Source organism: Nesterenkonia sandarakina (assembly GCF_003003175.1).
In the GTDB taxonomy this organism is placed as follows: Bacteria; Actinomycetota; Actinomycetes; order Actinomycetales; family Micrococcaceae; genus Nesterenkonia; species Nesterenkonia sandarakina_A.
In genome coordinates, this window is the sequence record NZ_PVTY01000004.1 from 169591 (window position 1) to 225819 (window position 56229).

General features: G+C 67.2%; 54 protein-coding genes and 1 tRNA gene (2 of these 55 cut by a window edge). 25 read left to right on the plus strand and 30 right to left on the minus strand.

Annotated features, from left to right (window positions below; genetic code table 11):
* The 3 genes from BCL67_RS04645 to BCL67_RS04655 form a co-directional block, all read left to right on the plus strand.
* Positions 1–75: the end of a ferredoxin gene (locus BCL67_RS04645; RefSeq protein WP_106122278.1), read on the plus strand. The gene continues 120 nt to the left of window position 1, outside the view; the window shows 75 of its 195 coding nt (coding positions 121–195); the start codon falls outside the window, past its left edge; its stop codon occupies positions 73–75.
* Positions 76–237: 162 nt separating this feature from the next.
* Positions 238–687 carry a hypothetical protein gene (locus BCL67_RS04650; protein WP_106122279.1) on the plus strand — a complete coding sequence of 150 codons (450 nt, stop codon included), beginning with the start codon at positions 238–240 and terminating at the stop codon, positions 685–687.
* Positions 688–833: 146 nt separating this feature from the next.
* Positions 834–1580 (plus strand): GAF and ANTAR domain-containing protein, encoded by a 747-nt coding sequence (locus BCL67_RS04655; protein ID WP_181255884.1) that lies wholly within the window; start codon positions 834–836, stop codon positions 1578–1580.
* Between the two features lie 8 nt (positions 1581–1588).
* On the opposite strand, the gene BCL67_RS04660 is transcribed toward BCL67_RS04655, so the two are convergent.
* From BCL67_RS04660 to fdhA, 5 genes are all read right to left on the minus strand, one after another.
* Positions 1589–2227: a sigma-70 family RNA polymerase sigma factor gene (locus BCL67_RS04660; RefSeq protein ID WP_258174755.1), complete on the minus strand. Its 639-nt coding sequence runs from the start codon at positions 2225–2227 to the stop codon at positions 1589–1591.
* 11 nt (positions 2228–2238) lie between these two features.
* Positions 2239–2931 carry a BON domain-containing protein gene (locus BCL67_RS04665; RefSeq protein ID WP_106122282.1) on the minus strand — a complete coding sequence of 231 codons (693 nt, stop codon included), beginning with the start codon at positions 2929–2931 and terminating at the stop codon, positions 2239–2241.
* Positions 2932–3042: 111 nt separating this feature from the next.
* Positions 3043–3723, minus strand: a complete 681-nt coding sequence (locus BCL67_RS04670) for a response regulator transcription factor (RefSeq protein WP_106122283.1) — start codon at positions 3721–3723, stop codon at positions 3043–3045.
* The gene (locus BCL67_RS04675; RefSeq protein WP_146131078.1) at positions 3720–5411 is read right to left on the minus strand and encodes a GAF domain-containing sensor histidine kinase; all 1692 of its coding nucleotides are present in this window, start codon (positions 5409–5411) and stop codon (positions 3720–3722) included. The genes BCL67_RS04670 and BCL67_RS04675 overlap by 4 nt, the downstream gene beginning before the upstream one ends.
* A 223-nt stretch (positions 5412–5634) precedes the next feature.
* Positions 5635–6852, minus strand: coding sequence for a formaldehyde dehydrogenase, glutathione-independent (gene fdhA, locus BCL67_RS04680; protein WP_106122285.1), 1218 nt, complete (start codon positions 6850–6852; stop codon positions 5635–5637).
* A 139-nt stretch (positions 6853–6991) separates the two neighbouring features.
* Between fdhA and BCL67_RS04685 the strand changes: the two genes are divergently transcribed.
* Both BCL67_RS04685 and BCL67_RS04690 read left to right on the plus strand, forming a co-directional pair.
* Positions 6992–8245, plus strand: a complete 1254-nt coding sequence (locus tag BCL67_RS04685) for a LuxR C-terminal-related transcriptional regulator (protein WP_106122286.1) — start codon at positions 6992–6994, stop codon at positions 8243–8245.
* A 151-nt stretch (positions 8246–8396) separates the two neighbouring features.
* Entirely contained in the window at positions 8397–8831 is a 435-nt protein-coding gene (locus tag BCL67_RS04690; RefSeq protein ID WP_106122287.1) for a hypothetical protein, read from the plus strand.
* Between the two features lie 22 nt (positions 8832–8853).
* Here the strand turns inward: BCL67_RS04690 and BCL67_RS04695 are convergent, their stop codons facing one another.
* Together BCL67_RS04695 and BCL67_RS04700 are read right to left on the minus strand one after the other, a co-directional pair.
* Complete coding sequence (locus tag BCL67_RS04695; protein WP_106122288.1) at positions 8854–9774, minus strand: hypothetical protein; 921 nt, start codon at positions 9772–9774, stop codon at positions 8854–8856.
* Between the two features lie 148 nt (positions 9775–9922).
* Positions 9923–11257, minus strand: a complete 1335-nt coding sequence (locus BCL67_RS04700) for a M1 family metallopeptidase (RefSeq protein ID WP_106122289.1) — start codon at positions 11255–11257, stop codon at positions 9923–9925.
* A 136-nt stretch (positions 11258–11393) separates the two neighbouring features.
* Between BCL67_RS04700 and BCL67_RS04705 the strand changes: the two genes are divergently transcribed.
* A complete protein-coding gene (locus tag BCL67_RS04705) occupies positions 11394–11996 on the plus strand; it encodes a 4'-phosphopantetheinyl transferase family protein (protein WP_181255885.1) in 603 nt (200 codons plus the stop codon).
* 47 nt (positions 11997–12043) lie between these two features.
* Here the strand turns inward: BCL67_RS04705 and BCL67_RS04710 are convergent, their stop codons facing one another.
* From BCL67_RS04710 to BCL67_RS04725, 4 genes are all read right to left on the minus strand, one after another.
* Positions 12044–12235, minus strand: coding sequence for a hypothetical protein (locus BCL67_RS04710; protein WP_106122291.1), 192 nt, complete (start codon positions 12233–12235; stop codon positions 12044–12046).
* A 109-nt stretch (positions 12236–12344) separates the two neighbouring features.
* Positions 12345–13568, minus strand: coding sequence for a heparan-alpha-glucosaminide N-acetyltransferase domain-containing protein (locus BCL67_RS04715; RefSeq protein WP_106122292.1), 1224 nt, complete (start codon positions 13566–13568; stop codon positions 12345–12347).
* Positions 13565–14596 carry a 4-hydroxy-tetrahydrodipicolinate synthase gene (gene dapA / locus BCL67_RS04720; protein ID WP_106122293.1) on the minus strand — a complete coding sequence of 344 codons (1032 nt, stop codon included), beginning with the start codon at positions 14594–14596 and terminating at the stop codon, positions 13565–13567. The genes BCL67_RS04715 and dapA overlap by 4 nt, the downstream gene beginning before the upstream one ends.
* A gap of 14 nt (positions 14597–14610) precedes the next feature.
* Positions 14611–18678, minus strand: a complete 4068-nt coding sequence (locus tag BCL67_RS04725) for a Pls/PosA family non-ribosomal peptide synthetase (protein ID WP_106122294.1) — start codon at positions 18676–18678, stop codon at positions 14611–14613.
* 1035 nt (positions 18679–19713) lie between these two features.
* Between BCL67_RS04725 and BCL67_RS04730 the strand changes: the two genes are divergently transcribed.
* Positions 19714–20289, plus strand: a complete 576-nt coding sequence (locus tag BCL67_RS04730) for a sigma-70 family RNA polymerase sigma factor (protein WP_106122295.1) — start codon at positions 19714–19716, stop codon at positions 20287–20289.
* A 393-nt stretch (positions 20290–20682) separates the two neighbouring features.
* Entirely contained in the window at positions 20683–21489 is an 807-nt protein-coding gene (locus tag BCL67_RS04740) for a DUF4282 domain-containing protein (RefSeq protein WP_106122297.1), read from the plus strand.
* A 101-nt stretch (positions 21490–21590) separates the two neighbouring features.
* Here BCL67_RS04740 and BCL67_RS04745 read toward each other — a convergent pair whose 3' ends face one another.
* The gene (locus tag BCL67_RS04745; RefSeq protein ID WP_106122298.1) at positions 21591–22394 is read right to left on the minus strand and encodes an exodeoxyribonuclease III; all 804 of its coding nucleotides are present in this window, start codon (positions 22392–22394) and stop codon (positions 21591–21593) included.
* A gap of 39 nt (positions 22395–22433) precedes the next feature.
* Positions 22434–23261 (minus strand): ammonia-dependent NAD(+) synthetase, encoded by an 828-nt coding sequence (nadE, locus tag BCL67_RS04750; protein WP_106122299.1) that lies wholly within the window; start codon positions 23259–23261, stop codon positions 22434–22436.
* Positions 23262–23447: 186 nt separating this feature from the next.
* Between nadE and BCL67_RS15360 the strand changes: the two genes are divergently transcribed.
* From BCL67_RS15360 to BCL67_RS15965, 6 genes are all read left to right on the plus strand, one after another.
* Complete coding sequence (locus BCL67_RS15360) at positions 23448–24239, plus strand: potassium channel family protein (protein WP_181255886.1); 792 nt, start codon at positions 23448–23450, stop codon at positions 24237–24239.
* Between the two features lie 13 nt (positions 24240–24252).
* Positions 24253–24858 carry an orotate phosphoribosyltransferase gene (gene pyrE / locus BCL67_RS04760; RefSeq protein WP_106122300.1) on the plus strand — a complete coding sequence of 202 codons (606 nt, stop codon included), beginning with the start codon at positions 24253–24255 and terminating at the stop codon, positions 24856–24858.
* Positions 24859–24990: 132 nt separating this feature from the next.
* Positions 24991–26526, plus strand: a complete 1536-nt coding sequence (locus tag BCL67_RS04765; RefSeq protein WP_258174757.1) for an NAD(P)-binding domain-containing protein — start codon at positions 24991–24993, stop codon at positions 26524–26526.
* A 19-nt stretch (positions 26527–26545) separates the two neighbouring features.
* Positions 26546–27823, plus strand: coding sequence for an MFS transporter (locus tag BCL67_RS04770; protein WP_106122302.1), 1278 nt, complete (start codon positions 26546–26548; stop codon positions 27821–27823).
* A 541-nt stretch (positions 27824–28364) separates the two neighbouring features.
* Positions 28365–28649 carry a hypothetical protein gene (locus BCL67_RS15180; RefSeq protein WP_146131079.1) on the plus strand — a complete coding sequence of 95 codons (285 nt, stop codon included), beginning with the start codon at positions 28365–28367 and terminating at the stop codon, positions 28647–28649.
* Position 28650: 1 nt separating this feature from the next.
* The gene (locus BCL67_RS15965) at positions 28651–28851 is read left to right on the plus strand and encodes an endonuclease domain-containing protein (RefSeq protein WP_106122304.1); all 201 of its coding nucleotides are present in this window, start codon (positions 28651–28653) and stop codon (positions 28849–28851) included.
* A gap of 19 nt (positions 28852–28870) precedes the next feature.
* On the opposite strand, the gene BCL67_RS04785 is transcribed toward BCL67_RS15965, so the two are convergent.
* Together BCL67_RS04785 and BCL67_RS04790 are read right to left on the minus strand one after the other, a co-directional pair.
* The gene (locus tag BCL67_RS04785; protein ID WP_106122305.1) at positions 28871–29560 is read right to left on the minus strand and encodes a response regulator; all 690 of its coding nucleotides are present in this window, start codon (positions 29558–29560) and stop codon (positions 28871–28873) included.
* Positions 29557–30825 carry a sensor histidine kinase gene (locus tag BCL67_RS04790; RefSeq protein WP_181255887.1) on the minus strand — a complete coding sequence of 423 codons (1269 nt, stop codon included), beginning with the start codon at positions 30823–30825 and terminating at the stop codon, positions 29557–29559. Before BCL67_RS04790 ends, BCL67_RS04785 begins: the two co-directional genes overlap by 4 nt.
* Positions 30826–30952: 127 nt before the next feature.
* Here BCL67_RS04790 and BCL67_RS04795 point away from each other — a divergent pair, with 127 nt between their 5' ends.
* On the plus strand, positions 30953–31753 hold the full coding sequence (locus BCL67_RS04795; RefSeq protein WP_106122307.1) for a GAP family protein: 801 nt from the start codon (positions 30953–30955) through the stop codon (positions 31751–31753).
* Positions 31754–31810: 57 nt separating this feature from the next.
* Here the strand turns inward: BCL67_RS04795 and BCL67_RS04800 are convergent, their stop codons facing one another.
* Positions 31811–32338 (minus strand): GNAT family N-acetyltransferase, encoded by a 528-nt coding sequence (locus BCL67_RS04800; RefSeq protein ID WP_106122308.1) that lies wholly within the window; start codon positions 32336–32338, stop codon positions 31811–31813.
* Between the two features lie 122 nt (positions 32339–32460).
* Here BCL67_RS04800 and BCL67_RS04805 point away from each other — a divergent pair, with 122 nt between their 5' ends.
* The 3 genes from BCL67_RS04805 to BCL67_RS04815 all read left to right on the plus strand — a co-directional run bounded on the left by BCL67_RS04805 (position 32461) and on the right by BCL67_RS04815 (position 34318).
* Complete coding sequence (locus BCL67_RS04805) at positions 32461–33132, plus strand: O-methyltransferase (RefSeq protein WP_106122309.1); 672 nt, start codon at positions 32461–32463, stop codon at positions 33130–33132.
* A gap of 63 nt (positions 33133–33195) precedes the next feature.
* Positions 33196–33825: a TrmH family RNA methyltransferase gene (locus tag BCL67_RS04810; RefSeq protein WP_106122310.1), complete on the plus strand. Its 630-nt coding sequence runs from the start codon at positions 33196–33198 to the stop codon at positions 33823–33825.
* 52 nt (positions 33826–33877) lie between these two features.
* On the plus strand, positions 33878–34318 hold the full coding sequence (locus tag BCL67_RS04815; RefSeq protein WP_106122311.1) for an SRPBCC family protein: 441 nt from the start codon (positions 33878–33880) through the stop codon (positions 34316–34318).
* Here the strand turns inward: BCL67_RS04815 and BCL67_RS04820 are convergent.
* Complete coding sequence (locus BCL67_RS04820) at positions 34315–34884, minus strand: YdeI/OmpD-associated family protein (RefSeq protein ID WP_258174759.1); 570 nt, start codon at positions 34882–34884, stop codon at positions 34315–34317. The genes BCL67_RS04815 and BCL67_RS04820 overlap by 4 nt on opposite strands.
* Positions 34877–35752: a hypothetical protein gene (locus tag BCL67_RS04825; protein ID WP_106122312.1), complete on the minus strand. Its 876-nt coding sequence runs from the start codon at positions 35750–35752 to the stop codon at positions 34877–34879. The genes BCL67_RS04820 and BCL67_RS04825 overlap by 8 nt, the downstream gene beginning before the upstream one ends.
* Before the next feature lie 81 nt (positions 35753–35833).
* Between BCL67_RS04825 and BCL67_RS04830 the strand changes: the two genes are divergently transcribed.
* Positions 35834–35906: transfer RNA gene (locus tag BCL67_RS04830), tRNA-Ala, on the plus strand.
* 16 nt (positions 35907–35922) lie between these two features.
* On the opposite strand, the gene BCL67_RS04835 is transcribed toward BCL67_RS04830, so the two are convergent.
* From BCL67_RS04835 to BCL67_RS04845, 3 genes are read right to left on the minus strand one after another with little or no spacing between them, the layout of a single operon-like run.
* Positions 35923–36738 (minus strand): carbohydrate ABC transporter permease, encoded by an 816-nt coding sequence (locus tag BCL67_RS04835; RefSeq protein ID WP_106122313.1) that lies wholly within the window; start codon positions 36736–36738, stop codon positions 35923–35925.
* Positions 36735–37706 carry a carbohydrate ABC transporter permease gene (locus BCL67_RS04840; protein ID WP_106122314.1) on the minus strand — a complete coding sequence of 324 codons (972 nt, stop codon included), beginning with the start codon at positions 37704–37706 and terminating at the stop codon, positions 36735–36737. Before BCL67_RS04840 ends, BCL67_RS04835 begins: the two co-directional genes overlap by 4 nt.
* A gap of 1 nt (position 37707) precedes the next feature.
* Positions 37708–38940: an ABC transporter substrate-binding protein gene (locus tag BCL67_RS04845; protein ID WP_258174760.1), complete on the minus strand. Its 1233-nt coding sequence runs from the start codon at positions 38938–38940 to the stop codon at positions 37708–37710.
* A gap of 354 nt (positions 38941–39294) precedes the next feature.
* On the opposite strand from BCL67_RS04845, the gene BCL67_RS04850 reads away from it, so the two are divergent.
* Entirely contained in the window at positions 39295–40245 is a 951-nt protein-coding gene (locus BCL67_RS04850) for a sugar-binding domain-containing protein (protein ID WP_106122316.1), read from the plus strand.
* Positions 40246–40280: 35 nt separating this feature from the next.
* Positions 40281–41777: a mannitol dehydrogenase family protein gene (locus BCL67_RS04855; RefSeq protein WP_106122317.1), complete on the plus strand. Its 1497-nt coding sequence runs from the start codon at positions 40281–40283 to the stop codon at positions 41775–41777.
* A 66-nt stretch (positions 41778–41843) separates the two neighbouring features.
* Here the strand turns inward: BCL67_RS04855 and BCL67_RS04860 are convergent, their stop codons facing one another.
* Positions 41844–43379: a PTS ascorbate transporter subunit IIC gene (locus BCL67_RS04860; RefSeq protein WP_106122318.1), complete on the minus strand. Its 1536-nt coding sequence runs from the start codon at positions 43377–43379 to the stop codon at positions 41844–41846.
* 9 nt (positions 43380–43388) lie between these two features.
* Positions 43389–44180 carry a PTS sugar transporter subunit IIA gene (locus BCL67_RS04865; protein ID WP_106122319.1) on the minus strand — a complete coding sequence of 264 codons (792 nt, stop codon included), beginning with the start codon at positions 44178–44180 and terminating at the stop codon, positions 43389–43391.
* Between the two features lie 183 nt (positions 44181–44363).
* Between BCL67_RS04865 and BCL67_RS04870 the strand changes: the two genes are divergently transcribed.
* Entirely contained in the window at positions 44364–45356 is a 993-nt protein-coding gene (locus tag BCL67_RS04870) for a GNAT family N-acetyltransferase (protein ID WP_106122320.1), read from the plus strand.
* Positions 45357–45441: 85 nt separating this feature from the next.
* Positions 45442–48888 (plus strand): pyruvate carboxylase, encoded by a 3447-nt coding sequence (locus BCL67_RS04875; protein WP_106122321.1) that lies wholly within the window; start codon positions 45442–45444, stop codon positions 48886–48888.
* An 18-nt stretch (positions 48889–48906) separates the two neighbouring features.
* Here BCL67_RS04875 and BCL67_RS04880 read toward each other — a convergent pair whose 3' ends face one another.
* The 4 genes from BCL67_RS04880 to cynS form a co-directional block, all read right to left on the minus strand.
* Positions 48907–49719, minus strand: a complete 813-nt coding sequence (locus tag BCL67_RS04880; RefSeq protein ID WP_106122322.1) for an ABC transporter ATP-binding protein — start codon at positions 49717–49719, stop codon at positions 48907–48909.
* An 80-nt stretch (positions 49720–49799) separates the two neighbouring features.
* A complete protein-coding gene (locus BCL67_RS04885) occupies positions 49800–50678 on the minus strand; it encodes an ABC transporter permease (RefSeq protein ID WP_106122323.1) in 879 nt (292 codons plus the stop codon).
* Complete coding sequence (locus BCL67_RS04890; protein ID WP_146131080.1) at positions 50675–51919, minus strand: ABC transporter substrate-binding protein; 1245 nt, start codon at positions 51917–51919, stop codon at positions 50675–50677. Before BCL67_RS04890 ends, BCL67_RS04885 begins: the two co-directional genes overlap by 4 nt.
* Positions 51916–52368: a cyanase gene (gene cynS / locus BCL67_RS04895; RefSeq protein ID WP_106122325.1), complete on the minus strand. Its 453-nt coding sequence runs from the start codon at positions 52366–52368 to the stop codon at positions 51916–51918. Before cynS ends, BCL67_RS04890 begins: the two co-directional genes overlap by 4 nt.
* 218 nt (positions 52369–52586) lie before the next feature.
* Here cynS and BCL67_RS04900 point away from each other — a divergent pair, with 218 nt between their 5' ends.
* Positions 52587–53336, plus strand: coding sequence for a helix-turn-helix domain-containing protein (locus BCL67_RS04900; protein ID WP_106122326.1), 750 nt, complete (start codon positions 52587–52589; stop codon positions 53334–53336).
* A 270-nt stretch (positions 53337–53606) separates the two neighbouring features.
* Positions 53607–54629: a class II fructose-bisphosphate aldolase gene (gene fbaA, locus BCL67_RS04905; RefSeq protein ID WP_106122327.1), complete on the plus strand. Its 1023-nt coding sequence runs from the start codon at positions 53607–53609 to the stop codon at positions 54627–54629.
* 210 nt (positions 54630–54839) lie between these two features.
* On the opposite strand, the gene BCL67_RS04910 is transcribed toward fbaA, so the two are convergent.
* From BCL67_RS04910 to BCL67_RS04920, 3 genes are all read right to left on the minus strand, one after another.
* Positions 54840–55655 carry an SDR family oxidoreductase gene (locus BCL67_RS04910; RefSeq protein WP_106122328.1) on the minus strand — a complete coding sequence of 272 codons (816 nt, stop codon included), beginning with the start codon at positions 55653–55655 and terminating at the stop codon, positions 54840–54842.
* Positions 55656–55780: 125 nt separating this feature from the next.
* The gene (locus BCL67_RS04915; RefSeq protein ID WP_106122329.1) at positions 55781–56044 is read right to left on the minus strand and encodes a hypothetical protein; all 264 of its coding nucleotides are present in this window, start codon (positions 56042–56044) and stop codon (positions 55781–55783) included.
* 8 nt (positions 56045–56052) lie between these two features.
* Positions 56053–56229: the 3' end of an MFS transporter gene (locus BCL67_RS04920; protein WP_106122330.1), read on the minus strand. 1092 nt of this gene lie beyond the right edge of the window; 177 of the gene's 1269 nt are visible here — the last part of the coding sequence; its start codon lies beyond the right edge, outside the window; the stop codon is at positions 56053–56055.

Consider the following 56229-nt stretch of genomic DNA (forward strand, 5'->3'; position numbering starts at 1 on the left):
CCGGCAGCCGAGCACGAGCTGGTCCGGGAAGCTGCGGACTTCTGTCCATCGGCGTCCGTCCACATAGACGAGTAGAGCCCTGAGCCTTGCGGGACTGGTGGCGCGCGCCTCTGAGACGCTCCCTCGCAGGCAAGACGCGGCAGCAGGCCTTGGACTCTAGGCGGCTATGGCTCCGTTCGATACGCTTCGCCCATAGCTCAAGCAGTCGGGCTCTTGTTTCTCAGACAAGGGTGTCCCATGGAGCACATTTCTCGAGTAGTCATCAGCACCGCCGGCCTGTCTGGGCCGATCACCGTCGAGGTGCTGGGCTGCCTGACCTTGGAGAGTTTCGCGGCAGCCTCGGCAGTCTTCGACCAATGGTCGGGCATACCGTCGTCTCCTGATCTCATCGTCGACCTGCGGGCGACAGCGCATATCGAGCCCGTCGGGCTGGCGGCTCTGGAGATGTATTTCGTTCGATACCGGGCTCCCAAAGGCCTGCCGGATATCACACTGGTGACCCCGCCTTTTCCCAGGCCCTGCGTCCTGGATGAGCTTGCATCCATAGATCCTCGTGACCCGCACGCGGACTCCGACTCCCGCGAGGAATCGCGATCTGACACCACCTACGAACGGCGTCCCTTCCTTCGCTGGCGCCCACCCACGGGTGCGCCCCCGGACCGAGGCAAGAGCCTCCATCCCGCCTGAAAGAACGACAAGCTCCCGTTCCCAGGACGTGTCCGCGCACGGGACTCCATGCGGAGACGGTCACGCCCTCCGGAGTCGGGGATGCATGGATTCATGCCGGTGCTGCCTGTGACGGGTGCCATCGGGGCCGCCAGAAGGAGATGATGATGACAACGGAAACACCGCGTGATGAACCTTCGCTGGTCTTCGCCCGCGTCAACGGCATGCTGCTCAGTGAGGAGACCGTAGAAGACGTGGTGGGGCTTCTGGCTCGAGCGGCCAAGAACATAGTTCCCAGAGCCATCGGTGCAGGGGTGTCGGTGATAAGCAGCGCCGGTCGGAGAGTGAGTGCCGGCAGCACCGACTCGGTGGTGCGCGAGGCCGATGATCTCCAATACTCCACCGGGGAGGGCCCGTGCCTGAGTGCCTGGGCATCGCAAGTCACCGTCAACGTCAATGACGTTCGGTCAGATCGACGGTGGCCGGACTGGTCCGCCGCCGTCGTCGGGCTGCCGGTCCGGTCTGTGCTGAGCACACCTCTGGAGCACCGGGCGACCATTGTTGGTGCGATGAAGGTGTACTCCTCCGCGGAACAGGCTTTCACCTTGGAGAGCGCACGGCTGCTGACCATGTTCGCCGGGCCGGCTGCCGCGCTGCTGGCGCAGCTGCAGACGAGCGACTTCCCGGTGAGACGTGGTGGATCGATCACCGATGCGATGCGCCAGCGCGACATGATCAATATCGCCAAAGGCATCTTGATGAACCAGCGCGGGATCGACAAGAACGCCGCCGCCTCCTCGCTGATCCAGGTGGCCCGTTCGGAGGGCGTCACGGTGCGAGAGACTGCTGAACGAATCATCGCCGCCGGTCGGCCGCAGGACGACAGCGGGAACCGCAGCACCAGCAACACCTGAGGCCCCAGCTAGAAACGGCGACGAGCCTCCAGTCGAGCGGGGGTCTCGGCGTCGCTGCCGGACGCGGTGCTTCGGCGTCGCACTCCTGCCGGCGCGCCGGCGTCCTCCGCATCCTGGGCGGGATCTCGAAGCGCCGTTCGCAGGGCTCTGAGCCCGTAGTACATCCGTGTCCGCAGTGTGGCGACCGGGACTCCGGTGCGATCCGAAAGCTCCCCATACCCGAGGCCGTCGAGCTGCACCGCGGCGATGACCTCCCGGTGCTCGGGGGTGAGGCTGGCTAGAGACTCGTAGAGCGTGACCCGTTCCACGATCACCAGGTCCTCCGTGACCGGGGTGCTCACCTGCTGGATCTTCTCCGAGTCGGAGGGCACCGGACGCCGAGCTCGAGCCCGCAGCGCGTCGACCACGAGGTTTCGCTCGATCGCGAAGAGCCATGTCCGGGCTGAACCTCGGGAGCTGCTGGAGCGCGTCCTGTTCCGCCAGGCCCGGATGAAGGCCTCGTGGACGCAGTCCTGTGCCTCCGCCCGGTCGTCCAATGCGTTGAGCGCGTACGCGAAGAGGGCTGCTCCGTGCGCGGCGTAGGACTCCGCGACATTGAAGGTCGTCTCCTCGTTGAAGCTCCGATCAGCGGCGGGGTGAACAGCCATGATGAGGGCCATTACCCGAGCCGGGGTGAGTCCGGTCGAACGGCCAGCCGGTTCTCGATCTGGGTCACCTCGGAGCAGACCCAGGTCGCCAGGCCTGCCTGCTTCTTCTCCTCCAGAGTCGCGACATGGCCGGTGAGGATGGCTGTGTGCTCCACGATGGTGACCGACACATGGCTCGCGTCCAGGCGGGGGTTGCGCAGCATGGCGTACTCCAGCCGTTGTCCGGCGGTCTCCACATGCCTGCATCTGCTCAGGGTGATCCGGTTGTCCAGCGAGCTCACCCCACGCAGGTCTTCGACTGCCTGCTGGGCGGCTCTGCGTTGGAAGTCCCAGTCCACCTCACCGGTCAGGGTGATATGACGATTGCGCACCTGAGACTTGACCGCGCTGGGGACGGCTGGCGCCCAGGTCAAGGCTCGTTCCACGACTCTGCGGATATCGCCATCGGTGGCACCTCGGGAAGCGGCCGGGTCCACCACCACGTTGATGATCGCTGAGCTCACTCCCCGCACCCGCCGCATGGCGTGCCCGACGGCGGTGAGCGCGGAATAGGACCCGACAGCACCTGAGACAGTGACCGCTGAGCTCGCGGCCCAGACGGTCAGTCTGGAGGCGTCGAGCTCGGGGGTTCTTTCCAGCTCCAGAGCCGCAGCAGTCTGGAGGACGAGGTTGGGGGAGGTCCTTCTCGAGGATGCGATCTGCATGGACGAAGTCCTCTGGTCTCTGCCCACCGGGTTGCGGGTCTGATCCCACGGTCGTCTCAGCTGTCGGCATCCTGTAGGGCCTTAGGTCCTATCGTCGTTCCCGTGGGCAGCTCAGTGCTCGGCTTCTCGGCTGGGTGGGGGAGTCTCCGTGGTCATCATTGCGCCATAGACGGCCACCTGAGTGCGGCGGTCCATTCCGAGTTTCGCCAGCAGCCCGGAGACGTAGTTCTTCACGGTCTTCTCCCGGAGGTCCAACCGCGCTCCGATCTGCCGGTTGGTGAGCCCTTCAGTGATGAGCCTCAGCACCTGTGTCTCACGCAGTGTGAGCTCGAGATGCGCCGAGTCTGTGGACTGCTCCTGCGACTGTGCCGCCTTGGCGCTGAGCGAGGAGTGGACCCTGTGGGCAAGATCGCGAGTGACCAGGTTCTCACCCTCGGAGACCCGGAGGATGGACTCAATCAGATGTCGTCCACGGATGTTCTTGAGCACATATCCCGAGGCGCCGGCGACGACGGCGGCGACGCTCGCGGCGTCGTCGTCATAGGCCGTGAGGATCAGGCAGGCGGTCTCGGGGTGGTTCGAACAGATGTGGCGACACAGTTCGATGCCGTTGCCGTCCGGAAGCTGCACGTCCAGCACGACGATGTCCGGCCGCGTCACCGCGATCCGGACAAGCGCACCTCGGACCGTGTCCGATTCTCCGACGACTTCCATGCCTGGTTCTGCGTCGATGAGCGCAGCGATGCCACATCGCACGACCTCGTGGTCATCGACGAGGAAGAGCCTGATCATGGGAGCTCCGGAGCGTCCACAGGGACCCGCCACAGTGCCCGCGTGCCCCCTGAGCTGCGCGCGGACACGGTGAAGTCCCCACCGTGGCCCCGAGCTCTGGCGCTGAGGTTCTCGATTCCGCTGCGTCGGGACGAGTCGGGGGAGAGCCCGATGCCGTCGTCGTCGACCTTGAGCTCCACGGTGTGGGAGTTTGCGGTGATCGCCACTTCCACCGTTCTCGCGTCGGCGTGCCGTACCACGTTGCTGAGCGTCTCGCGGAGCACCGCGGCCATGTCGTCGGCCAGCGGGCCGACGATGATGAGATCGATGGGCCCGGTGAAGGTGACCTGAGCGGGCGTGGGCAGAGTGCCGGAGAGCTCCGCGAGGATCCGCAGCAGCCGGTGACGGGTGGCTTCGGCACCGGTGCGCGTCTGGAGGGTAAAGATGGCGGTCCGGATGTCAGCGATCGCCGCATCGATCTGAGTCACGTGCGTTTCGATGCTGTCGGTGAGCTGCGGATGTGGCGACGCGAGGGCCTCCAGCCCCAGTCCTGTGCCGAAGAGTCGCTGGATGACATGGTCGTGGAGATCCTGGGCGATGCGTGCGCGGTCCTCGACGATCTCCAGCCGTTGCTTGTCAGCCCGGGCCCAGGCCAGGGCGACTGCCAGACCGGCCTGGGCTGCGAACTCCGAGAGCAGCGCGAGGTCGTCCTGGGTGAAAGGCGATTCATCCGCCGATCGGGTCGCGCACAGCGCCGCCACGCGGTCGCCGTCGACGACGAGCGGCACAGCGACCATGGACGCGCTGGGAATGTCATCGGCGAAGGGAACCGGCTCCTCTCCCCCCTCCGTTGTGATTCCGGGCTCCCCGTCCATGGCGCGGGAGAGCACGCAGTCCATCCAGGGGACCGAGGAGCCTTCGATCCGGGCGGCACGGACTCCACGAGCCGTGTCGACATAGAGCTCGCTGCCGACCGCTTCGGAGACCACCACACTGACCAGCTGCGCCCCGGTGAGTGAGACGAGGCTCTCCGCAAGGACGCCGAACACCTCGGTGCTCCCGACGTTCAACAACTTTCCCGCGACGTCGCCCAGCGCTGCGCTGAGCTCCTGAGACCGGCGAGAGCTCTCGTAGAGGCGCGCATTATCGATCGCAGTCGCTGCGGTCGCAGCCAGAGCTTTGATCAGCGCCTCGTCGTGCGCGGTGAACGCCTTCTTGGAGGGGTTGGTGACGTAGAGGGCGCCGTAGACACTTCCCCGGATGGTGATGGGGACCCCGAGAAAGGCCTGTATCGCGGGGTGTCCCAGAGGTGGGCCCACAGAGCGCGGATCGTCCGCCAGGTTGCGCAGCCGGATGGGGGCGCCGCCGCTGAGGACCGCGCCGAGAACGCCGAGACCGCGAGGGGGGTGGCCCATCTGCTCGACGAGCTCTGGGGGCATTCCCACGTGGATGAATCGCTCCATCTCTCCCTTGTCATCGACGACCCCGAGAGCGCCGAAATGCGCGTCCACCAGGGTGCGGGCAGCTTCGGCCAGGTTGAAGAGAACCTGGTCGACGTCCAGTTCCCCGGTCACGAGCTGGCTGGCCTGGAGCAGGTTGAGCAGTCCATGGTCAGCGGTCAGAAAGTGATTGCTCCGCGCCATCTCCGCCCGGCTCGGCGTGTGCGCGTCGGACGCATAGAGGTCACGGAAGTCTGAACTTGGAGTCACCGGCTCTGCCCTCGAGGGTCTATACACCTCAGCATAGGTGCGCTGCCACTCAGAGGGCAGTCTTGATCTCCGAGCTCTCCGAGCTCTCCGAGCTCTCCGAGCTCTCCGAGCTCTCCGGTGAACTCTGCCGAGCCGAACCTCGTAAGCGGCCAGCGCCGGCGTCGTCGTCGTGCCTGATTCGGGGGCAGGCCCCAGACCTCATGTGGCCTGCCCCCGAAGCGGCTCAGTTCTTGATGTAGCCGTTGGGGTTGAGCACGAACTTCTTCGCCGCGCCCTTGTCGAATTCTGCGTAGGCCGCCGGGGCGTCTTCAAGCGCAATCGCAGTGGCGCTGACCGCCTTGGCGATCTGGACCTTGTCGTGGAGGATCGCCTGCATGAGGTGGCGGTTGTACTTCATGACCGGGCACTGACCGGTGGTGAAGGACAAGGATTTCGCCCAGCCCAGACCGAGACGGATGGAGAGCGAGCCGACCTGGGCCGCCTCGTCCACCCCGCCCGGGTCGCCGGTGACGTAGAGGCCAGGAATGCCGAGTGCGCCACCGGCCTCGGTGAGGTCCATCAGCGAGTTCAGAACGGTGGCCGGGGCCTCCTTCGCTGAATCAGCGCCGTGCCCACGTGCCTCGAAACCGACCGCGTCGACGCCGCACTCGACCTCTGGCACCCCAAGGATCTGTTCGATCTGGTCGCGTGGGTCGCCCTTGGAGACGTCGACGGTTTCACATCCGAAGGATCGGGCCTGCGCCAGTCGCTCTTCGTTGAGGTCACCGACGATCACCGCACCGGCGCCCAGCAGCTGTGCACCTACAGCGGCGGCGAGCCCGACCGGGCCGGCGCCGGCGATGTATACCGTGGATCCGGGTCCGACGCCGGCGGAGTATGCACCGTGGAACCCGGTCGGAAAGATGTCAGAGAGCATGGTCAGATCGAGGATCTTCTCCAGCGCCTGGTCCCGGTCTGGAAACTTGAGCAGGTTCCAGTCGGCATAGGGCGTCAGCACGTACTCGGCCTGCCCGCCGACCCAGCCGCCCATGTCGACGTATCCATAGGCGCTGCCAGGGCGATCCGGGTTCACGTTGAGACAGATCCCGGTCTTGCGCTCCTTGCAGTTGCGACACCGTCCACAGGAGATGTTGAACGGCACGGAGACGATGTCGCCGACCTTGATGAATTCCACATCGGGGCCCACTTCCACCACCTCCCCGGTGATCTCGTGTCCGAGGACGAGGCCGGCAGGCGCAGTGGTCCGGCCTCGCACCATGTGCTGGTCCGAGCCGCAGATGTTCGTGGCGACGGTCCGGAGAATGGCCCCGTGCGGCACTTTGCGACCGATGTTGGCCGGGTTGACGCCGGGTCCGTCCTTGAGCTCGAACTCGGGATACGGGGTGTCCACGACCTCGACCACACCTGGGCTCTTGTACGCGATTGCACTGTTTGTAGACATTGTTATCCTCTCGTGGGATCGTGACGAGCGATTTCCGTCACATGGATAAAGTCTCTAGCTGGCCGTGGGTCTTCTCAATGACCCGTGAGACCGGGCAGAGCTCTACCTTTAGGTAGGTCGGGTCAGTAGAATTTGAAATATGGCTCGCGTCACAGGTCTCGACGGTCTCCTCCCCGAGCTCTTCGACCTGCTTGCCTCGCCGCTCGGCTTGATCGTTCGCGGACTCACTGAACTGCTGAACCCACTGGTCACACATTCCGCACTGGTCATGCTCACCGCAGATGCCAGCGGCGGTCGCATCCAATGCACCGGCGACCCTGCCGTCCAACGTGGCGTGCGCGGACTGGATGTCGACCAGCTGCGAAGAGGGGCCGGCGGCGTCGAGGGCGTTCATCGGACAACGCTGCGCGTCGGGGAAGCGCAGCGTCCGGCGCTTCAGGTCCTGGCACGCAACGGCGCCCTCCTGGTGATCACCGATCCAGGCCCGGTCGCGACATCTGCGCCGCTGCTGGACATCTGGAACATCGTCTCGCTGCACCTGCAGGAGCGCGCAGATGAAGCCGCACCGGAGTATCTCCGCCATGCACGCTCGACGGCGGGAGTGCGGCTGCGGGCGCTGAGCGAGATCCAGGACGAGTACTCGGCAACGTTGGACAGCATCCTCGCTCCGCTCCGGTCGGGGCAGCTTTCTGATTCGGCGGCGCGAGACTCTGCCCTTGCCAGATCCGCTGCAGGGCTGACTCGACTCAACGGGATGACTGAACAGGCGCGCGTCGTGGCCGAGGAGTCCGTCAACATGTCCTTCGCGCGGCTCAAGGAGGAGCTCTGGTCCGCCACGCGTCACTGGCACGTCGACCTGGAGTTCATCGACCCGCTGGAGGGGGACCACCTGGTTCCCGATGATGTCGCTCGGGGAGCCCGGGCCGTGGTCACCCGGGTCATCCTCAGCCGCATGGAGAGTTCCGAGGTCAGCCGGGTCCGCGTGCAGTGGGACTGCGACGGGAGTGATCTGGTGGTCAGGATCCGGGACGACGGCGATGGCGGCACGCTCGACGCCGATGCGCTGCGGCAGATCGCGGGGCAGCGCGTCCAGGCGCTCAGAGGTCAGCTCTCGGTGAGTTCGACAGCTGGCTGGGGGGCCGAGCTCTCGGCCGTCCTGCCGCTGGACCCGCCCCCGGCGGGACCGTCCACTGCCGCGATCGCCGGTCTGCGACCGCGGGAGGTGCAGGTGGCGACCCTTCTGGCCGCGGGCAGCAGGAACCGTGCCATTGCCGAGGAACTGGGCATCAGCGAGAACACGGTCAAGTTCCACATCTCACGCATACTGCAGACCCTGCAGGCCGGCTCTCGTGCGGAGGCCATCGCCGCGCTCCTGACGGAACAGCAGGCCTGAGAGTACAAGAACCGGCTCATCCCCTTCGGATGAACGGCAGTGTCGACCTGCCCACTCTCGTCCAGACTTGTCCCAACCCCGGATCACTATTGGCGGATACAGGTTCCGACACGGGACTCCACGTCCCGTCGATCAAGGAGGTAGGAAAGAGATGGTTGAGCACAGAAGGATCGCAGCGGCGGTCTTCGTGATCCTGCTGGGGACAGCTGCATCGGCGGGATGTGCCAGCGAGACCCCCGAAGAGAACACTGACGCCGCATGCTCCTCCGTCGAGGAGCTGGGATCGGCGGTGGAGGAGGCCCAGATCGAACTGGACGAGGATTCCACGGTCGAGGAGGTGCGCGCCCAGAGGGACAACCTGGAGGAGAAGGTCCAAGCCGCCCTCGAAGACCTCGGTGACGTCCAGCAGGACCGCGTCGATGAGCTCGATGAGGCCTATCAGCAGCTGACTTCATCGGTGGAGAACCTGGAGGACGACGCAACGGTCACGGAAGCAGTCCAATCCATCCAAGAGGAGGTCGCCGCGATCGGCGATGCCCGGGGTGGCGTCTGGGAGGAACTGTCCTGCGAGGACCCGGCCGAATAGGCCTTGGTGTTGAGGTCGCCTGTCATTCTGAGGCGACCGGATCCTCCCTCAGCGCCTCATCGAGGATCCGCGCCTGGCGCAGCGAGAAGTGATCCTCTCCCTCCGGAAACTCGGCACGCACCTGCATGAAGCCCTGTTCGCGATACCAGCTGGAGCCCTCCTGGGCTGCGGTCAACGCGTCGAAGGGCGCGTAGGGCACCGAGCCGTTATCCAAGGTGCCGGTCACCCAGATCAGGTCCAGGAACTCGAGCTGTTCCGAGCTGGGTTCCTCGACCAGGGCCTGCGGGGCACCTCCGCCGCCGAGCATGAGGGCGCCGCCGGTCACGGACTGCGGGTTCCGAGGGAGCACGCCATAGGAGATCATCTCGGCGCCCCCCGAGTACCCCATCCACCACACGTCCTCAGGGCCGAGACCATAGGGTGCCAGCACACGTTCGTCCAGCAGGTCCTGCAGCCATGGGAGGTTGGTCGAGATGTCCTCCCACCAGGTGAGCTCGCCCTCCACATCCGGGGTGAGCGGGGCCAGCAGCACCATGTTGCGTGACGCAGCGACCGCCGCGAGGCAGTTGAGCAGGCCGTCGGGATCGTCGTACTCGGCTCCGCCGTCACCGTGGAGCCTGACCACCACACCGACCGGCTCGTTGAAGTCCACTCCCCGGGTGAACAGGTGATACTCACTGGACGCGGATTCCGAGGTGAACCCCTGATTCAGCTGCACCGAGTCCTGCCCGCCCTCGGTCGCACCTCCGGTGCCGGTCACCGGATCGGGGTCTGCCCGAGGATCTGGTCGGTCGATCCCGTGCATCTCACATCGCGCAGGCGAGTCCGCGGCAGCCTCGGTGTTCTCGTCCTCTCCCAGGAGGAGGGCCAGGACGAAGAACACCAGGAAGGCCGCGAGCACAGCAGCCACCAGCCCGGAGAGCAGGGCCCAACGTCTGGTCATAGTTGGATTCCTTGCTGTTGCGTCCGACGTCGGCCTGCAGGGCGTGGCGGAGGCCCTGGCCGGCGGATGGGAGGAGACTCGTGCCTGCGCGCGAGCGGCTTCTGTGAGAAGTGTAAGAGATGCGGGGCAGCAGCGGAATCATGATTCATCAGGAGTGCGGCGCCCACGGATGAACCCGCCGCTCAGGGCAGGCGGGGAGCAATGGGTCGAACAGCCAACCCTGCAGCACTGACCTCGTCTGTGGTCCAGACACCAGCTCGGCGTGATCGAGGAAGTCGCCGGTCGACGCAGTGCCGTGACGGTGCTTGGCGGTCCAAGATCGCAGAAGTCCGAAGAACTGGTCCTCGCCCAGGAAGATCCGCAGAGCATGCAGTGTGAGGGCGCCGCGCAGATAGATGCGTTCATCGAACATATGCGCTGCACCAGGGTCGACCAGCAGGATGTTCTGCGGAAGCGAGACCAGCCGATCATGTGCCGCGCGGGCGCGGGTGTCGGCGTCGAGCTGGTCAGACGCCTCCGACCAGAGCCACTCCGCATACGTGGCAAAGCCTTCGTTGAGCCAGATGTCAGACCATCGGCGCGGGGTCACGGAGTTGCCGAACCACTGGTGGGCGAGTTCGTGGGCGGCCAGCCGCTCCGATGTCCAGTCCGCACCGAGATGGTTCGAACCCAGAATCGACAACGGCTGAGATTCCAGAGGCATCTCCAGGGGGTCGTCGGTCACCACGACCTCGTAGGAGTCGAACGGGTACTCCCCGAAGTCCCGCTCGAAGACCGCCATCATGGAGTGCTGCTTGGCCAGGACATCCTGGCCCTGCCGCCACAGATGGTCCCCACAGGCCAGGAGCAGCGGGACCCGCGCCGGCACGTGCTGCGCGTTCGTGATCGGACCGCGTCGGTATTGTCCGATCTGCACCGTGGCGAGGTAGGTCGCCAGCGGCGCCCTGGATTCCCAGGTCCAGGCCCGCCGGTCGCCGTCCTGGGTCACGTGGAGAAGCTCGCCGTTGCTGATCGCGGTGTAGTCCGAGTCGACCAGGATGGTGCAGTTCAAGGTCGCCTTGTGTCCGGGGTGGTCGTTGCATGGAAACCAGGTGGCAGCTCCGTTCGGCTGTCCGGCCACCAGCACGCCGTCGGTGAGCTCTTCCCATCCGACGTCGCCCCAGGGGCCCTTCTGCGGTCGGGGTTTCCCCCGGTAGTCCACGACAATGGTGATCGCCTGATCGGCGGCGAGGTCTGCGGGCAGCACCAGCTTGGTGCGAGTCTGTCTGAACCTGACCGCGGCGTCGTTGAGCTGCACCCCGCTGACCTTGAGTCCGCGCAGATCGAGTTCGATGGCGGAGGTCTCCGCGAGCACGCGCCCGTGGAGCACCGCGCGGGCGTTCAGTCGGTTCGGTTGGATCTCATAGTCCAGATGCAGGTCGTAGTGGTCGATCTGGAGCTCCGCCGACCCGGAGGTCGGGGTATAGGAGTCGGGCTGGATCATCAGCGAGACACGCATCCTTTGCGAAGATCGTCAGAGTTCAGTGCACAGCACCCGCAGGCGGCAAAACGATGTGAAGATGAGCTCACGCATTCCTGGTCGGTCGTCAACCAGGACCGAGCTTTCAGGAGGTGGACCGGTGGACTGGGCCTATAGACGCACCAACGACGCGGACTCGATCGTGAGCGCCCTGGTGGCCGACGCCTATGGGGTCGACCCGGCACGTGTGGAGCTGGTCCAGCGCCGCGGAGCACCGGAGGCGCGGATCGAGGGCAGGCGGGTGGAACTCTCAAGGTCGCGCTCCCATGGTTTCGTCGCGGCGGCGTGCGCCGGGCCGGGGGAGCAGCTCTCGCTGGGGATCGACATCGAGGCGGTCCAGCCGTTCCTGGATTCGACGACGGAGCCGGCCCTTTTTGCCGAAGTCATCCTGGCGCCTCAGGAGCTGGAGTGGTTCCGCGCGACGACGGGGGCGGCCGAGGTCGACAGACTCAATCGGCTCCTGCGGACCTGGGTCCGGAAAGAGGCGGTGCTCAAGTCGCTGCACACGGGTTTCGATGTCGGCCGCGGAGGCCTGGCGCCCGCGGACGTGGTGCTCAATGAGCCATGGGAAGCGCCCCTGTGTCTCAGCCACACGCGGGTCACCGTGACCGACCTGCCCAGCCGAGACGACGCGGGCACCGATGGATCCGTGATGATGGCCCTTGCGCAGAACGCCGGGCCGCTCGTTCTCCCGCGACGATGAGCCGACGAGACGGCGGTGGCTCTGAGTCGACGACGCGGTCCGCCGAGCTACTCGCCGTGTGTCCCGGGTCCGGTGGAACCTTCGGGCGTCTGGGCGCCGTCGATCTTGCTCCGCCAACGTTCTTTCACGTCCTCGGGCAGGTCCTCCCATGGCTCAGCCTCCGACATCATGAGACCGGCGAGCAGCTTCCTGCGTTCGTTGTACAGGGCCTGGGCCGCTTCGTCCCGGATACTGCGCACTTACCCCTCCAGCACCGTGGAAAAAAACGTAGGAAGGCGTGCACATATGGCGACGCCTGGTTCTCGGTGCAAGTGTAGTGGACCGAAAACTACAGGCTTGACTATGGTGCTATCTCGGTGTTCCTCCTCGTAGGCGCTCCTCCACCCGGTTGTGGACGGTGCGGGAGACCGCGGTGATCCCACGCTCCAACGGGCCGGCACCCCTGAAATGCAGCCAGACCATCGCGAACAGGATCGCCGCAGAGGCCTGGAAGGCGAAGGACGCCCATGGTGCCTCCGCGAGGAACCCGGAGGCCAGGAGGAGCAGGTGCACGGTGTACAGCGTCAGGGTCATGCTGCCGATGGCTGCAAGAGGTGCCAGGAACCTGCCGGCCACCCGTGCGAGAAGCAGCATGGCTCCAAGGACCGCGACGGCGGTGCCCAGTGCGTTGAGGACCTCGAACGGAGTCGAGGTATACGGAGCCAGGACGGTCTGCCACCACCACGTCGTCGTCGGAAGGTCCGGAGGTGGCCCCCAGGTGAGGAAGTCGTGGATGACCACAGGCGACCAGGGTGTCGCCACGTGCAGCTGGTGGTGACCACCGAGCGGACCCTGCAGCAGCGCGGAGCTCAACCAGGCGGCGACGGCGACCACCGTGCCGGTGATGAGCAGCCGGATGGCGGTGGACGTCGCTCGCAGGTCGAGACGTCCGATGGCAAGGCCTGCACACACGTAGGCCATCCACGGGATCACCGGGAAGCTGCCCGTGAACAGGACGACGCTGGCCGACGCGATCGGGTCGGTGACCACGGTCGTGAAGCTGGGGTCGTAGCCGTCGAGGTCCGGCAGTGCGTCGCCGACCAGATGGATCAGGACGGGGCCCAGCGCTGCGATGCCGACGGCCAGCGCCACCAGCGCCCTGACTGGGAGCCGAAGCAGTGGGATCGCCAGCAGGAACATCGCACCGTAGTACACCAGGATGATCGCAGCCGGCGGGTCGACTGAGGCGACCAGGAGTCCGATCAGCGCGATCAGTGCCGCTCGGGCGGCCAGCGCAGCCTTGGAGGCGGTCAACGCGTGGCCGCTGGGCGGACGAGCTCCACCGGTCATGAATGCCAGCGCGACTCCAGCGAGCAGGGCGAAGAGCGCTGCCGATACACCGGAGAACATCGTCCAGACGAAGGTCGGTTCGCCGTCGTCGGTCCAGGACGGCAGGATGTGGATCGCCATCATGCTCAGCAGCGCGAGCCCGCGGGCAGCATCGACTCCGATCAGACGGCGTCTGCGCTTCTGCTGGATCGCGGATGCGTGAGGCGCCGTGGTGGCGGAGTCGCCTTTCAGGGTGTCCTTCATGGCAGACGCTGGCTGAGGACGGGCTGCGATTCGGCGGACTTCGACACTGTGACGGCCTGTGCCGCGGCGGGTCGACTGGGGGCGTGGCGGTTCGGCCTGGGTCGCCGCGGAACAGGCAGATCCGGGATCCCGGAGGTGGCCAGGTCCTGGGCCAGCTGCTGCCGCTGCGAGTCGTCGAGCTCGATCAGCGGCATCCGGACCGGACCGCCGGGCAGCCCTCGCATCGCCAGGGCGGCCTTGACCGAGGCGGCCGCTGGTGCGCGGAACATCCCCTCATAGACGGCGACCAGCTGACGGTGGACCGCGGCCGCCTGGACCGCTCTTCCCTGTTGATGACAGCGCTGCATCTGGCGCAGCAGATCGGCGGCGACGTGTCCGATGACGGAGACGAGGCCCACGGCGCCGATCGAGAGCAGCGGCAGGTTCAGCACGTCCTCTCCTGAGTAGTAGTGCAGATCGGTGTGCTGCATGACCCAGGAGCTGGAGGCGAGGTCGCCCTTGGCGTCCTTCACCGCGACGATCTGCGGGTGCTCCGCGGCGGCGACCAGAGTCTCCCGGCGGATCTCCACCCCGGTGCGCCGAGGGATGTCATAGAGCATGACGGGCAGCGAGGTGCTGTCCGCGATGGCGGTGAAATGCCGCAGCATACCGGCCTGACTGGGACGCGAATAGTAGGGTGCGACCACCATGAGTCCAGCGGCCCCGGCCCCGGCCGCGGCCTGTGCCAGCTCGATGCTGTGCTGCGTGCTGCCTGAGCCGACGCCGGCGATCACGCAGACGCGTCCTCCGACAGCGGCGGATACCGTCCTGACCATGGCGGTCTTCTCGGCATCGGTGGTGCTTATCGATTCGCCCGTGGTGCCGTTGACCACGAGTCCGTCGTTCCAGCCGTCTCGGGTGAGCCAGCGAGCGAGGTCCCTGGCTCCTTCCAAGTCCAGCTGTGCCGACTCATCGAACGGAGTGACCATCGCCGTCATGAGGGTGCCGAACTGGGGAGCGCGGAACCTGAGATCGGGTGCCGAATCCATGGTGCGTCCTCCTTTCAACGGGTTGTTCCGGTGGGTGCGAAGGAATCTCGCGATCCGACTGTGCCGACGGCGCGGCGAATCGGGTTCCCGTTCCAGGTGGTCGACTCCGGGATGCTCTCCGAACGCATGACCAGGGAGCCGGCGCCGACGCTCGCGTGTGCACCCAGCGAGCTGCCGGGGAGCACGATGCTATTCGGCCCGAGCGAGGAGCCTTCCTCGAAGTGGACCCGGTCCAGTCGCATGATCCGGTCGTGGAAGAGGTGGGTCTGCAGGACGGTGCCGCGGTTGACCGAGGAGCCCCTGTCGAGCTGGATCAGGTCGAACTCCGGCAGCCACCAGGTCTCACACCAGACGCCTCGACCGATGCGTGCTCCCATGCCGCGCAGCCACAGGTTCAGCAGCGGGGTGCCCAGGCTCATCCGGATCAGACCTGGGACGGCGAGAGCTTCGGAGAAGCAGTCGGCCAGCTCATTGCGCCAGACGAAGGAGCTCCACAGCGGCTTCTCGGTTGCTGTGAACCTGCCCACGAGCAGCCATTTGGCGGTCATCGCGATGAGTGCGGCCAGGATCCCGCTGGCCAGCAGCACGGGCCCGGAGAGCATCACAGCGACCCCGAATCCGTAGCTGGTGTACACCGTGGCGAGCACCCAGACCGTGGTCAGCGCCAGCCATGCGGTGATGAACATCGGTGCTATCCGGCACAGCTCGACCACCGCGCGGGCAGCCTTGAGCCTGCGCGGTGGATCGAAGGTCAGCGAGGTGTCGACCTTCTCTGCGGCCCGAGGGAGTTCGATCGGCGGGTTGCCCAGCCACAGGGAGTTCGGCGGCATGTCCTTCGGCGCCGAGGACAGCACGGCGACCAGCGAGTTCGATGGCATCCGCTGGTTCGGACCGAGGATGGCCGAATTCCCGAGGAAGGCCTTCTTCCCGACGCTGCCGCTTTCGAGCTTCAGCCAGCCGCGCCGAACGTACTTGGAGGAGGCCAGGGAGTGATCTGCCAGGAAGGACTTGTCACCGACGCTGGTCAGATGCGGGATCGCCTCGACGGTGGCGGCTTCAACGTCCTTGCCCACATGGGCACCGAGCAGGCGAAGCCAGACCGGGGTGAGCATGCTGCTGTACAGCGGATACATGGTGATCAGCGACTTCGACATCAGCCGTCCTGACATCCAGGCGGCCCACGCGGGGACGCTGTGGACCGAGTGGGTGCCGCGAGGCATCAGCCGCCCCATCAGCCGGACGGATCCAGCAAGCAGGACGAGGTACATGACCACCGAGATGATGATGAACACCGGGGTCCACGCCGCGAGCGTCCACAGCGCGGGGACCAGTGCTTCATAGTCTGAGATCAGGTAGAGCATCAGGGCGGCTCCGGGCAGCGACGCCACCAGCCCCAGCAGTCCAAGCAGGCCGAGCCCGATCGGGTACAGCAGGTCGACGCCGCGTGTGCGGTGCTCCTTGGCCTCCTCGGTGTCGGGCCAGTCCTGCCCCGAGGCGCCGATGCGCTCCAGCGGGGAACCTGCCCAGTGTTCGTTCGAGGGGACGATGTCGTTGACCACACTTGCGGGGGCGATCTCGGCGTTGTCCCCGACGACGGCCCCGCCGAGCAGGGTCGACCTGGTGCCCACGCGGGCGTTCTGACCGATCCGGACGACGCCGATGTGAAGCTCGTCGCCCTCCAACCAGTGACCGGCGAGGTCGACGTCATGCTCGATGGATGCACCCGACTCGATCGCGGCGAAGCCGGTGACCGGCGGAAGGGCATCCAGGTGCACGTCCTTGCCGACACCTGCGCCCATTGCGCGGGCAAGCGTCGGTGCGAAGGGAGTCCCCATCAGTGCGTCCAACTGGCAGAAGGTCATGATCCGTTCGGCAGCCCAGAGCCGCACGTGGACCAACCCGCCGCGGGGGTAGATGCCCGGGCTGACCCCGTGGAGCAGCAGTCGTGCAGACCCGACGGCGGCGAGCGCTCTGGCGGGCAAGCTGAACAGGACCAGCCAGGCGACCAGGGTCGGCACCAGGGGCGGGTTCGGCACCCACGGAGTTTCACCGATCTGGAACAGCACCAGGCAGACGATGGCGATGCCGGTCACGTAGCGCAGTCCGATGATGCCGTAGAGACCTGCGATGAGCGGCATCTGCAGGAGGCCGGTCCACCGTGGTGTGGGACGAGTCGTCCGTGCCACGGAGGTGCCCGGATCCAGCTGCCGCAGGTGTGAGGACATCGCAGAGAGCGTGGGATGGGCGTAGAGGTCAGCGATCGAGACGTCTGGGTAGCGCTTGCGCAGCGTCGAGACGAGCTGCGCCGCGGTCAGGCTTGAACCGCCCAGTGCGAAGAAGTCGCTGTCCGCGGTCATCGGCACCGGCCCCAGCAGGCCCGTCCATTTCTCGGCGAGCCAGACGAAGTCCGTGTGCAGCGCCGTGGCTGCTGCCGCGGCGCTCGGATCGGCCGGGAGCGGCCAGGGAAGTGCCTTGCGATCGACCTTGCCTGAGGTCTTCACCGGAAGCTCGTCGATCACTGCCAGGGCGGGTACAAGCCGCCCCGGGAGCTGTTCGGTGAGCTGAGCGCGTGCCTCGACCAGGTCGATCCTCCGGCCGGGTGCCGGTACGAGATAGCCTGCGAGGATGCCGTTGCCATCCGGGCTCTTCTGCACCGCGCTGGCGCCTGCGGCGACGTTCGGAAGGTTACTGAGCGCCTCATCGACCTCGCCCAGCTCAACGCGCTGACCGGCGAGTTTGACCTGATCATCAGCCCTGCCCACGAAGATCAGCCCCTCCATCTCGGCTCGCACAAGATCACCGCTGCGGTAGGCGCGCGGCCAGCCGAGAGTGGTCATGGGAGCGTACTTCTCGGCGTCCTTCTCCGGATCCAGGTAGCGCCCCAGTCCGACTCCGCCGATCACCAGTTCGCCCACCTCTCCCCAGGGGACCGGTCGGTCAGCGGCATCCACAACTGCCAGCTGCCAGCCGAGGAGCGGAAGACCGATGCGCACCGGCGTCGACCCGTCGACCAGAGCGCCGCATGACACGACGGTGGCCTCGGTGGGTCCGTAGGTGTTCCAGACCTCGCGGCCCTCGGTGGCCAGACGGGCCACGAGTTCCGGCGGGCAGGCCTCGCCGCCGAAGATCAGCAGCCGAACATTCTCCAGGGACTCTGCCGGCCACATCGCGGCCAAGGTCGGGACGGTCGAGACGGCGGTGATGCCGCGTTCGACCAGCCAGGGGCCGAGGTCCTCGCCCGAGCGGACGACATCGCGCGGCGCTGGGACCAGGGAGGCTCCGTAGCGCCAGGCCAGCCACATCTCTTCGCAGGAGGCGTCGAAGCTGACCGAGAGGCCTGCCAGCACGCGATCGCCGGGGCCGAGCGGTGAGTCGAGGCAGTACATCGAGGCCTCGGCGTCCACGAATGCCGCCGCTGACCTGTGTGAGATGGCAACGCCCTTCGGCTTGCCGGTGGAGCCCGAGGTGAAGATGATCCATGCGTCGTCGTCGCCGGTGGGAGGCCGGTCGGCTCCGCGCGGGGGTGACTCGGGCAGGAGGCGCACATTGAGGCCTGATTCGATCACTGCGGTGACCCCGGCCTCCTGCCATACGACCCTGGCGCGCTCCTCGGGCTCGTCGTGGTCCACCGGAACGTAGGCGGCGCCGCGGTAGAGAGCGGCCAGGACGGCGATGTAGAGATCCACGGTGCCCGAGGGCACTCGGATGCCCACCCGGTCACCTGTGCCGATGCCGGATGCCCGCATGCTCAGCGAGACCGTCTCCATACGACCCAGCAGCTCCAGATAGGTCAACGCGACGGCCCCGTCGTCGAGAGCGATCGCATCTGGGTAGGTGTCCACCGAGTGGAAGAAGATGTCCAACAGGGTGCGCGGAGAGGTCACCGCACCGCCGGAGTAGACGGCAGTCGAGGGGGCGAGGGTGTTCCCGTTGGCAATGCCTTTGGAAGCGCCTGCCGGAGCGGTCAATGCAATGACCTCGTCCGGCGTCGTCTCACGGTGGACGGGGGCAGAAGCAGTCTGGAGTGCAAGGTCCAGGGACACCGAGGGGACGGCCTTCGGTGAGCCTTCGTATAGAACCATAATCACCTTTTCGTCTGGGCAAGTCTGCGTCGGATCCAGATTTTGGCGCGACTTAGGGGTTCCGGCTCCACATGTCGGAGCTGTTGCAAACAGGGATACGCCGTCAGTAGTGGCCGCGTTCAATGAGGTTTCACAATTTGTTGATGTGACCGCCCGGTCGATGTGCTCGACCACGACCATCCCGGGTGCTGGGAAGCTGCCGGGACCCGGCTGACCTGGTTGAGGTTATGAACAGGAGGGTCAACACAATGACCCGGGCGGCCTAGTGGGCCCAGGCGTGCGCCGATACCGAGCTGACCTGGGGCCGCGGGGCCCGCGTGACTACGTGTGAACCGAGCGGCGCGCACGGGGATCGGGTTACGGCCGCGGTGTCGGAATCTGGTCCATCGGAGGGGGCCCGAGGCCAGGCGAGAGGGTCCACTTCTCGGGCGAGCTCCGGGACACGCTGCGTGAGCTGGCCGGTGCGGCACCCCGCATCATGTTCGGGGTCATGTAATGGCCGCCTGACCTGGTCTGATGAGGAGTGTGCTACCCCGTTCCACATACCCACTGGTCAGATATCGTGCGGAAGTATGGCGTCATAGGGAATGCTGAGGCTGTGTCGAGTGAGGATGTGCGATCAGCTCGGTGCGGATCGCGTCGCGTAACAAGTGTGAGTTTTATCACATCTTGTGGAACTGACAAGCCGTCGATACTCTACTTAAGGATCTAAGCACTTAAGGACCGTCCCCGGTCAGCATCCTTGCACCGGAATCTCTCGGGGACCAGGAAGGTGTGTCCCTATGTCCGTCTCCCCCACCGTTCAAGACAGCATCTCTGGTCAGCGCGCCCCCAGCGTCAACCAGGCCCCTGACCAGAATGATCTCTGCGCCCCGGCCGCGCTCATTCTGAGGGAAGCGAAGCCGGTGCATCGTCATGGGTCTGGCCTGAACATTAGGCCCCGATCCAGACCCTGCCAGACCTCGACTCGGCATACATCTTTCGGTCACAGCAATCGTGTCGTGCTGGATCTGGCTGTGCCGGGGGGTGCCCTCGATGTCCCCAGAGGATGAGAGGCCCTTCGATGTCCGGGAAGCCTTCGCTGATCATGGAGCGGCCCTGTTCTCCTTCGCGCTCAACGCGCTGGGGGATCGAGCTGAGGCGGAGGACTGCGTCCAGGAGGCCTTCATCAGGGCCTGGCGGAACAGGGATCGGTACAGCAGCTCGCGAGGCTCGGTGCGGACCTGGCTGTTTGCCATCGAACGGAACCTGGTCATTGACTCTCTTCGAGCACGCTCCCGGCGCCCGGCACCCTCAGACCCTGAGAAGATCGAGTGGGCCAGTGAGCCGGTGACGGAAGACCTCGTCATCATCGAGCGGCTGGTCCTCTATGAGTCCCTCGCGACCCTCACCTTCGAGCACCGGGAGGTGATTACCGCTGTCCAGCTGGACGGCGTAGGCTACCAAGAGCTCTCGGCTCAGACGGGAGTTCCGGTCGCGACCTTGCGGACGCGGATGTATTACGGACTGAGATCACTGCGACTGGCACTGGGAGGAAACGCTTACGATGAGGGAAATGCCTTCGCGGCGGGAGGAGCTCATCGCCGGGGCGCTGACGGGCGATCTCAGTGACGATGAGCGGCAGGAATTCAACGAGGCTCGAGCTGCAGACCCGTCGATCGACGTGGAACTCGCTGAGCTTCGTGCCGCGGCCGCGCGCTTGAAAGCGGCAGAAGTGACCTGGCGCGAGGAAACGCCCCCCTCCGGCCTGGAAGAGCGAATCCGGAGAGAGACTTTCGAAGAAGGTCGAGACTCAGACGGCGAAGACGGGCACTCGAGCTCGTACCCCGCGTCCTGATCTGGCCCTGTGCACCCGCACTCTCCAGGCGGTGAGAATGGTGCGCTCCCAGCTTTCCGATCGGCCCCGCGCGGTGAGCTGACCTGCATGGAGAATGCTCGACGGTGCAGGATCTCCTCGTATAGGTTGATCAGGACGCGGAGCGACCACACAGCACAGGAGGCGCCTTGACTCAGCATCCAGGCCAGAACGATCCGACCGAAGGCGAAGATCCCACCACGGGTCGGGCCCCGGAGGAGACCGGTGGCGACACCGATTCGGCCGCCCACCAGCCGACCAAACCGCTGGGCAGCACGCCCAGTGACCCCCGCACAACCGGTCAGGCCCCTGAGCAGGGTCGTCCCGTCCAGCCCGGGCAGGGTCCAGGCCAGCCCGGCACGGGTCCAGCCCACCCCGGCCAGAGGCCCTACGGCCAGTCGGCCACTCCGCCCCAGCAGGGTCCCGGCGGCGGCTTCGGGACCTCGGGGTACGGCTATGGGCAGCAGCAGGGTTACCCTGCCCAGGGTCAGCCGGGCCAGGTTCAGCCTGGCCAGGCGCCGTCAGGGCCGGGTGGGCAGCAGTACGGCGGCCAGTACTCCGGGCAGTCATATCAGCAGCCGTATCCGCAGCAGTACGCGCAGAATCAGGGAACGCCGACGACGAACCGGTCGCCTGAGGGCAAGAACTTCTTCGCGGCGCTCTTCGACTTCTCATTCCAGAGCTTCGTGGCCGTGAAGTTCGCCAAGTTCATCTATGCGATCCTGATCGCTTTCCTGGTGCTTGGGTACCTGTTCATCGTCGTCGTGTCCTTCACCGACAGTGCCGCAGCCGGCGTGACAGCGCTGTTGCTGGGCTGGATCCCCGCCGCGATCTATCTGATCCTGATCCGCATCTCGTTGGAGTTCATGATCGCGTTGGTCCGCACCTCGCAGAACACCGCAGGAACCCGCTCCGAGATCGAAGCGCTGCGATCTGAGCTGAAGAACCGCCGCTGATCCCTCCGGGCTTCACCGGAGACGACGACGACGGCGCCCGATCCTCCCAGTGGGGATCGGGCGCCGTCGTCGTCTGCGGGTCTAGGAGTACCGGGAGAAGGTCAGTCCAGCTCCACGATCACCGGGGCGTGATCTGAGGCGCCCTTGCCCTTGCGCTCCTCGCGGTCGATGGAGGCGGAGCTGACGCGCTCGGTGAGTGCCGGGGAGCCCAGCACGAAGTCGATGCGCATGCCCTCCTTCTTCGGGAAGCGCAGCTTGGTGTAGTCCCAGTAGGTGTAGACCCCGGGGCCGGGGGTGTGCGGCCGGACGACCTCGGTGTATCCGCTGTCCAGGAACCCCTGGAACGCCTCGCGCTCGGGCGCAGAGACATGGGTCAGGCCCTGCTCGCGGAAGAAGTCGATGTCCCAGACATCCTCGTCCTGCGGGGCGATGTTGAAGTCGCCCATCAGCGCGATCTGGGCCTGCGGGTCCTCGCTCAGCCAGGACTCGGCGTGCTCGTTGAGCTGACGCAGCCAGGCGAGCTTGTAGCTCATGTGCTCGTCCTCCAGGGAGCGCCCGTTGGGCACGTAGAGGCTCCAGATGCGCACTCCGCCGCAGGTCGCGGCAATCGCACGGGCCTCCTGGATCGGATCCTTGCCGCCCTTGCCGAAGACCGGCTGGTCCTGGAAGGTCCGCTCGACGTCCTTCATGCCGACGCGCGAGGCGATGGCCACGCCGTTCCATTGGCTGAGTCCGAAGTGGGCGACGTCGTAGCCGTTGGCCTCGAAGAGCTCCCAGGGGAAGTTCTCGTCCTTGCACTTGGTCTCCTGGATCGCCAGGACGTCCACGTCCGACCGATCCAGCCAGGCCTCGACCCGGTCGGCTCGGGCCCGCATCGAGTTCACATTCCATGTCGCAATCCGCATGGGGTCAAAACTACCAGCGGCGCCCGCGGGGGGCCGGGCTCAGCTGTGGCGCCACCAGTCATCCGCGATGGAGACCGGGACCGTGCGCTTGTGCCGGGTGCGCAGGTAGTGCTTCTCGAGGATCTCGGCCTCGCTGTCCGGGATCTCCCGGCCCTCGAGGTAGTCGTCGATGTGGTCGTAGCTGATCCCGAGCTCGGTCTCATCGAGCTGGCCGGGCTTGTCATCGAGCAGGTCAGCGGTCGGGGCCTTGGACCAGATGGTCTCGGAGGCGCCGAGGTGGCGCAGCAGCTGCCGGACCTGGCGCTTGTTCAGCGTGAACAGCGGCAGGATGTCCGCTCCGCCGTCGCCGTATTTGGTGAAGAAGCCGGTGATGGACTCGGCGCCATGATCGGTGCCGACCACCAGCGCGTTGTTCTCACCGCCGATGGCGTACTGGACGGTCATCCGCAGCCGGGCCTTCACGTTGCCGCGGTGGTAGTCCTGCATCGGACGGCCGAAGGCCTCGTCGAAGGCGATGTTCACTCCGGTGACTGCCTTCTCGATGTTGACGCTGTGGGTGTGATCCGGGGCGATGAAGTCCAGCGCGGCGGCGGCGTCGTCGGCGTCGTGCTGAACGCCGTGCGGCAGCCGCACCGCGTGGAACTGAGCCTCGTGGCCCTGCTCGCGCAGCTTCTCGACGGCGAGCTGGCACAGCCTGCCCGCCAGCGAGGAGTCCACGCCGCCGGAGATGCCCAGCACGAACCCCTTGGCCTTGGCGGTCTTGGCGTACTCGACCAGGAAGTCGACGCGGCGACCGACCTCCTCTGCGGGATCGATCTCGGGCTTGACGCCCATCTCTTCCACGATGTCTGTCTGTAGCTCACGCATGATCCGAGTCTACTCAGGAGCAGGTTTCGGCCAGATCACTGGAGCCTGTGTGTCAGCAGGGTCTGGGGGCGGGCGGCAGATCGGGCAGGTGCGGCAGATCCGACCGGTGCGTGAGGCATGGCTGCCGGGAGGGCGGCTGGGTACGCTGAGTCGACATCACCCTGCGGGCCGGAGGGGGAATCTGTCATGGCGCCGGACTATGGCGCGCGGTATCGCCGCTGGGTGAAGGTCACCGAGGTGCCCCTGACCGTCGTCTCGCTGGCCTTTCTGGCGGTATATGCCTATCTGGTGCTGGCCAATACAAGGCCCTCCGAGATCTCCTGGCCGCCGATCTTCCTGATCGCCGTCTGGGTGATATTCGCCCTGCATTACGCGATCAGCCTGGCGCTGGTCCGGCATCGGCGGCGCTGGTTCGTGACCCACCTGCACGAGCTCGCGATGGCGGCGCTGCCCTTCCTTCGACCGCTGCAGCTGCTCCGCCTGGTCAAGGTGGTGGCCGTGCTGCAGCGGACTATGGGCTCGGCCCTGCGGGGCCAGGTGTCGGTCTATGTCGCCAGCGTCTCGGCGATGCTGGTGCTGGTCTCCGCGCTCGGTGTCCTTGACGCGGAGCAGAACGCCGAGGGCGCGAATATCACCAGATTCGGGGACGCGATCTGGTGGGCCTTCGTGACCGTCAGCTCGGTGGGCTATGGCGACTACTATCCCGTGACCCCACTGGGCCGGCTCATCGCGATCGGGCTCATGTTGGCGGGCATCGCGCTGATCGGTTCCGTGACCGCGACGATCGCCTCCTGGCTCGTCGAGCGGATCGTCGAGGCGCAGGAGCAGGCCGCAAGGGGTTCCGATGGAGCGCGCAGCGGGAATGCGCCGGTGCGGGACCCGGACTCGGCGTCGGACGCGGGTTCCGTGACGGACTCGGGCCCGGCGGTGGACTCGGGTCCGGACCGCGGGGCCGCCGGGCCGCAGTCGGGGCCATAGTTAGGATGGTCCCATGACTGAGACCGCCGCCGGATCCCCGCAGCACGCCCCGCAGACCCACGACCCTGCCGCCGATCGCCAGCGCCTGAAGGAGCTCATCGGCGAGCTCGCGGTGGTGCGGGGGAAGGTGACGCTGTCCTCCGGGAAGGAGGCCGACTACTACATCGATCTGCGCCGGATCACCCTGCAGCACGAGGCTGCACCGCTGGTCGGGCGAGTCATCCGGACGCTGCTCGCGGACGCCGGCATCGACTACGTCGCCGCCGGTGGTCTCACCATGGGTGCGGATCCGGTGGGCACAGCGGTGATGCATGCCGCCGCGCAGGACGGCACGGCGACGGATGCGTTCGTGGTGCGCAAGGCGCAGAAGTCCCACGGCATGGGCCGCCAGGTCGAGGGCCCCAGCGTAGAGGGCCAGAAGGTCGTCGTCCTGGAGGACACCTCCACCACCGGCGGCTCCGCGCTGACCGCGGTGGAGGCCGTGCAGGCCGCCGGCGGAATCGTGCAGGCGGTCGCGGTGATCGTCGATCGAGACACCGGCGCCAAGGAGCACATCGAAGCCACCGCCGGGGTGCCCTACCTGTTCGCATATTCCAAGAACGACCTCGGTCTGGACTGATCCAGCGCCGACCCCGCTCGGGGTTCCATTGACGTTCATCGATATAGGGGTCTAGGCTCGAGATATCGAAGAACGTCGATGCTTGTCCGTCTGCTGTCGCACGACGGCCAGGCACCTCGAGATGGAGTCACCATGAAAGCCTCACCTGCCAGCATCGCTGAGCTGCCCGTCGTCGTCATCGGAGCCGGTCCCTCCGGACTGGCCGCCGCGGCGCACCTGCTCGAGCAGGGACTGGAGCCGCTGGTGCTCGAGGCCGAGTCCCAGGTCGGCGCCTCCATCCGCGAGTGGGGCCACATCAAGCTCTTCTCCCCCTGGCGCTACAACGTCGATGCCGCCGCCGCGCGGCTGCTGGACCCCACCGGCTGGGAGTCCCCACGGGCCACCGCGCTGCCCACCGGCGCCGAGCTCGTGCACGACTACCTCGAGCCGCTGGCGAACACTCCCGAGCTGGCAGGCCGGATCCGCACCGATCACCGGGTGCTCGCGATCAGCCGGGGGGAGCGCGACAAGACCCATGTCCAGGCCCGCACCGGTGAGCCCTTCGTGCTGCGCGTGGCCCACGCCGGCGAGGTGCTGCAGCTGCACGCCCGCGCGGTCATCGACGCCTCCGGCACCTGGGGCACCCCGAACCCGCTCGGAGCCGCGGGTCTCCCCGCCCTGGGGGAGGAGCGTCCCGAGGTGGCCCGGCGGCTGCTGGGCTCGCTGCCCGATGTGCTCGGCGTCGACGCCGACCGGCTGAGCGGGCGCCACATCCTGGTCGTGGGTGCCGGGCACAGCGCGGTCAACACCTTGCTGAACCTGGCCGCGCTGAGGCGGAGGGACCACGCCACCACGATCAGCTGGGCCATCCGCGGCGAGTCTGCCGAACGGGTCTACGGCGGCGGGGACGCAGACCAGCTGCCCGCCCGCGGCGCACTGGGACAGCGGCTGCGCCGACTCGTGGAGGAAGGTGAGATCACGCTGCACACCGGGGCCGAGGTCCACGCGCTGGCCGTGGTGGAGCCGAGTGCGGCGTCCCAGCCGGGTGATTCCCATTCCCACGCCCCCCAGTCCGACGACGACGCGGTCACCGCCGCTCTGGAAGTCTCCTTCGCCGATGGTCGCCGCACCCGGGCCGATTACCTCGCCGCAGCCACCGGGTTCCGCCCGCAGCTTCAGATGCTGCGCGAACTGCGGATCGAGCTGGATCCTGCGGTGGAGTCCCCGCGCCGGCTGGCCACGCTGATCGATCCCGAGTTCCACTCCTGCGGAACGGTGCAGGCGCACGGGGCTGACGTGCTGGCTCACCCGGAAGAAGGCTTCTTCCTTGCCGGGATGAAGTCCTACGGGCGAGCGCCGACGTTTCTGCTCGCCACCGGCTACGAGCAGGTGCGATCCATCGCGGCACACCTGGCCGGGGCCGATGCGGCGGCACGCAGTCTGAATCTGCCGGAGACCGGGGTCTGCTCGGGGGTCAGCGCCCCGGATCCCGACGCCGGGGTTGAGGCTGGGTCTGGGGCTCACGCGGCTGGGGTGGACGCGCCGGGAGCTGACGGTGCGCAGTCCTGTGGTGCCCCCGCGTCGGACGCGGCGCAGTCCTGTTCCAGCTTCTCGCCCGAACCCGTCGGAGCAGGCGCCGCGGCGCGCATCGGGGCCTCCACCGGCGTGCTGCACGGTCGCGCCGGCTGAGGTCCGCGACACTGGGCGGGTGCACCCCTCCAAGCGGGCGGTCCTCCTCGGGCTGTGCCTGACCCAGATCACCTCCTGGGGTGTGCTCTTCTATGCATTTCCGGTGCTGCAGCCTCGCATCGCCGCCGACACCGGATGGTCCGCCACCGCGTTGACGGCTGCCTTCTCCGCCGCGCTGGTGATCTCCGGTCTGCTCGGGATCCCCTTGGGCCGTGTGCTGGACCGGCGCGGACCGCGGCTGATCATGACGGCGGGCGCAGCGCTCGCGGTTCCGGGGCTGCTGGCAGTCGCCGCCGCGCCGTCGTACTGGGTGTTCCTGCTGGGCTGGCTGCTCATCGGCGTCGCGATGTCCGGGACGCTGTATCCACCTGCATTCGCGGCGCTGACCAGGTGGTACGGCGCCCGACGGATCTTCGCGCTGACCATGGTCACGCTCGCAGGGGGCCTGGCGAGCACAGTCTTCGCTCCGGTCACCGAAGCGCTGGCGACCCAGCTGAACTGGCGCGAGACCTATGTGGTGCTGGCGGTGGCGCTCGGGGTCGTGGTGGTGCCGGTGCATGCGGTGGTGCTGAGTCGCCCCTGGCCCGCGGACATCGGGCAGGGACCGGCTGGCGATGTGGCAGGGGGCGCGGCTGAGCCTGCCGCTGAGCTCGCGGCGCACCCCGGTGCTCGACCTTCACTCAGCCCGCGACCCCCTGGCTACGCCGCAGCGATCATGCGCAGCCGCGCCTACCTCCTGCTGGTGGTCGGGATGGCGCTGGGCGCAGTGGCGATGTACGCCGGGCTGATCAACCTGGTGCCGATGCTCGTGGAGCGAGGGGTCTCTCCGATGGTGGCCGCCTGGGTGCTCGGACTCGGCGGGGTCGGGCAGGTCATCGGTCGCTTCTTCTACGCGCGGCTCGATCGGGGCACCACCGTGCGGCAGCGCAGCGTGGTCATCTACGCGCTGCTGGCGATCACCACCGCGGCGCTGGCCTGGAACATCACCGCGGCGGTGCTGCTGGTCGCGATCTCCATGGCGGCCGGCGTCGCGCGCGGGATCGTCACGCTGCTCCAGGCCACCGCAGTCACCGACCGATGGGGCACCCGCGAGTACGGTCGGCTCTCCGGGGTGCTCAACGGGCCGTTGATGCTGGCGGTGGCGGTCTCCCCGTTCCTCGGGGCGATCCTCGCCGATCAGCTGGGCAGCTACGAGGCGATGTTCGGCGTCCTGGCCGGGCTCGCGGCGCTCGGACTGATCGCGATCGCCGCCAGCATCCCCTCGCATCATCGAGTGGGCGATATGAGGGAGAAATAGGGCCGGAACCACTCGAAAAGTCCCTCAAATCGCCCACTCGATGCAGGTGTGTGGATAACCAGAGGTACGTCCGGGCGCTTTGGGCACACTGCCCCCCCCCATGCACGCACTGCCGAAGGAGCTCACCGCACGTGCCTTCACCGCCGCCGAGGCTCTGCGATGGGGCGTGCCCAGGGAACGCCTCCGACGCAGAGACGTCGTCGCGCTGGGTTCCGGGGTCTATGCGGTCCAGGCGCTCGCAGATCGACACTCCCCATGCGCGACGCTCCGACTGAAAGCGGATGCACTCCTGAGGGAGCGCCCAGACGCATGGGCCTCCCACTCCACCGCCGCCCAGGTCCACGGCCTCTGGCTTCCTGGCCGTCTCCTGAGGGACCACCGTCTTCACCTTTCCCATGCGCTGGAACCAGACTCGTACACGCGCAGGCAGGGGGTGTGCGGGCATCGCGTCGCGCTTCGCCCGCAGGATGTGACCACGCGGGAGGGGCTCCGGCTCAGCACCCCCGCGCGAACCTGGCTTGACCTCGCCAGTCTCTGCAGCGTGCGCGAGCTGATCATCATGGGGGACCAGTTGGTGCGGCATCCGTATCCTCGGTTCGAGGGCCGGACGGCGCCGCATGCCACCCTCGGGGAGCTCAGAGTGCTCCTGGACGAGTCCCGCGGCGTCCCGGGACGACGACGCTGCCTCACCGCCCTGGAGTGGATCCGAGTGGGCGCGGATTCTGTTCAGGAGACCCTGCTCCGGCTTGCTCTGATCCGGGCAGGATTGCCGGAGCCCGAGCTTCAGGTTCCCGCGAAGCCGCAGTCGCTGGTCGCCGCACGCTGACCTGGCGTACCAGGCGTGGAAGATCGCGATCCAATACGAGGGGGATACCCACTTCACCCCGGAGCAGCAGCGAGCGGATCAGCGACGGGACAACATCTTCATTGCGGAAGGCTGGCGCGTGCTGCGCTTCAACGCAGAGGACGCCCGTGAGGGATTCCAGCGGGCGGTGGCCCAGGTCCGCGCGGCGCTCGCGCTCAGGTGACCGCGCTGCCTCCAGACCCTTAGGCCAGTCCGGCTTCTCGCGCCAGGATCGCCGCCTGCATGCGCGAGCTCAGCTGCTGCTTCGCCAAGATGCTCGAGACGTGGGTCTTCACGGTGGCGAGGCTGACGTAGAGCTCCTGCGCGATCGCGGCGTTGGACAGTCCGCGACCCAGCGCAGCCAGGACGTCGAGTTCACGCGGGGTGAGCTGCTCCGAGAGCTCTCCAGAACTCCCGCCGGGGGAGGCGGGCCCGGCTTCCACCTCCGAAGGCTCGCCAGAACCCCCGTCCGCGAATTCGCGCAGCAGCTTCCGGGTCACCTCGGGGGCGAGGACCCCGTCGCCGGCCGCCACACGCCGGATCGCGTCGATCAGCTGGGCAGGCTCGACCGACTTCAGCAGGAACCCCGCGGCTCCGGCTCGGAGCGCGCCGAACACCACCTCGTCGAGGTCGAAGGTGGTCAGCATCAGCACCTGCGTCCCCGATGCCGCCACGATCTTCCGCGTGGCGGCGATCCCGTCGGTGCCCGGCATTCGCGCATCCATGAGCACCACGTCGGGGCGCAGCGCCGCGACCTGCCCCACCGCGGCGGCCCCGTCGGAGGCCTCTCCGATCACCTTGATCCCTTCGGCGGTCTCCAGCAGCAGCCGCAGTCCCGCGCGGATGCTGGAGTGGTCATCGGCGAGCACCACCGTGACGATGTCCTGGGTCATCCACGCACCCTTTTCAGCGGAAACTCGGCCTCGACTGCCCACAGCGTAGGACCGCCGGGAGTCAGCGGAGACTTCGCGCGCACCGGTCCGGCGCGCAGGGACCCTCCGACCAGCTGGACCCGTTCACGCATCACGGCCAGGCCCACACCGGCCCCGAGGCGGGACGCGGCGTCGTCGTCTGTCCTGAGCGAGCGGGACGCGGAAGACTCACCCAGCACCGGGGAGGTGACCGTGAGCAGAAGCCGCTGCCGTTTCTGGCGCACCGACACCGTGGCCTGCGCCTGGCCGTGCTTCTGCGCGTTGATCAGGGATTCCTGCAGCACACGCAGCAGCACGTGGTGCTGACCGGGGGAGAGGCTCTCCGGCGGTTCACCCTCCACGCTGAGCAGCATCCCGCGGTCCTGCGCGACGGCCAGGACGTCCGTCCAGTTCGTCCCGTCGAGCAGCTCCGCGTAGTCCACGGTCTCGGCGTTGCTCGGCCTGCCCTCTCCGCGCAGCAGCAGCACCATCTCACGCAGCTGCTCCAACGCCTCCACGCTGGTCCGGCGGATGCTGCCCAGCGCCCGGCGGTCCCGCTCGGTGTCGGCGGCGGCATTGAGCACGGCCCCGGAGGTCAGCGCGATCGCGGAGACCTGCGAGGAGACCACGTCGTGGAGCTCGCGCGCCATCCGCTGCCGCTCCTGCTCCACGGCTTGCCGGCGCTGACTCGCCTGTCGCCGCAGCATCCCGGCGTGACGTTCGGCCTCGAGCTGATGGCGGGCATCGGGCTCCTGCCACAGCGGGTAGCCGCGCCGGACCTCCGCCGCCCACCACAGCGGCATCAGCAGCACCGCGAATCCGACCAGCGCGATGCTCAGCGCCCCTTCCCAGTCCGCCCCGAAGGCCAGCGCCACCACGCCGCTGGCCACGGTGCCCGCAGTCAGCGCGACCGCAGCGGCCAGCACCGCGCGCCGGGATCCGCGGATGCCCAGGTTATAGACCAGGTCGGAGACGCACAGCAGGATCCCGATGTTGAAGCCGATGCTCAGATCCAACAGCGCGATGCCGCCGCCGAGGACCAGGGCCAGCACCGGACGCCGAATCCGGATCAGGAGGGCGAAGGCCATCAGACCCAGCGGGATCAGGTGCCACCACTGCTGCGACGTGACGCCGAGTGCGCGCCACCAGGGCGTCTCGGCCACCCCGGCCCAGCCCACGGCGAGGATCAGCAGTGCGACGCCGAGCGTCAGCAGCGACTGCAGGTGTCCCCGGAAGCTCGGCCTCATGCCCATATTCGACCACAGCGGCGCGCGCTCCGCCTCCTGCTAAAGGCTGAGGACGACGGCGCCGCCCCGCCGGTCTCGATCCTTCGACCGATGTGGCCGCCATGCCGCGCGGGGCAGGCTGAGTCGCATGATCAACGAACTGCTGCCCAGTGTGGACTCCCTCGCTGCGTTGCTGGGAGCGCTGGGCGTGCTCGCACTGCTGGACTCCACGAGCTTCGGCACTCTGCTGATCCCGGTGTGGCTGCTGATGAGCTCGGGTCGGCTGCGGGCAGGGAGGGTGTTGATCTACCTCGCGGTGGTCGCCGGGGCCTACGCCCTGGTCGGCATGGTGCTGCTGACCAGTCTGCTGCTGTTCGGGGACCGGCTGATCAGCTCGCTCGGCGAGGCGCAACAGATGCCCGTGGTGCTCCTCGGGCAGGTGGTGCTGGGTGCGGGACTGATCGCCTACAGCTTCCGGCTTGACCCGCTGTCCGAGGCGGGCCGGGCGCGCAAGCGCCGGCGCGAGGAGGCACGCGGATCCGCGGGTCGGCTGCGTCGGTTCCGGGAGCGGGCGGTGGGGGAGGGTGCCCACGGCGGGCTCGGCCCGCTGATGGGCCTGGGCCTTGCCGCGGTGGGCATCGAGGTCGCGACGCTGCTGCCGTATCTGGCCGGGATCGGGCTGGTCGCGGCCGCGGACCCCGGCGTCCCGGCGGCTCCGGCGCTGATCCTGTTCTACTGTGCGGTCATGATCCTGCCCGCGACGCTGCTGCTGACCGCCCGGGTGGTCGCACACCGGGCCCTCGAGCGTCCGCTGCGCCGGCTCGAGGGATCCCTCAGCCGTCACGCGAGCGGGACGGTGGCGCTGATCCTGTTCCTCATCGGGCTCTGGATGGGACTGAACGGACTCGGCGGGCTGGACGATGCCGGGTGGAACGTGCCGCTGGTGTGAGCCGCGGGTTCAAGCCCCGTCACCCGCACGGTGCCGGAAACGGGCCGAGACCCGCGCTCAGCTCCCCAGCGATCGCTGCATCAGCACCGTGCTCAGCGTCTGGCCGCGCTTGACTCCGACGTCGGCCAGTCGCCCCACCTCGGTGAACCCGAGCTTCGCGTGCAGCGCGTAGGACGCGGCGGTGGAGGCGTCGTCGGTGAGCACCGCGATCGCCTGGCGGTACCCCGCAGCCTCGCACCGGGACAGCAGCTCGCTGAGCAGCCTGCGTCCGATCCCGCGACCCTCCGCGCCCGGACGAAGGTAGATCGTGTCCTCCACGGTGTGCCGGTAGGCGGACTTCCACCGCCAGGGCCCGGCATAGGCGAACCCGAGGATCACCCCGTCCTGCTCCGCGAGCAGGAAGGGATGGCCCGCAGCCCGCTTCTCCTCGAGGCTCGCCAGCCACTCCGCCAGGCTCATCGGCTCCTCGCTGAACGTGGTCACCGTGTGGTGGGCGTAGTGGGTCTGGATCGCCCTGACCGCAGGAAGATCGCGCGACTGGACGTCACGGATGCCCACGGCATCGGGGGAGGCAGCATCAGGCATAGCAGGAGCATAATCTTCGAGGCACAGGCCGTCCGCAGGCACGTCGCAGGGCATGGCTCCGGACCCGTCTCCGGACGCCTCATCTCTGGTCCCCGCCGCGGCCTCCGGCCTAAGGTGCTCCCATGGGCACAGCACAGGATGACTTCGCCGCCGTCGACACCTACCTGACCACGCACCTGATCCACGAGGACCAGGCGCTCGCGGACACTCGGCGCAGCTCTGCCGAGACCGCCACCCCGGGCATCGACGTCACCGCGAACATGGGAGCGTTCCTCGGGCTGCTCGTGCAGATCAGCGGCGCCACCCGGGTCCTGGAGTTCGGCACCCTGGCCGGGTATTCGAGCATCTGGATGGCGCGCGCCATGGACGACGACGGCGCGGTGGTCACCTTGGACATCGACCCGGCGGCGGTGCAGGTAGCACGGCGGAACTTCCACGCCGCCGGGGTCGCCGAGCGGATCCAGGTGCGGATCGGCCCGGCACTGGACTCCGCACGCGCGCTGATCGAGGAGCGGGCCGAGCCCTTCGACCTGGTGTTCATCGACGCGGACAAGGCGAACAACCCGCACTACCTCGAGGCATCCTTGGAGCTCTCACACCCGGGCACGGTGATCGTGATCGACAACGTGGTGCGCTCGGGCGCGGTGCTCGAACATGACAGCACCGACCCAGACATCCAGGGCATCCGCACGCTCATGGAACTGATCGAGGCCGATGAGCGGCTCAGCGCCACCGCGCTGCAGACCGTGGGGCTCAAGGGCTGGGACGGGTTCCTGCTGGCGCGGGTGAACTAGCCCGGACCAGCGCACCGGCACCGCCGAATTCCGGGGCCTCGCCGGTGGGATAGCCTCGAATCCATGGACGAGACTGGGCAGCCCACCGAACGCGAGATCGGCGTGGGCCCGTGGGAGGGGCACTGGCCGACGGGCGAGCACTACGACCCGGAGCTGCTGCGTGAGGGCGACCGCCGCAACGTCGTCGATGAGTACCGCTACTGGTCGCATGACGCGATCGTCGCGGACCTCGATACCCGCCGGCATGACTTCCATGTGGCCATCGAGAACTGGCAGCACGACTTCAACATCGGCACCGTGGTGCGCACCGCCAACGCATTCATGGCCAAAGAGGTCCACATCATCGGGCGCCGCCGCTGGAACCGCCGCGGGGCCATGGTCACCGACCGCTACCAGCATGTCCGCCACCACCCCTCGGTGGAGGAGTTCGTGGCCTGGGCCGAGTCCGAGGGACTGCCTGTGCTCGGCGTCGATCTGTTCCCCGACTCCAGGCCGATCGAGACCTACCCGCTGCCCCAGCGGTGTGTGCTGGTCTTCGGTCAGGAAGGTCCCGGGCTGAGCGACGAGGTCCGCGAGGCCGCGCAGGACACCCTGTCCATCGCGCAGTTCGGCTCCACCCGGTCCATCAACGCCGGCACCGCCGCCGGGATCGCGATGCACGCCTGGATCCGGCAGCACCGGTTCGCCGGCTGAACCTGCCCCGCGGCCTGGTGCCTGGAGCTGAGCGGCGGCTAAGGTCCGACCCATGACAGCAGATCGCGTGACGATCTCACTCCCGATTCCAGCGGCCCCGGAGTCGGTCTGGCAGGCGCTGACGCTGGCGCGCTCAGCGTGGTGGCCGGGCATGGACTTCGAAGCCAGCCCCGGTGCGCCGCTGCACGAGACGTGGACCGAAGACGGTGTGACCCGCCACGCCCGGGGAGTGGTGACCGCCGTCGAGCCGCCGCTCCTCCTGGCGTTCGACTGGACCGAACCGTCCTGGAGCGGACACCTCTCCGTGGAGGTCCGGCTCATCCCGGACGGGGAGTCCACCGAGGTGACCATCACCGAGCAGGGCTTTCAGCGCGCCGGGACACCGCCGACGCTGCCCGCCCAGCACGAAGCCGGGTGGCACCAGCACCTGCGGCAGCTGAGCGAAGCGGTGCAGTCCGATCTCCGGGCCTGCGCCGGCCGGGGCAGTCCCTAGGGCGTCTCCCCGCGGTTCAGCTTCTCCAGGAACCTCTCGATCCGCTGCGCCCGGGTCCTCGGGCTCGCGGCGATCATCAGCTGGTGCAGCACGTGATACCTGGCCTGGCTGCCCAGCGCCTCGAAGGTCGTCTTCGCCGTGGGCGAGGCCTTCAGGGCTGCGGCGAGATCGGCCGGCACCTCGGCGCCGGCCTGGCCGGCGTAGGCCCGATCCCAGCGCCCGTCGGCCTGCGCCCGCTCGATCTCCGTGAAGCCGCGCGCCCGCATCCGTCCTGACGCGATCAGCGCCTCGACGTAGCCGACGTTGCGCTGCGACCAGATCGAGATCTTCCGCCGCGGCGTGAACCGCTGCAGGAACGTGGTCTCGTCCCGCGCCTTGCGCTGCCCGTCGATCCACCCGCTGCACAGCGCCTCCTGCAGCGCGTCGCCGTAGCTCAGCGAGGTCGGCGTGGTGACGCCCTTCTTGGCCATCACCAGCCAGACCCCGTCGGAGCTGTCCTCGTGCTGATCCAGCCAGGCGCGCCAGGCGGCGACGTCGGGCAGGGTCAGCTCAGGGTGCTCAGTCACCGCGGCCGGCCCTGGTGTTCTGCGGATCGGCGGCCCAGCGGCTGAGGAACTCCGCCCCGGCCTCGTCGTGGATCGCGCCGGTGGAGGAGGTGAGCACCTCGTACTCGGTCTCCGGGATGCCGTCCTCGGGGCGCACGTCCACGTGGGAGACGGGCAGTCCGCGCTCGTGCAGCCAGGTGGCCATGGCGTAGTCGGTGCGGGAGTCGCCCATGGTGAACCAGGTCTGCGCGGTGATCCCGCGCGCCTCGAGCAGGCTCAGGGTGCGCTCCGCGCCGATGTCCTTGCCCACGCCCTCGTGCTCGACATCGGTGGAGATGATGGTGGGGTCGATCCGCACATGCTCCAGCTGGTGCTTGCTCAGAAGCGCCGGGATCGCGGCGTCGAACTCCTTCTGCGCCTCGAGGTAGTCCTTGTTCTCCACCTCGGTGGACTGCTCCACCGAGACCATCGAGCGCTTGGTCTCGTCGAAGAACATGTGCCCGCTGAAGCGTTCCGCGACCAGGTCCCGAATGTCATCGAAGAGGGCGGTGGGAAGCTTGAGCTCCTCGTCGATGTGGATCTCGCCGAGGCCCTCAGGCGTGACCGCGGCCCAGACCGCGCCCTTCTCGCTGATCGTGAAGACCGGTGCATCAGGCAGCAGCCCGGCGGCGCGCATCGGCGGGATCACCTGCTGGGCGATGAAGTCATCCGAGCGTCCGGTGTTGAAGATGACCGGGATGCCCTGGTTGGCCATGTCAGTCAGGTCCTGGGCGATCGACTCGATGGCGACGGAGCGGCTGACCGGAGAGGCGATGGGCCCGTCCACGTCGAGCAGCAGTCCGAAGGGCGGGGTGGGGTTGAAGGCCGCAGCCTCAGCAGTGGAAGTCACACATCCATTATCCTGTAAGGGCCGACGCCGCGGGTCCAGTTCACCGGAGAAGTCAGGTTTCCAGTTCACGCGGCGTGGCATGGGGCTATAGCTCAGCTGGTAGAGCGCGTCGTTCGCATCGACGAGGTCAGGGGTTCGACTCCCCTTAGCTCCACTTTCCCGGGCTTGTTCTACTTGACCGCACCCATGGAGAGTCCGCGCACCAGCTGCTTCTGCGCGAACCAGCCGGCCAGGACCACTGGCAGCGAGGCCAGCACTGAGGCGGCCGAGAGCTGGGCAAGGTACAGCCCCTCCGACGTCATCGTGCTCATCAGGAATATAGGTGCTGTGGCCGCGTTCGCCGCGGTGAGGTTCAATGCGAAGAAGAACTCATTCCAGGCGAAGATGACGCAGATCAGCGAGGTGGCCGCGATCCCCGGTGCCACCATCGGAATCAGCACCCGGCGCATGGTTCCCAGCAGTGAGGCGCCATCCAGCGAGGCAGCCTCCAGGACCTCGCCTGGGACCTCCAGGAAGAAGGAGCGCATCATCCACACCGCGATGGGCAGGTTCATCGCCGTGTAGAGGATGATCAGCGTCGCGATGTTGTCCAGCATCCTGATCTGGCCGGCGATCACGTAGATGGGCATGATCACGGCGACCACCGGAAGCATCTTGGTGGAGATGAAGAAGAACAATGCGTCCTGTGTCCGCTTCACTGGTCGGATGCTCAGTGCATAGGCAGCCGGGATTGCGAGGATCAGCACCAGCACGGTGGACGAAGCGGTGGCGATCACCGAGTTCATGAAGTAGGGCCCGGCGTCGGAGGCGAAGATCACCCGGTACTGGTCCAGCGTGGGTTCGAAGAAGAAGCTGGGAGGCGAGCTTGCGGCGTCGGTCTCCTGCTTGAAGCTGGTGAGAACCATCCATGCCACCGGGGCGAAGAAGATCAGCGCGACGATCCAAGTGGCCACGGAGAGGAGGCGGCCCCATACCGGATTCTTCATGACTGCTCCTTCGCGTTGATGCTTTTGAAGATGAGCCGCAGCGCCAGCAGTGCCAGCGCGATGGTCGCGATCACGGTGACCACGCCCATGGCCGCGGACTGGCCGATGTCGAAGCCGAGGAACGCGCGCTGGTAGATGTAGAACGGCAGGTTGGCGCTGGCCGTCCCGGGGCCTCCGGCGGTCATCAGGTAGATGTGGTCGAAGGTGTTGACCACGTAGATCGCGCCCAGGAGCACGGAGAGCTCCAGGTAGAAGCGCAGATGGGGCAGCGTGATGTAGCGGAAGGTCTGCCAGGCCGAGGCGCCGTCCACGGAGGCTGCCTCCAGAGCATCCCGCGCCTGAGACTGCAGTCCTGCCAGGAGCAGAAGCATCATGAAGGGCGTCCACTGCCACACCAGGGCGACGATGACCGAGAACATCGGGTACTCGCTGGTCCAGTCCACCGGCGAGATTCCCACCAGTCCGATCAGCCAGTTCACCAGCCCATAGGTGGGGTTGAACATGGAGATGCTCCAGAGCAGCGCCCCAGCCACCGGCATGATCAAAAACGGTGTGATCAACAGGGTGCGCACGATTCCGCGGCCGAAGAACTTGCGGTCCAGCAGCAGCGCCAGGCCAAGACCCAGCAGCATGGCGACGATCACGCAGCCGAAGGTGATCAGCACCGAGTTCAGTGCCGCCTGCCGGAATGTGGAGTCCAGGAAGATGTCGCCGTAGTTGCTCAGGCCGACGAATTGTTCACCCTCGGGACGCAGCAGGTTGCGGGAACGCAGCGAGTACCAGATCGTGAGCAGGAAAGGGACCTGCGTGACGATGATCAGGAAGATCAGCGCCGGCATCAGTGGCGCACGGCGGCGCCATGCCTCGGCGCGGTCGGACCGCACCCGTGACTTCTCAGGCGCGGTCGGCTTCGTCGTGGTGTGAGCCTCGCCGGCGACGGCGGCAGGTGGGTTCTGCGTCGTCGTCATCTCAGGCCTCCCATCCGTAGGTCTGGGCAACGGCTTCTGCGAAGCGCTGCGATTGGTCCAGCGCTTCGGTCACGGTCTGCTGACCGGCGATGGCGGCCGAGATCTGCTGTCCCACGCGGGTTCCCAGGTCTTGGAACTCAGGGATGGCCACGAACTGCAACCCGTCGTAGGGCACCTCGTGCACCATGCAGTTCTCCTGGTCGGCGTTGCCCATGGCGTCCAGGGTCGGCCTGGCGTAGTTGCTGGCGATCTCCGCGTACTCCGGGATCTCGTAGGTGGAGTCCCGCGAGCCCGGGGGCAGCGCTTCCCAGCCCAGTTCCTCGCCGACCAGTTGGAAGTAATCGGGGTGGGTCATCCAGGCGATGAAGTCCCACGCGGCCTGTTTACGTGGGCTGGTCGCCGGCACCGCCAGACTCCAGGCGTAGAGCCAGCCGGCGTAGTCGGTCTCCATGGTGGGGGCCAGAGTGTAGTTGACCTTGTCCCCGACCAGGGAGGACCCGGGGTCCTGGATGCCGTTGACCATGGAGGAGGCGTCGTACCACATGGCCGCGTTGCCCTGGGCGACCTGGGTGAGGCAATCGCCGAATCCCGCGGTGGCGGCACCGGGCTGACCCCAGCTCCGCACCGTGTCCACGTAGGTGTTCACCGCGGCTTCGACCTCGGGGGAATCCAGCATCGGGCGCCAGTTCATATCGAACCAGCGGCCGCCATAGGTGTTGATCACCGTGTTCAGCGGCGCGAGGTTCTCGCCCCAGCCGGCCAGCCCGCGCAGGGCGATGCCTGCGCGTCCCTGATCAGGTGCGTGGAGGACTTCGGCGAATTCGCGGACCTGGTCCCAGGTGGGTCGTTCCGGCATGCTGAGCCCGGCCTCTTCGAAGAGGTCTTCGCGGTAGACCATGAAGCTGGACTCGCCGTAGAAGGGCACGGCGTACTGATTGTTCTCGTAGGAGAGGGCGTCGCCGATGGTGCTGATGAAGTCGTCGGGGTTGTACCCCTGGGTCTCGGACATATAGGAGTCGAGGTTGGTCAGCCAGCCATTGGCCGCCCAGATGGGGGTCTCGTAGTTGGAGATCATCACGACGTCGAACTCGCCGCCCCCGGAGGCGACCGAGGCGGTGATCTTCGCGCGTGCCTCGTTCTCTGGCAGCGAGACGAAGCGGACGTCGATGTTCGGGTGGGCGGCCCGGAAGTTCTCGATCAGTCCGATGGCGTCCTGCATCTGCGGGTTGGACACGATGGCGACGACGATCGACTCCCGTCCCCCGGCCCCGGTCCTCCCTCCGCTGCATCCGCTCAGCGCCAGCGCTGCGCCGCCAAGGCCCGCGCCGAGAAGCGTTCGCCTCGTCAGTCCTGGTCCTTTGCTTCTCATAGTGTCTTCCGTTCTGTGAGATCCAGCGGGGAGGTCTGCTCATTTGATAGCCATAGTTCGCTCACTTGCTAGGTGACTGTAGTCACAAAATGTCATGGGAGCAATGCAGGGCGGTGATTCCCAGGTGTCCCCGGGTGCGGCTGAGCCGGGTGTCGGAGGCTGAGTTCAGGCTCAGCCGGCGTGGCCGTTATGCTCGCCTGAACTGAGCATGGAGGAACAATGGCTGCGGATCATCTGGTGTTGCTGGCAACGATTGCCACCGAGCACTTCAGGGAGGGGCTCTCGAAGGTCGAGATCGCCAGACGGCATGATGTCTCCCGATTTCAAGTTGCCCGCCTGTTGGACGAGGCCCTCGCGAAGGGCATAGTCCGCATCACCATCGAGGACCCCACGGACCCCAATCCGCAGTTCGCCGGACTTCGCGAGTCACTCGGGATCAATTCGGTGACAGTGGCGCCCCCGCGCCCCGATGAGCTGATGCGCCCAGCTCTTGCCCGTCACGCTGCAGCCCTGTTGCCGCAGCGCTTGCATGAGGGTGGCCGCCTGGGTGTCGCGTGGTCTCGGACGTTGATGCATCTGCCCGAATTCCTGAGTGGTCTGCCGCGTGTAGATGTGGTGCAGCTGGTCGGTGCGTTGAGTGCGCCGGGTACGTCCACCGCGGCGTCCTCGGCACTCATCCACTCGGTCGGCGCATCGGCGGGAGGGGAGGGGTGGCCGCTTCCCACCCCGTTGATCATGGACACCGCAGAGTCGGCCGCGGCGCTGCGAGGGGTGGCGGAGGTGAGTGCGGCCTTGAAGGCGGCCGACGAGCTCGACGTCGCCGTGGTTGCCATCGGCGCATGGGGCCCCGGGACTTCCACCTTCTGGGATCGACTCAACGCCGACGAGCAGGTGCAGGCGCAAAAGGGCGGCGTGGTCTCCGAGTGCTCCGGAATTCTGATGGATGTCAACGGTGAGATCGCACTCTCGGGGATGGAGGACCGTGTGATCGGGGTCCGTCCGGAGCAGCTGCGCAGAGCTCACGTGGTGGCGGTCGCCGCGGCCGTGGATCACCCCGAAGCCGTGATCGCTGCGGTGCGAGCGGGGTTCGTCGACGATCTCGTGGTTCCGGCGGAGCTTGCCGCACGGCTTGTCGACAAGCTCGGAAACTCACAGATGAGAATATCGTAGTGCTCATATGAGTGTGCTCTTGGTACAGTGTGTCCATGATCACGCTCAAAGCTTCCTCGCTGAACCAGATCGCCGATGCTCCCGAGTCTCCGGCGGTGCCGACCTATGATCTCGCCCAGCGGCATATCGGGATCGTGCATTTCGGCGTTGGAGGGTTCCATCGGGCACACCAAGCGCTGTACCTCGACCGGCTGATGAACGACGGCGACGCCATGGACTGGGCCATCTGTGGTGTGGGTCTGCTGCCGGGAGACGTGCGGATGCGGGATGCGCTGGTTCCGCAGGACGGGCTCTACACCTTGGTGACCAAGGCGCCCGACGGCACTCGAGATGCCCGGGTGATCGGCACACTGGCCGAATATCTCTTCGCCCCGGATGACCCAGAGGCGGTCCTCGCGCGGATGACAGACTCCGCGGTGCGGATCGTCTCCCTCACCGTGACCGAGGGTGGTTACAACTACAACGCCTCGACCGGGGAGTTCCAGTTCGAGACTCTCGCAGTGTCTGAGGATCTGGAGGCCGATTTCGCCTCGGGTGCGACGCCGAAGACCATGTTCGGGTATGTCATCGAGGCGCTGCGTCGTCGTCGGGACGCCGGGGAACAACCCTTCACCGTCCTGTCCTGTGACAACGTGCGCGGCAACGGCGACCTGGCCCGGCGGATGCTGCTCGCCTACGCCGGGCGCAAGGATCCGCAGCTGGCGGAGTGGATCGCCGAGCACGTGGCGTTCCCCAACTGCATGGTGGACCGGATCACGCCGGTCACCGCCGATGCTGACCGCACGATGGTTGCCGAGAACTTCGGCGTGCAGGATGCCTGGCCCGTGGTCTGTGAAGATTTCATCCAGTGGGTGCTGGAGGACCGCTTCCCTGCTGGCCGACCGCCGTTCGAACGGGTCGGGGTGCAGATGGTCGAGGACGTCGAGCCCTATGAGCTGATGAAGCTGCGGCTGCTGAACTGCAGCCACCAGGCCATCGCCTACTTCGGCCTGCTGCTCGGACACGCCTACGCCCATGAGGCGGTCAACGATGAGGACCTGGCCCGGTTCACCCGCAGGAGCTACATGGATCACGAGGGCACCCCTTCCGTGGGGGAGGTTCCGGGCACCGATCTGGGTCAGTACAAGGACCAGCTCATGGAGCGCTTCAGCAATGAATATGTGGCAGACGCACTGACGCGGTTGGCCGCAGAATCCAGCGACCGCATCCCGACCTGGTTGGTCCCGGTCATCCGGGAGAATCTTGCCGCCGGACGCGATGTCACTGCCTCGGCGGCGATCGTGGCGTCCTGGGCGCGTTACGCCGAGGGCACCGGCGAGAACGGTGAGCAGTGGGACGTGATGGACCGGCTGCGCGAACGCGTGATGGCCCGAGCGGCCGCCCACGACGAGGACATCCTGGCGTTCCTGCGGGATGAGGAGCTCTTCGGAGACTTGGTGGAACAGCCCGCCTTCACCGAACCCTATGCCCAGGCGCTGCAGACGCTGCGCGCCGAGGGCGCCCGGGTGCTCCTGCGGCGGCTCGTGGCGTAGGGCTGCTGGTCACGCCGGGCAGGCCTCGATGCGGGTGATCTTAGTGCGCCGCTCTGGCGCGGGGATCTAGCTCCGTGCAGGTGGTGCGGGCGCGCCCTTGGGCGGCGTGATCTTCGGATACTGACCCCTGGCGCCGGCCACAGGAGCCTCAGTCTTGGGCCGCTCTGCCTGTTCGGGGCGATGCGGCGAGGCGTCCCAGTCGCGGTCGACGACGCGGCGCTGCACCAGGATCGCTGCGCCGAGGATCAGCAGCCCCAGGGCGGCGACGACCACGATGCCGCCGATGGAGCCGATGCCTGCTCCGTAGCCGACGAGGATGCCGAACCAGCCGAAGTCGGTGTCTCCGAACGTCGTGTTCGCGGAGCCGAAGTCACCCAGGACCAGCAGCAGAAGCGCCGGCAGGAACGTGATGAGCAGCCCGTTGACGAAGCCTCCTGCCACGGCGCCGCGCCGACCACCCGTCGCGTTGCCATAGACGCCAGCGGCGCCGCCGGTGAAGAAGTGCGGCACCAGACCCGGGAGGATCAGCGCCAGGCCGAGAGCCGGGTTGAACCAGAGGGTCAGGACCGCAAGCCCTACCAGTCCGCCGCTGAAGCTGGAGAGGAACCCGATGAGCACCGCGTTCTGGGCGTAGGGGAAGACGATCGGTGCATCGAGGGCCGGAATGGCGCCGGGCACGATCTTCGCGGCGATGCCCTGGAACGCAGGGACGATCTCGCCGAGAATGGTGCGCACGCCGAAGAGGATGACTGCCACGGCGATGCCGAACTGAAGCCCCTGGGTCACCGAGAGCATGATGAAGTTGCCGAGGTTCTCGGCTCCGCCGTCGAATGCCTCGTACGCTGTTTCACCTTCGCGTGCGAAGTAGATCAGGGCCACGACGACGTACATGATGACCATCGACAGCGCCGTCGCGACCATGGAGTCGCGAAGGAACCGCAGCCCTTCGGGCAGTTTCAGGTCCTCAGTGGATCGACTGGACCTGCCGCCGACGAGGCGACCGACCGTTCCTGCCGCGACGTAGCCGGCAGTGCCGAAGTGGCCCATGGCGATGCTGTCATCCCCGGTGATCTTTCGGGTGAAGGGCTGAGAGAAGGCAGGGAGGGAGACCATCAGGATGCCCAGCAGAACGCCGCCCAGTCCTACGGTGAGTGGCCCTGAGTAGCCGGCGGTGGCCAGCACGATGGTCAGCAGCGTCGCCATGAAAAGGATGTGATGCCCGGTGAGGAAGACGTAGCTCAGCGGCGTGAACCGCGCGAGCACCAGGCTGATGGCGAATCCCAGGATCATCAGCCACGCCACCTGCGCGCCGTAGGTCTCTTGGGCGATGCCGACGATGGCTTCATTGGTGGGGATCACACCTTGGGCGCCGGTGGCTCCCTGGATCATGACCCCCAGCGGGTCCAGAGACGCGACGACGAGCCCCGCGCCTGCACCGATGAGCAGGAAGCCGAGTATTGCCTTCATGGCGCCACCGATGATCGCTCCGGTGGACTTCTTCAGCGCGATCAGTCCCACGGCGACGATGATGCCGATCAGGAACGCCGGGACAGAGAGGATCTCGTTGACGAGGAATTCCGGGATTGCGACGAGCCAGTCCATGTGTATTCCTTAGACGTCGTAGAGCTCGCGCAGTGCGCCGTCGAGCTCGTCCTTGCTGGTGAAGTTCTCGATGACCTTGACCGGGATGCCGACGTCGCCGAGGGACTTGGCGATCTCCCCGGAGGTCAGGATCGCCTTCGCCTCGGAGGCCCGGCCGCGGGCGGAGATGGTGTCGGTGGCTTCGACGTTGAGGTGACGGCTCCACCCCCAGGTGTCCAGAACGCTTTCGAGGGTGTTCTTCAGGAACAGAGAGGTCCCGAGTCCGTTGCCGCAAACGGTGAGGATCAGGTGCTGTTCATCCCCGCCCGACGACCGACTTGGGGTCTCTGCAGCGGTAGCTGCCGTGGGCGCGTCTTCTCCCCGAAGGATGGCGGAGATGGCTTCGGGGGCCGGCGCAGCGTCCAGGGCTGCGCGCGTCTCCTCGTCGCCCAAGACCCCGCTGAGCTCGGCGAGCGCATGCATATGGTCCTTGGAATCGACGGCAGCAAGAGCCACGACCAGGGTGACCGGATCGTTCTCGCCGCTTCCGAAGTCCACCGGCTCTTTCAACCGCACCCATGACATGCCGGTGCGTCGGACGGCTTCTGAGGGACGCGCGTGCGCGAACGCGAAACCGGGGGCGATGACGATATAGGGGCCGTTGTTGACGACGTTGTCGATCATCGACTGGGTGTACTGGGCGGATGCGATGCCCGTCTGTTCCAACAGGCCTCCGGCCAGGCGGACCGCAGCTTGCCAGTCCGCGGCGTTGGCATCCAGCAGAATCGCGTCCTGGTGGATGAGTGTGGGGAGAGAGGCCATGTTCAATCCGTTCTGCTCAGTCCTGTTCGCGTCATGGTCACCGGTGGCGCCGCGGAGACTCCGAGACAGTACCACCAACTGGCATTCGGCTCCTGTGCCTGCGGATCCAGCGGGAAGAAGTTCAGGGCGGAACTCTGATTCGTGTTCCGCTCTCTGAGGTGTTCATTGAGTTAAAATGTGGGCATGAAAAGCGCTTATCGATGGAGTGCAATCAACGCCAAGGACGTGGTTCCATGGGCGGAGCTGGTCAATCATCTCGCGGTGGTGGATGGGACCGAGGAGTTCTACAACGCTGACGATCTCCTGGATGAGCTCAATGCTCCACGAATGGACACCCTCAGGGATACGTTTGCGGTCTGGTACGACGACTCGATGATCGCCTTCGGAACCGTCAGAGTCCCCAGCCATCCGGACCACCATGGCGGCAAGGTGGACGTCGGACTCGACGGTGGGGTGCACAGTCATCACCGGGGAAAGGGCCTCGGCACGCTGCTGATGCAGAAGCTGGAGGCGCGCGGCAGGGAACTCAGCGCCGAGAGGCACCCCGGTGTCCCGTTCTACCTCTCCACCGGCGGAGGCCTGGAGGACTCCTCGGCGCGCCGGTTCCATCACTCTCGCGGGTACAGCGTGGCACGCTACTTCAACCTGCTCAGCCGGGACCTCGGCGCACAGGATTCCGCGGAGACCATCCTCGGGGGCAGGAATGTTCCGCCCGGACTCAGCATCCGCGCACCCCAGGATGCGGACGAACCTGCTGTCATGGCCGCGCACACTGCCGCGTTCGTGGACCACTGGGGGAGTGCGCCGCCGGCTGCCGACCAATGGCACCAGAACTGGATAGCGGGAAGCAACCGGCCCGAGGTCTCCCGCATCGCGGTGGACGAAGCAGGGGTTGTCGCTCCCCAGGGAACTGTCCTCGCCTACTCGCTGTGTGGGCAATGGGTCACCCGAGAGCTCTATGTGAACCTGGTCGGGACCGTGCCGGAGGCCCGAGGGAAGGGTCTCGGAAGTGCAGTCCTGGCGCACACCATCGAGGCCGCGGCGCGGTCCGGGGAGTTTGATGTCATAGAACTCGACGTGGACTCGGAGTCCCTGACCGGGGCGACTCGGCTCTACGAGCGACTCGGCTTCACCCTCAAGCTCACGCAGGCCGCCATGCGCCGGTCAGCAGACTAGCCTCACCCAACCCGGCACCCGGTAGGATCGCCCCAACGCCGCCACAATGAGGTGGCGGCGCCACGAAGTGAGGGAGACCGCAGTCATGTTCTCGAAGATCCTGGTCGCCAACCGCGGGGAGATCGCGATCCGAGCGTTCCGCGCCAGCGTCGAACTCGGGGCGCGCACCGTCGCCGTATATCCGCACGAGGACCGCAACTCCTTCCACCGCCAGAAGGCCGACGAGGCGTACCGCATCGGTGAAGAGGGCCACGCGGTCCGCGCCTACCTGAACATCGACGAGATCATCCGCGTCGCCAAGGACGCCGGCGTCGACGCCATCTACCCCGGTTATGGCTTCCTCTCCGAGAACCCTGATCTTGCCCGGGCCTGTGACCAGGCGGGCATCACCTTCATCGGCCCGCCCGCGGATGTCCTGGAATCCACCGGTGACAAGGTCAAGGCCCTGCGCGCCGCCAAAAAAGCCGGCGTTCCCGTGCTGCAGAGCTCCGAGCCCTCCAAGGACACCGAGGAGCTCACCCGCGCCGCCGAGGAGATCGGCTTCCCGATCTTCGTCAAGGCCGTCGCCGGCGGCGGCGGTCGCGGCATGCGCCGGGTGGACAGGCGCGAAGACCTCGCCGAATCCCTGCGCTCGGCCATGCATGAGGCCGAGACCGCCTTCGGCAACCCCACCGTCTTCCTGGAACAGGCCGTGCTGCGCCCCCGCCACATCGAGGTCCAGATCCTCGCCGACGGCGAGGGCAATGTGGTCCACCTCTTCGAACGCGACTGCTCGCTGCAGCGCCGCTACCAGAAGGTCGTGGAGATCGCCCCGGCCCCGCACCTGGACGAGGACATCCGCCAGGCGCTGCACCGCGACGCCGTCGCCTTCGCCAAGGCCATGAACTATCGCAACGCCGGCACCGTGGAGTTCCTCGTGGACACCGTCGGGGAGCGCGCGGGCCAGCACGTGTTCATCGAGATGAACCCGCGCATCCAGGTGGAGCACACGGTCACCGAAGAGATCACCGACATCGACCTGGTCTCCGCGCAGATGCGCATCGCGGCAGGCGAGACCCTGGAAGACCTCGACATCCGCCAGGAGGACCTGCGCGTGCGCGGCTCCGCCATGCAGTGCCGGATCACCACCGAGGACCCGGCCAACGAGTTCCGCCCCGACATCGGCACCGTCACGGTCTACCGCTCCGCCGGCGGCTCCGGCATCCGGCTCGACGGCGGCACCGTCTACGCCGGGGCTGAGATCAGCCCGCACTTCGACTCGATGCTGGTCAAGCTCACCGCCCGTGGCCGCAACCACCAGACCGCCATCGCCCGGGCGCGCCGCGCGCTCTCCGAGTTCCGGATCCGCGGAGTCGCGACCAACATCCCGTTCCTGCTCAACGTGCTGGACTCAGAAGAGTTCCTCGCCGGGGACGTGGCCACCGACTTCATCGACGCCCACCCCGAGCTGGCCAAGATCAACCGCTCCCAGGACCGCGGCTCCAAGGCGCTGCAGTACCTGGCTGACATCACGGTGAATCAGCCGCACGGCCCCCGCGTGGAGGGCATCGACCCGCGCGACAAGCTCCCGCACTTCCCCGGGGACAAGCGCGACGAGCCCGACCGCAGCCCCTTCGACGGCCCCTCCGACCACCCGAAGCCCGAGGGCTGGCGCCAGGTCCTCATCCAGGAGGGCCCCGAGGGCTTCGCCAAGAGGCTCCGCGAGCAGACCGCCCTGGCCGTCACCGACACCACTTTCCGCGACGCCCACCAGTCGCTGCTCGCCACCCGCGTGCGGACCCGTGACCTGCTGGCTGCGGCGCCCGCCGTCGCCCATGTGACTCCCGGACTGTTCTCGGTGGAGGCCTGGGGCGGTGCGACCTACGACGTCGCGCTGCGGTTCCTCACCGAGGACCCCTGGGACCGGCTGCGTCTGCTGCGCGCGGAGCTGCCGAACATCCCGATCCAGATGCTGCTGCGTGGACGCAACACCGTGGGCTACACCCCCTACCCGCTTCAGGTCACCGACGCCTTCGTGGCGGAGGCCGCCGCCACCGGGGTGGACATCTTCCGGATCTTCGACGCGCTCAATGATGTGAACCAGATCGTCCCGGCCATCGAGGCGGTCCGCAAGACCGGCACTGCGGTGGCCGAGGCCGCGATCTGCTACACCGGCAACCTCACCGACCCGGCCGAGGACCTCTACACCCTGGACTACTACCTCGGCCTGGCCCAGCAGATGGTCGACGCCGGCGCGCACATCCTCGCGATCAAGGACATGGCCGGACTCCTGCGTCCAGCCGCGGCGAAGACCCTGGTCACCGCCCTGCGGGAGCGATTCGAGCTGCCGGTGCATCTGCATACCCACGACACCGCCGGGGGGCAGCTGGCCACCCTGCTGGCCGCGGCGGAGGCCGGGGTCGACGCCGTCGACGTCGCCGTGGCCTCCATGGCCGCGACCACCTCCCAGCCGCCGGCCTCCGCCCTGGTCGCAGCACTCGAGCACACCGAACGCGACACCGGGCTGGGACTGGAAGCCGTGGCCTCCATGGAGCCCTACTGGGAGGCCGTGCGCTCGATCTACGCCCCCTTCGAGTCCGGGCTGACCAGCCCCACCGGCCGGGTCTACCGGCACGAGATCCCGGGCGGGCAGCTCTCGAACCTGCGCCAGCAGGCCATCGCGCTGGGCCTGGGGGAGCGGTTCGAATCGATAGAGAACATGTACCACGCGGCCGACACCATGCTGGGCCGGCTGGTGAAGGTCACCCCGTCCTCCAAGGTGGTCGGGGACCTGGCGCTCCAGCTGGTCGGCATGGACGTGGACCCCGAAGAGTTCGAGGCGAACCCGCAGAGCTTCGACCTGCCGGATTCGGTGATCCAGTTCCTCGCTGGTCAGCTCGGAGACCCGCCAGGCGGCTGGCCCGAGCCGTTCCGGTCCAAGGCGCTTCAGGGCCGCACGATCAAGCCGCTGGACCAGGAACTCTCGGAAGAGGATTCCAAGGCGCTGCGCTCCGAGGACGCCGCCGAGCGGCGCCGTACACTCAACCGGCTGCTCTTCCCCGGGCCCACCAAGGACTTCGAAGCCGCACGAGACAAGTACGGCGACGTCCAGGTGCTGCACACCCGGGACTTCCTCTACGGGATGCGCACCGGCTACGAACACGTGATCTCGCTCGGCAAGGGAGTCCGGCTGCTGGTCACGCTGCAGACCGTCTCAGACCCTGACCCCAAGGGTGTGCGGACCGTGATGTGCACGCTCAACGGTCAGGCCCGCCAGGTCGGTGCCCGCGATGACTCCGTGGAAGCCACCGTCGCGGTGGCTGAGAAGGCGGACACCTCCAAGTCCGGCCACGTCGCCGCCCCCTTCGCCGGAGCGGTCTCGCTCACGGTCGAGGAGGGCGACACCGTTCAGGCCGGCCAGAACGTGGCCACCATCGAGGCGATGAAGATGGAAGCCGGGATCACCACCCAGGTCGCCGGCACCGTGACCCGGGCGGTGATCAGCGGCGTGCAGCAGGTCGACGGCGGAGATCTGCTCGTCGTCGTCGAGTAGCCGCGCCAGCCCTCGCGCTCAGTGACCGGTGAGCGAGCTCAGCAGGAAGCTGCGCAGCTCGTGATATTTCGGGTCCTGTTCCAGGTTCTCGACATCGCGAGGCCGGGAGAACGGGACGCTCAGATCATGGACGATCTGCGCATTCGGTCCAGCCCCCATCACCAGGATCCGGTCCGAGAGCAGCAGCGCCTCGTCGACGTCGTGGGTGACCATGATGAAGGTGCGCTTCTGCTGCTCGCACAGTTGCAGCAGCTGGAGCTGCAGCTCGTGCCGGGTCAGCGCGTCCAGGGCACCGAGAGGTTCGTCGAGCAGCATCACCTTGGGCTCCAGCGCGAACGCTCGGGCGATCCCGACCCGCTGCTGCATGCCGCCGGAGAGCTGGGTCGGTCGTCGGTCTGCGGCGTGGGAGAGGTTCACCAGCTCCAGGTATTCATCCGCCAGCGTCTCGAGCTCCTGCTTGCTGCGCTTCTGGTGCGGGTCGGTCTCCAGGGCGAAGATCACGTTCTGCCTGGCGGACATCCAGGGCAGGAGCACGTGCTGCTGGAACACGATGCCCAGCTCCCGGCTCGGTGCGGTGATCGGCTTCCCGGCCAGGGAGATCGTGCCCTCATCGACCGATTCCAGGCCGGCGATCATCTTCAGGATGGTGGACTTGCCGCAGCCCGAGGGGCCGATGATCGTGATGAACTCGCCCTCGTTGATGTCGACGTCGGTGGTGCCGACGATGCGCTGGAAGCCCTTCTTGCGATCCGGGAACCCTTTGGTGATGCCCTCGAGCTTCACCACGGGTTCGGTGCTCGTGCGCTCTGTCGTGAGAGTTTCAGCGGTCATGTCTGGGTCTCCTGGTGGTTCAGGCGTCGGTCTCAGGTGTCAATGTCGGCGTCGTCAGCGTGGGCGTTGAGCGCAGGTGCTCAGGATTTCGGGACGAGGCGCTGCAGTTGGGCGATCGAGCGGTCGAGCAGGAAGCCGACGCCGCCGATGATCACGATGGCCACCACGATGCTGGGGGTGTTCAGCGCATTCCATTCGTTCCAGACGAAGTGACCCATCCCGCGCCCGCCGACGATCATCTCGGCGGCGACGATCACCAGCCAGGCGGTGGAGAGCGCGGTGCGCAGACCGGTCACGATGGCCGGCAGCGTGGCCGGAAGCAGGACCTTGAAGACCCGGGTCTTGGTGTCGGTCTCCAGGGACTTCGCGAGGTCCAGGAACAGCGGGTTGACCCGGCGCACCCCGTCGATGGTCGAGACCAGGATCGGCCAGAGCGCGGCCATGAAGATCACGAAGATCGCGGTCATCTGGGAGTCCCGCAGCAGGGCAAGGCCCAGCGGCAGCCAGGCCAGGGGTGAGACGGGACGCAGGATCTGGATGAACGGATCCATGCCGTCGTGGATCACCCGGGAGGTGCCCAGCAGCAGCCCCAGCGGCACCGCGATGATCGCGGCCAGCCCGAAGCCCAGGAGCACCCGCTGGATGGAGGCGAGCAGGTGGTAGAAGATGCCCACGTTGTTGGGTCCATCCAGCAGAAAGGCTGTCCCGAGCATCTCCAGCAGCCGGTCCCAGGTGGCCCCGGGAGTCGGCGCCAGGCCGCCGTCGTCGAGCCCCACCGTCGCCAGGTGCCAGAGACCGATGAACCCCAGGAAGAAGATCACGAAGAGCCCGGTGGTCTGGAACCGGTCCCGGGTGCGCTGAGCCTTCGCGCGCTGCTGCAGCGCCTCCGGGGCGGTGTTGGTGTGCGGCTTCTGCGCGGTGTCGGTGATCTCAGCGGCCTGAGTGGTCGGGGTGCTCATAGGTTCACCTGTTTCTCGGTCCAGGGCAGGGGGTTCGCCGGGTCGAACGTGCGTCCGATGATGGTCTCGGTCTTCCGAGGGGTGGTGTCTGCGCCGAGCGCCTCCAGGATCGGGGTCGCGGCGTCGGGGTCCAGGACCTGGCGCACCGCGGACTGATAGTCCGCCGCGGTGTCGTAGCCGGCCGTGGGCGCGAGGTCCCAGCGCTGGAGCTGGGTCAGCGCCCAGATCGCATAGGACTCGTGCGGGTAGGGACGGAAGCCGATGCGGTCCTCCACCGACTGGGTGGCCCCGGTGCCGTCCTCGAACTCGCCGGTGAGCACCGCCGCGATGACCGCTGGGTCCTGGCTGAGGAACGCGCGCCCCGCCATCGTCTCTGCGGCGTCGGCGCGGTTCTCTGCCTTGTCGGTCCACATGGCTGAATCGCCGATCGCCCGCAGCAGCGTGGTGTAGGTGTTCGGATACGCGGTGGCGAACTCGTCGGCCACGGTGAAGCTGCAGCAGGGGTGGCCGTCCCAGAGGTCCTTGGAGAGCATGTGCAGGTAGCCGGCGCCGAGAGCGACGGCGCGCTGGTTGAACGGGTCCGGTGCCAGGAACCCGTCGATGTCGCCCACGTTGAGCGAGGCGACCATGTCCGAGGGACGCATCACCTGGATGCCGACGTCGTAGTCCGGGTCCAGACCGCCCAGCGCGAGGTAGTCCCGCAGGAGCAGGTTATGACCCGAGTAGTCGAAGGGCACGGCGATGGTCAGCCCGCGGAAGTCCTCCGCCTCGCGCACCCGGTTCATATGCTGCGTGCCCAGTGTTATCGCCTGACCATTGACATTGGTGATGTAGGGCAGCCGAGAGTCACGCTGACCGGCGGCGAAGTTGTGATGGATGCCCAGCGGCATCGGGATGAGCATCTGGGTGGCGTCGAGCTCACCGGCGACGTAGGCGATCCACAGCTCGCCCCAGCCGGTGTAGCGCTGCAGGGTCACGTTGAGCCCGTACTGCTCGAAGATCCCCATGGCGGCCGCATTGATGATCGGTGAGGAACAGGTGATCGGCACGAATCCGATGGTGACATCGCGGATCTCCAGCTCACCGGCCGGTTCCATCGCGGCGCTGAAATCGATTCCGAGCGGGTTCGTGTTCGGAGTCCCTCCGGTGGGGGTGCACCCGGCGAGCAGGCTGGCGCCCAGGGCCCCGCCGCCGAGGCCGAGCAGATTGCGTCGGGAGAGGTGGCGGTGTCCCACGGTCACCACTTGTAGTCGAGGAACTTGCCGTCGAAGGTCACGACGACGCGGTCCCCCTCCGGGTCGGCGCGGCGCTGGATGTCGAGCTGGAAGTTGATCGCGCTCATGATCCCATCGCCGAACTCCTCGTGGATCAGCTCCTTGATCGTGGGACCGTAGACCATGACAGCTTCCTGGAAGCGGTAGATGGTCGGATCGGACAAGTCGTCCTCGCTCAGGGGTCCACGGTAGGGCTGCATCTGCAGCGCTTCGACGACGGCGTCGTCCAGGCTCAGCAGCTCCTGCACCACGGCGGCCTGCGCGGCGGTCATGGGATGGCTGCCGAGCAGCGCGGCGGTGCTCCACTCCTTCGCCACACCGAGCTGCTCGGCGATCTGCGCCCAGCTGATTCCCGCCCGGTATCGGGCGACTCGAACGTGCTCGGCGGCTTCTCTCTTGCTGATGAACGGTTCCACGTGTCTCGGCCTCCTCGATCGGTGGCGCCGGACCGGAACGGCTCCGGCGCGGTTCCGAACCTAGGTCGGCGCGAATCCGGCCGACAAGGCGATTCGCGCGGAACATCTGACGATTCACGCAAGCGGCACGGGTTTAACGCCACCGAAATATCTGGGCATCTTGAGGGAAACAGCGCGCTCCTAGGATTGTGGAACAACGGCGATGGTGTCGGAAGGAGATGCATCTCGAGATGACCTTCGACGGCGGGGGAGTTCTACGCTCCCTGATTGACGCAGCCCCCACCCCGCTGTGGCTCATCGAGCCCGACGGGTCGGTCGCGCTGGTGAACGAGGCCGCAGCCACGGTGCTGGGCTACAGCGAGGGCAGAACCCTCCTGGGCCGTTGCAGCCACGAGGCTCTGCACCCCCGGCACGCAGACGGCTCCCCATATCCGCGGGAGGCCTGTCCGATCGTGGCGGCCTCGGGAACCGTGGGTCACAGTCACGCCGAGGAGTTCATCGACCGGCGCGGGCGTCCGCTGCGTGTGCGCTGGCGGCTCCGTCAGCTCGAGGATTCCGATCACAAGCTGCTCACCTTCACCCCACGTCAGTCCACCGGATCGCCGGGATCGCTCGTCTCCCGACTCGAGACCGAATCCGGCGGCGGCTTCGCGGAGATCAAGACCTATATCGAATCGCATTGCCAAGATTCCACGTTGACCCCCGACCGGGTGGCCGGCCGGGCCGGGGTCTCGCTGCGCACCCTGCAGGCCATGTTTGCGCAGGAGAACACGTCCCCGGCTCAGGAGATCCGCCGAGCCCGGCTCATCCGAGGGGACCAGCTGCTTCGGCAGGGACTGAGCGTGGCCGAGTCTGCCTACTCCAGCGGGTTCAACGATGTCAGCACCTTCAGTCGTGCCTACCGGCGCGCCTACGGAAGGTCTCCGGCGCTCACCAAGGGTCAGGCCGGACTGCCGGACCTGGACTGAGCAGGATCTCCACCACGGAGCCGTCGCCGGTCGGGGCTCGGATCACGGTGCCGCTGGCTGATAGCTGCGCGCCCAACTGGTGCCGCGAAGGTCGGCCCGGACGATCGCTGGGTCAGGCCGCCGGTCCAAGTCGCCGGGACCGGGGCCGGTCCTGAAGAATCTGCAGATCCGGCGAAAGTTCCCTCGGCCCCGGCCGCCCAACCCCGATAGGATGACGGCGGTGCACCAATGACGCTGCCGTACCTGACTTAACTCCTAAGGAGCTCACACGTGGCTATTGCAACCCCGGACAAGTACAACCAGATGATCGACTCCGCAAAGGCTGGCGGCTACGCCTACCCCGCGGTGAACGTCACCAGCTCGCAGACCCTGAACGCCGCGATCCGCGGGTTCGCCGAAGCTGAGTCTGACGGCATCATCCAGGTCTCCACCGGCGGCGCCGCCTACTGGTCCGGCGCCAGCGTGAAGGACATGGTGACCGGCTCCCTCGGCTTCGCCGCCTTCGCCAAGCAGGTCGCGAAGAGCTACGGCGTGAACATCGCGCTGCACACCGACCACTGCCCCAAGGACAAGCTCGAGGGCTTCGTGCTGCCGCTGCTGGAAGCCTCAGAGGCCGAGGTCAAGGCCGGGCGCGACCCGATCTTCAACTCCCACATGTGGGACGGCTCCGCCGAGACCCTGGAGGAGAACCTGCGCATCGCCGCTGAGCTGCTGCCCCGCAGCTCGGCCGCCAAGCAGATCCTCGAGGTCGAGATCGGCACCGTCGGCGGCGAAGAGGACGGTGTGGAGAACGAGATCAACGAGAAGCTCTACACCACCATCGAAGACGCCACCGCGACCATCGAGGCCCTGGGCCTGGGCGAGCACGGCCGCTACATGACCGCGCTGACCTTCGGCAACGTCCACGGCGTCTACAAGCCCGGCGGCGTGAAGCTGCGCCCGGAGATCCTCAAGGCGATCCAGGAAGAGGCCGGTACGAAGTACGGCAAGGACGCCCCCTTCGACCTGGTCTTCCACGGCGGCTCCGGCTCCTCCGAGCAGGAGATCTCCGACGCGGTCTCCTACGGCGTGATCAAGATGAACATCGACACCGACACCCAGTACGCCTTCACCCGCCCGGTGGCCGGTCACATGTTCGCCAACTACGACGGCGTGCTCAAGATCGACGGCGAGGTCGGCAACAAGAAGACCTACGACCCGCGCGTCTGGGGCGCCAAGGCCGAAGAGTCGATGGCCGCTCGCATCGTCGAGGCCTCCCAGCGCCTCGGCTCCGCAGGCCGATCCATCAAATAAGCCCGGTCCGCTCGGCCTCCCGCGCCGAGCAACGACGACGATGGCGGCTGTCCCTTCTCCGTGAAGGGCAGCCGCCGTCGTCGTTCCCGCCCCTCCCGGGTCAAAAAATCGTAGACCTGTGGCGGGTCGTACCGCTAGAGCGCTACGACAACTCGAAAGCTCTACGATTATTTGACCGGCGGGCGGGCTGATCCGCTGAGATCACCCGGCTCATCGGCGGAATCCACCCTCGCTGTTGATGATCTGGCCGGTGATCCAGGAGGCCTCGTCGGTGCTCAGCCAGGCGATGAGCCGCGCCGGGTCATCAGGTTCACCGAATCGGCCCAGCGGGAACATCGCCGCGACGTCGTTCCAGAGATCAGGTCCCAGGTAACCGGTGTCCACCGGCCCAGGGTTCACCGTGTTGACCCGGATGCCCCGGCTGATCAGCTGCTCCGAGAGCGTGGTCGTGATGCCTGCCAGCGCGGCCTTCGCCGCGGCGTAGGCCACCTCGCCGGGCATGGGCCCCAGGCCCTGCGCGGAGGTCAGGAAGATCAGGGATCCTGCGGTGCCGGGGCGGTGCTGCTGCAGGTAGGCCTGGGCCAGCAGGATCGAGGCTCGAGTGTTCACCGCCCAGTGCTGATCCAGCTGCGCCGCCGTGAGATCACCGAGTGGCCCATCGTGGCCGCTGAGTGCCTGATTGCAGACCAGTGCATCGATCGGGCCCAGTGCGGAGGTCGCCGCCTGCATCACCTGGGCCGGACCGGCGGGATCGGCCAGGTCAGCATGGACGTCCGCGACCCGGGCGTCTCCGACCAGGTGGCTGCGGACGCCGTCGAGCACCAGTGCGATGTCATCGGCACCCCAGGGCTGCTCACGGTCATGCGGGGTGAAGTGGTGGCAGAAGACGCTGGCCCCGTAGGCGGCCATCCGGCACGCGGTGGCGTAGCCGATCCCGGCCCGCCGGCTCACCCCGGTGATCAGCACCCTCCGGCCCCGCAGGGGGAGCGGGTCACGGGAAAGGTCAGTGGCGGGGGTCGGCTCCATGGGGTCATTCGATCACATCAGACGTCCCAGCCGGAGCGGTAGCTGCGCTGGGCGAGCAGGGTCGCGAGCTCCGCGTGGACCTCGACGGTCTTCTCGAGCCGCGCCCGTCGGTCGGGGGTCTGGAACTACTGGGTCTCAGTGTCGCCGCGATCCTGCCGCAGAGGGCTGTCGCGGCCCCGGCGGCGGATCCGCATGCCTGCCAGAAGACCCGTGGACAGCAGTCCCAGGATGAGGAGAGCCATGCCCAGAGCGGTGAGGGTGAGTGTGGCGGGCGACGCGCCGGGAATATGCGTGGTGTCTGAGAGCGGCGCGTGCGCGAACCAGCCGAAGGAAGTGGGCGGACGGTTCACCGCGAGCAGGCCGGCGGTGATCAGTCCCGCGGCAGCCACCTACCCGATCACTTCTCTGCGCGACGCGTCCACGCCTCGATCATAGCGACGCCTCCGCCGACCAGGCAGAGGCTCGCAGCCACGGCCGCCATCACCGCCGGGTCCCAGCCGCCCTGGACCAGTCCGAAGCCGGCCGATCCCACCGCCTGCCCGGTCGCGAGCGCGATGAACAACAGGGACGTGCC

Excerpts from the sequence above, each read along its gene's own strand:
- BCL67_RS04650 (WP_106122279.1), top strand. The coding sequence starts at position 238 with ATGGAGCACATTTCTCGAGTAGTCATCAGCACCGCCGGCCTGTCTGGG.
- BCL67_RS04655 (WP_181255884.1), top strand. The coding sequence starts at position 834 with ATGACAACGGAAACACCGCGTGATGAACCTTCGCTGGTCTTCGCCCGC.
- BCL67_RS04660 (WP_258174755.1), bottom strand. The coding sequence starts at position 2,227 with ATGGCTGTTCACCCCGCCGCTGATCGGAGCTTCAACGAGGAGACGACC.
- BCL67_RS04665 (WP_106122282.1), bottom strand. The coding sequence starts at position 2,931 with ATGCAGATCGCATCCTCGAGAAGGACCTCCCCCAACCTCGTCCTCCAG.
- BCL67_RS04670 (WP_106122283.1), bottom strand. The coding sequence starts at position 3,723 with ATGATCAGGCTCTTCCTCGTCGATGACCACGAGGTCGTGCGATGTGGC.
- fdhA (WP_106122285.1), bottom strand. The coding sequence starts at position 6,852 with ATGTCTACAAACAGTGCAATCGCGTACAAGAGCCCAGGTGTGGTCGAG.
- BCL67_RS04685 (WP_106122286.1), top strand. The coding sequence starts at position 6,992 with ATGGCTCGCGTCACAGGTCTCGACGGTCTCCTCCCCGAGCTCTTCGAC.
- BCL67_RS04690 (WP_106122287.1), top strand. The coding sequence starts at position 8,397 with ATGGTTGAGCACAGAAGGATCGCAGCGGCGGTCTTCGTGATCCTGCTG.
- BCL67_RS04695 (WP_106122288.1), bottom strand. The coding sequence starts at position 9,774 with ATGACCAGACGTTGGGCCCTGCTCTCCGGGCTGGTGGCTGCTGTGCTC.
- BCL67_RS04700 (WP_106122289.1), bottom strand. The coding sequence starts at position 11,257 with ATGATCCAGCCCGACTCCTATACCCCGACCTCCGGGTCGGCGGAGCTC.
- BCL67_RS04715 (WP_106122292.1), bottom strand. The coding sequence starts at position 13,568 with ATGAAGGACACCCTGAAAGGCGACTCCGCCACCACGGCGCCTCACGCA.
- dapA (WP_106122293.1), bottom strand. The coding sequence starts at position 14,596 with ATGGATTCGGCACCCGATCTCAGGTTCCGCGCTCCCCAGTTCGGCACC.
- BCL67_RS04725 (WP_106122294.1), bottom strand. The coding sequence starts at position 18,678 with ATGGTTCTATACGAAGGCTCACCGAAGGCCGTCCCCTCGGTGTCCCTG.
- BCL67_RS04730 (WP_106122295.1), top strand. The coding sequence starts at position 19,714 with ATGTCCCCAGAGGATGAGAGGCCCTTCGATGTCCGGGAAGCCTTCGCT.
- BCL67_RS04745 (WP_106122298.1), bottom strand. The coding sequence starts at position 22,394 with ATGCGGATTGCGACATGGAATGTGAACTCGATGCGGGCCCGAGCCGAC.
- nadE (WP_106122299.1), bottom strand. The coding sequence starts at position 23,261 with ATGCGTGAGCTACAGACAGACATCGTGGAAGAGATGGGCGTCAAGCCC.
- BCL67_RS15360 (WP_181255886.1), top strand. The coding sequence starts at position 23,448 with ATGGCGCCGGACTATGGCGCGCGGTATCGCCGCTGGGTGAAGGTCACC.
- pyrE (WP_106122300.1), top strand. The coding sequence starts at position 24,253 with ATGACTGAGACCGCCGCCGGATCCCCGCAGCACGCCCCGCAGACCCAC.
- BCL67_RS04765 (WP_258174757.1), top strand. The coding sequence starts at position 24,991 with ATGAAAGCCTCACCTGCCAGCATCGCTGAGCTGCCCGTCGTCGTCATC.
- BCL67_RS04785 (WP_106122305.1), bottom strand. The coding sequence starts at position 29,560 with ATGACCCAGGACATCGTCACGGTGGTGCTCGCCGATGACCACTCCAGC.
- BCL67_RS04790 (WP_181255887.1), bottom strand. The coding sequence starts at position 30,825 with ATGAGGCCGAGCTTCCGGGGACACCTGCAGTCGCTGCTGACGCTCGGC.
- BCL67_RS04795 (WP_106122307.1), top strand. The coding sequence starts at position 30,953 with ATGATCAACGAACTGCTGCCCAGTGTGGACTCCCTCGCTGCGTTGCTG.
- BCL67_RS04800 (WP_106122308.1), bottom strand. The coding sequence starts at position 32,338 with ATGCCTGATGCTGCCTCCCCCGATGCCGTGGGCATCCGTGACGTCCAG.
- BCL67_RS04805 (WP_106122309.1), top strand. The coding sequence starts at position 32,461 with ATGGGCACAGCACAGGATGACTTCGCCGCCGTCGACACCTACCTGACC.
- BCL67_RS04810 (WP_106122310.1), top strand. The coding sequence starts at position 33,196 with ATGGACGAGACTGGGCAGCCCACCGAACGCGAGATCGGCGTGGGCCCG.
- BCL67_RS04815 (WP_106122311.1), top strand. The coding sequence starts at position 33,878 with ATGACAGCAGATCGCGTGACGATCTCACTCCCGATTCCAGCGGCCCCG.
- BCL67_RS04835 (WP_106122313.1), bottom strand. The coding sequence starts at position 36,738 with ATGAAGAATCCGGTATGGGGCCGCCTCCTCTCCGTGGCCACTTGGATC.
- BCL67_RS04840 (WP_106122314.1), bottom strand. The coding sequence starts at position 37,706 with ATGACGACGACGCAGAACCCACCTGCCGCCGTCGCCGGCGAGGCTCAC.
- BCL67_RS04850 (WP_106122316.1), top strand. The coding sequence starts at position 39,295 with ATGGCTGCGGATCATCTGGTGTTGCTGGCAACGATTGCCACCGAGCAC.
- BCL67_RS04855 (WP_106122317.1), top strand. The coding sequence starts at position 40,281 with ATGATCACGCTCAAAGCTTCCTCGCTGAACCAGATCGCCGATGCTCCC.
- BCL67_RS04860 (WP_106122318.1), bottom strand. The coding sequence starts at position 43,379 with ATGGACTGGCTCGTCGCAATCCCGGAATTCCTCGTCAACGAGATCCTC.
- BCL67_RS04865 (WP_106122319.1), bottom strand. The coding sequence starts at position 44,180 with ATGGCCTCTCTCCCCACACTCATCCACCAGGACGCGATTCTGCTGGAT.
- BCL67_RS04870 (WP_106122320.1), top strand. The coding sequence starts at position 44,364 with ATGAAAAGCGCTTATCGATGGAGTGCAATCAACGCCAAGGACGTGGTT.
- BCL67_RS04875 (WP_106122321.1), top strand. The coding sequence starts at position 45,442 with ATGTTCTCGAAGATCCTGGTCGCCAACCGCGGGGAGATCGCGATCCGA.
- BCL67_RS04880 (WP_106122322.1), bottom strand. The coding sequence starts at position 49,719 with ATGACCGCTGAAACTCTCACGACAGAGCGCACGAGCACCGAACCCGTG.
- BCL67_RS04885 (WP_106122323.1), bottom strand. The coding sequence starts at position 50,678 with ATGAGCACCCCGACCACTCAGGCCGCTGAGATCACCGACACCGCGCAG.
- BCL67_RS04900 (WP_106122326.1), top strand. The coding sequence starts at position 52,587 with ATGCATCTCGAGATGACCTTCGACGGCGGGGGAGTTCTACGCTCCCTG.
- BCL67_RS04910 (WP_106122328.1), bottom strand. The coding sequence starts at position 55,655 with ATGGAGCCGACCCCCGCCACTGACCTTTCCCGTGACCCGCTCCCCCTG.